This window comes from Mycetocola reblochoni REB411 (assembly GCF_900163835.1).
Lineage (GTDB): Bacteria > Actinomycetota > Actinomycetes > Actinomycetales > Microbacteriaceae > Mycetocola_B > Mycetocola_B reblochoni.
In genome coordinates, this window is the sequence record NZ_FUKR01000064.1 from 1 (window position 1) to 43,618 (window position 43,618).

Sequence of the window (43,618 nt, forward strand, 5' to 3'; positions counted from 1 at the left end):
GGGGAGCGCCCGGGGCGGTGAGCCGATCGGGTGGGCTCAGCCCCGCCCCGCCCCGGACGGCGACAAGCGCGGGCGTTCGGGCGAACGACGAACGGGCCCCACCCGAGGGTGGAGCCCGTTCCCGTCTGCTGTGCGCGGCGTCCCGCTGAGGTCAACGGTTCAGGCACGCATTCCGGTGTCGGATGCCCGAATCGATGTCGTCCGGGCGGGCGTCACGCGCCGACGCGGGTCGGATCAGAGCGAAGCGACCTTCTTGGCCAGCGCCGACTTGCGGTTGGCGGCCTGGTTCTGGTGGATGACGCCCTTGCTGACGGCCTTGTCGAGCTTCTTCGACGCGTGCTGCAGCTTGGCGGCCGCCTCGGCCTTGTCACCGGAGGCGATGGCCGCACGGGCCTGACGGACGACGGTCCGCAGCTCGCTCTTCACGGCCTTGTTGCGCTCGGTGGCCTTGCGGTTGGTGCCGATGCGCTTGATCTGCGACTTGATGTTTGCCACGTGTACTTGCTTCCCTTGGATGAGTGATGGAGTGCCGTCCGGTGGTAGAGGGGCACCGGCCCGGCGAGTTCGTGTGGGGTGACCCGCACGCAAGCCAAGAAATCACACTACCAGGACTGCCGCCGACGAGACAATCGCGACACGGTGACGGATTGTCGGGGCGTCGACGTCCTCTGGCACGCGCCGGCGCCGTTCTCCGCCGCGCGGTCAGTCCCCCGTCCCTCGCTCCGTGGCCGGTCCCGTCGCGCGTCCTTCCACCTCCGCTGTCGTCCGTGATCCGCCCACTCGGTGGTCCGCGGCGGGGCGGGCGGCCCGAGCCCCCGGCGCCGGTGCCCGCTCAGCCGTCGGGGCACGGCATGAGAGGATGGACTGCATCATCGACCGCCCATCCCGACGACCCGAGGACCGCGTGAGCCCACGAGCTACCCAGGCGCTACAGCCCGCCGCCACCGATCCGGCGCAGATCCGTAACTTCTGCATCATCGCCCACATCGACCACGGCAAGTCGACGCTCGCGGACCGCATGCTCCAGATCACGGGCGTCGTCAGCGACAGGGACATGCGTGCCCAATACCTCGACCGCATGGACATCGAGCGGGAGCGCGGCATCACCATCAAGTCCCAGGCCGTGCGGATGCCGTGGGAGGTCGACGGAACGGGCTACGCGCTGAACATGATCGACACCCCGGGGCACGTCGACTTCAGCTACGAGGTCTCGCGCTCGCTCGCCGCGTGTGAGGGCGCGATCCTGCTCGTCGACGCTGCGCAAGGCATCGAGGCGCAGACGCTGGCGAACCTCTACCTGGCGATGGAGAACGACCTCGAGATCATTCCCGTTCTCAACAAGATCGACCTCCCGGCGGCCGACCCGGACAAGTACGCGCGTGAGCTTGCCGATCTGATCGGTGGTTCCCCCGACGACGTGCTCAAGGTGTCGGGGAAGACCGGCGTCGGGGTCGAGGAGCTTCTCGACCGCGTCGTCGGCCGGGTGCCCGCGCCCGTCGGCCGGGCGGACGCACCGGCCAGGGCCATGATCTTCGACTCCGTGTACGACAGCTATCGCGGCGTCGTCACCTACGTCCGCATGGTCGACGGGAAGCTGAACCCCAGGGAACGCATCCAGATGATGTCGACCGGGAGCACCCACGAGCTGCTCGAGATCGGCGTGAGCTCGCCGGAGCCGAAGCCGTCGAAGGGCCTCGCGGTCGGTGAGGTCGGCTACCTGATCACCGGCGTCAAGGACGTCCGGTTGTCGAAGGTGGGCGACACGGTCACGACGCACCGGCAGGCGGCGACCGAGCCGCTGCCCGGCTACACCGATCCGAAGCCGATGGTGTTCTCCGGGCTGTACCCGATCGACGGCAGCGACTACCCGATCCTGCGTGAGGCGCTCGACAAGCTGAAGCTCTCGGACGCCGCGCTGAACTACGAGCCGGAGACCTCCGTGGCGCTCGGCTTCGGCTTCCGCTGCGGCTTCCTCGGCCTGCTCCACCTCGAGATCATCACCGAGCGCCTGTCCCGCGAATTCGGCCTCGACCTCATCGCGACCGCGCCGAGCGTGACCTACGAGGTCGCCACCGACGACGGGCGCAGCGTCACCGTGACCAACCCGAGCGAGTTCCCCTCCGGCAAGATCCGCGCGGTGAGCGAGCCCGTCGTGCGGGTGGGCATCCTCACGCCCAAGGACTACGTCGGGACGGTCATGGAGCTGTGCCAGTCGCGCCGCGGCAACCTGATGGGGATGGAGTACCTCGGCGAGGACCGCGTCGAGCTGCGCTACTCGATGCCGCTCGGCGAGATCGTGTTCGACTTCTTCGACCACCTGAAGAGCCGCACGCAGGGCTACGCCTCCCTCGACTACGAGCCGATGGGGGAGCAGGAGGCCGATCTGGTCAAGGTCGACATCCTGTTGCAGGGCGAGCAGGTCGACGCGTTCAGCGCGATCGTGCACAGGGACAAGGCCTACTCCTACGGGGTGCTGATGACCGAGCGCCTGAAGAACCTCATCCCCCGGCAACAGTTCGAGGTGCCGATCCAGGCGGCGATCGGATCGCGCATCATCGCGCGCGAGTCGATCAGGGCCATCCGGAAGGACGTGCTGGCCAAGTGCTACGGCGGAGACATCAGCCGCAAGCGCAAACTGCTGGAGAAGCAGAAGGAGGGCAAGAAGCGCATGAAGATGGTCGGGCGCGTCGAGGTCCCGCAGGAGGCGTTCATCGCCGCCCTCAGCGGCGAGACCGAGAAGAAGGAAAAGAAGTGAGCCACGAGCGCGGTGCGACGCCCGAGCAGCAGCCCGTCGACTACGCCGCCGTCGGGGCGACCCAGGCGGGAGACCTGCTGCAGTACCCGCCGGAGGGGTTCGTGCCCGTCGCCGACCAGATCCGTCTCGGCTCGGGAGTGGAGCGGTTCCGGGCGTCGAGCTCCCAGCTGTTCAACTGGATCGCCCAGCGGCACGCGGGCGTGACCGTGTCGGACGTGCACGTGCCCGCCGGCGACAGCTACATCGGCATCCGCTACGACGACGACGGGACCCCGCTCGAGCAGGTCCGCTCGACGGGGGAGCGCCGCTTCGGCGAGGACGGCGTCCCCGAGGTCAGCGCGGGGGCCACCCTCACCCTCAGCGGACACGCCGGCGGCGTCGCCATCTCCGGACGCTTCAGGGTGGTGTTCGTCATCGAGGAGTCGCACCGCTCCGGCTTCGCACTCGGCAGCGTGGAGTCGTCCTCCTTCTCCGGTGAGCAGTCCTTCGTCATCGAGCACCGCGATGACGACTCGGTGTGGTTCGTGTTCCGCGCGTTCTCCCGGCCGCTCGGCCTGTCGACGCGTCTGGTTCCCGCGCTGCACCGTCGGGCTCTGACCGGCCTGGCGACCGCCTACCTCCGCGCCATGTCGCCCGCCTGGTCGACGCCGGGAGCCTGATGGCGGGGCCGCTCCCCGTCGGGGATCCCGCCCCGGCCGATGGCCGTCTCCCCGCCTCTGCGGCCGAGGCAGCTGCCGGCGTCCCGTTCGGCGCGTACGTCCACGTGCCGTTCTGCCGGGTGCGCTGCGGCTACTGCGACTTCAACACGTACACGGCGACGGAGCTGCGCGGCGCGAAGCAGTCCGAGTACCACGAGGAGGTCGCCCGCGAGATCGACCTCGCGGTCGCGGCGCTCGACCTCTCCGGCGTGGGGCCCCGACCGTTGAGCACGGTGTTCTTCGGCGGGGGCACGCCCACGCTGCTGCCCGCCGCCGACCTCGTCGGAGTGCTCCGTAGGCTCCGCGAGCGGTTCGGCATCGTCGAGGGCGCGGAGATCACCACGGAGGCGAACCCCGACTCCGTCGACGCCGCCTACCTGCGTGCGCTGAAGGACGGCGGCTTCACCCGGGTGTCCTTCGGTGTGCAGTCGGCCGTCCCTGAGACGCTGGCGACGCTGGAGCGCAGCCACGATCCCGCGAAGGTGCCCGATGTCGTCGCCGCGGCGAGAGAGGCGGGGCTCGCCGTGAGCGTCGACCTGATCTACGGCGCGCCGGGGGAGACCCTGGAGCAGTGGGAGCGATCGGTGGACATGGCGATCGCGCTCGGGCCCGAGCACATCTCCGCCTACGCGCTGATCGTCGAGGACGGCACGAAGCTGGCCAGGCAGATCCGCAGCGGCGTGCTCTCCGCGCCGGACGACGACCTGCAGGCCGAGATGTACGAGCTCGCCGACGAGCGCTTCTGCTCCGCTGGCTTCGGCTGGTACGAGATCAGCAACTGGTCGCGCGGGGTCGAGAGCAGGTCGAGGCACAACCTCTCGTACTGGTCCGGCGCCGACTGGTGGGGCTTCGGTCCCGGCGCGCACTCCCACGTCGGCGGCGTGCGCTGGTGGAACGTCAAGCACCCGGCGGCGTACGCGCAGCGCCTGGCGATCGGTGTCTCGCCCGCCCAGGCGCGCGAGGTCCTCGACGAGCCGACGAGGCAGACCGAACGCCTGCTGCTGCAGAGCCGGATCAGTGACGGCCTGCCGCTGGCCGTCCTCGGCGAGCGTGGCCGGCGCAGCGTGGCCGGTCTGATCGCCGACGGCCTGGTCGAGCCCCGTGCCGCCGTGAGGGAGCGGCGCCTCGTGCTGACCCGCCGGGGTCGACTGCTCGCGGACGCCGTGGTCCACCGGCTGCTCGAGGACTGACCGGGGCGCACCCGGCCGGATCTGCCGCGCCCGCCGGGGTGCTAGCGGATGAGGCGCAGCGCGAAGGGGTAGCGGACGGCGCCCGTGCGCGCACAGGTGACGGCGCCGACGATCGCGATGACGACCCCGGCCAGCTGCACGAGCCCCATGAGCGAACGCGCGATCCAGCCGATCAGGAGGACGTCGAGGATCACCCCGGCGGCGGCCAGACCGGCGCACACGATGAGCACCGTGAGCTGAACGTTCAGCGCCTCCTTCGCCTCGCGGACGCTCGCGGTTCCGCGGTCGCGCTGCAGCAGCCAGACGACGAGCGGGCCGATCACGCTGAGGACGCCGGAGGCGTGCGCGGCGATCGCCCAGCGGCGGTCGGACTCGGCGCTGAGCGGGGGCGGCGGGACGGAGGTCATGGGGTCCTTCGGGTCGGGGGATTGCCGGGCGCGGGACAACGGCTGCGCGGCCAGGTAAAGTTAGCACTCGACGGATTCGAGTGCCAGGGATCGGAGGTGCGCAGGTGGTATCGGAACGCGGCATGGAGGTCCTGCGGGCCATCGTCGAGGACTTCGTCGCGCACAGGGAGCCGGTCGGCTCCAAGCGCATCGTCGAACGGCACGCCTTCGGGGTGTCCGCGGCGACCATCCGCAACGACATGGCGCAGCTCGAGGACGAGGAGCTCATCGTCGCCCCGCACACCTCCTCCGGCCGAATCCCGACGGACAAGGGCTACCGGCTCTTCGTCGACCAGCTTGCCGAACGTCGCGTCATGTCCCAGGTGCAGCGTCGAGCCATCGAGGAGTTCCTCGGCGAGGCCGTCGACCTCGACGACGTGCTCGCCCGGACCGTGCGGCTGCTTGCTCAGCTGACGAACCAGGTCGCGCTCGTGCAGTACCCCACCTTCAGCTCGGCGCGTCTCAGGCACATCGAGCTGGTCTCCCTTACCGACACCCGGGCGCTCGTCGTCGTGATCACCGACAACGGCCGTGTCCAGCAGCAGACGATCGACAGCGGCCGGCCGCTCCCTGCGGACCGCCTGGAGCGGCTCAAGACGCTGGTCAACCGCACGCTGGCCGGTGTGGGAGTGGCCGACGCCGTGCCGTTGCTCGACGGGCTCGGCGGCGAGGCGGCCCCCGACGATGCGGCCGACGCGGAGGCGCTCGCCCTCGCGGTCGGCGAGCTGCTCGGGCACTATCGCCAGGATCGCCTCGTTCTCGCCGGCTCGGCGAACCTGGCCAGGACAGAGGACGATTTCCGCGGCAGCATCTTCCCCGTGCTCGAGGCGCTCGAGCAGCAGGCCGTTCTGCTGCGCCTGTTCGGCGAGATGCAGGCGGACCCGTTCGGCATGTCGGTGAGCATCGGCAGGGAGAACGACCCCTTCGGCCTCGGCGAGACGAGCGTGCTTGCCGGCGCGTATCGTTCCTCTTCTGGCGAACTGGCGCGGGTCGGCGTGCTCGGCCCGACCAGAATGGACTACCAGAGCAACCTGGCCGCGGTTCGCGCCGTGGCCCGCTACCTGACCCGCTCGTTCGGCGACGACCCGTCCGAGCGCTGACAACACCCGCGGGATCCCCGCACACATCACTGGAGGTTGACGCCGCTCGTGGCTGACCATTACGACGTTCTCGGTGTCGCACGCGACGCCTCGCAGGAGCAGATCAAGAAGGCCTACCGCAAGCTCGCCCGCGAGCTGCACCCGGACGTGAATCCGAGCGCCGACGCGGAGGAGCGCTTCAAGGCGGTCACGCACGCCTACGACGTGCTCAGCGACCCGCAGCAGCGGCAGAGCTACGACACCGGCGGCTCGTCCGCCGGCATGGGTGGGGGCTTCGGCGGCTTCGGCGACATCTTCGAGACCTTCTTCGGCGGGGGCGCCTCGCAGCGCGGGCCGCGGTCGCGCGCCGAGCGCGGGCAGGACGCGCTCATCCGGGTCCAGGTCACGCTGGACGAGGTCGTCTTCGGCACCCATAGAGACCTCGAGATCGACACGGCTGTGCTCTGCGAGGTCTGCGAGGGCAGCGCGTGTCAGCCCGGCACGCACCCCGTCACCTGCGACATCTGCCACGGCGCCGGGCAGATCCAGCGCACGGTGCGGTCGCTGCTCGGCAACGTCGTCACCGCCGTCCCCTGCGGCTCGTGCCAGGGCTACGGCACCGTGATCGCCACCCCGTGCGCGCACTGCAACGGGCAGGGCCGCGTGCGCGCCACCCGGACCGTCCCCGTGGACGTGCCCTCCGGCGTCGAGACGGGCCTGCGCCTGCAGATGCCCGGCAGCGGCGAGGTCGGCCCGTTCGGCGGCCCGAGCGGCGACCTGTACCTGGAGATGCGCGTGGCCGAGCACGAGGTGTTCAGCCGAAACGACGACGACCTGCTCTGCACGCTCGAGGTGCCGATGGTCGATGCGATCCTCGGGACCTCGACCACGATCACCGCGCTCGACGGTGAGGTGGAGCTCGAGATCCGGCCGGGGGTCCAGAGCGGCGAGGTGCTCACGATCAAGAACAGGGGGATCACCCACCTGCGCGGCTCGGGGCGCGGCGACCTCAGGGTCGGGGTGCAGGTCGTGACGCCGGCGAAGCTCGACGGCAAGGCCCGCGAGCTCATCGAGAGCTTCGGCGCGCGCCACACGAGCTCCGGCCCGCAGCTGGCCCGGTTCCAGCAGGGACTGTTCCAGCGCATGCGCGACCGCTTCGCCAACCGCTGATGGCCCACCAGTTCCTCGTCCCCGAGCTCGGCGACACCGCGCCGGGTGCACTGGTCGAGCTGACCGGCGCGGAGGCCAGGCATGCGGCGGGCGCGACGAGGGTGCGCGTCGGCGAGACCATCCGGGTGGGCAACGGCTCCGGCCTGATCGCCTCGGGCGAGGTCGTCTCCGTCGCCTCGTCCGTCGTGGCGATCTCCGTCACCGAGGTCGAGCGCAGCGCGGAGCCGTCGGATCTGCCACTGCTCGTGCAGGCGCTGGCGAAGGGCGACAGGGATGAGCTCGCCGTCCAGGCCGCGACGGAGCTCGGGGTGTCCGGCATCGTGCCCTGGCAGGCCGCTCGAAGCGTCTCGCGCTGGTCGGGGCCCAAGATCGAGAAGGGGCGTCAGCGCTGGGCGACGATCGCGCGCGAGGCGACGAAGCAGTCGCTGCGCGCCTGGGTGCCCCCGGTCGCCGAGCCGCACGGAACGGCCGATCTCGCCGCCCTGTGCGCGACGCGGACCGTCCTCGTGCTCGAGCCCCGTGCCGCGCTGAGCCTCGGCGAGGCCCACCGCAGGACGGCGGGGGAGGGCGGTGCGCCGTTCGCGCTCGTCGTCGGCCCCGAGGGGGGCATCTCCCCAGACGAGCGGGAGCTCCTCGCCGCGGCCGGAGCGGTCGAGGTGAGCCTCGGCACGGGGGTGCTGCGCACCTCGACGGCCGGGCCCGCCGCCCTCGCCGCGATCGCCGCGCTCGAGGGCCGGTGGTGAGGGTCCGCGCGCGACGCGACGCCCGTAGGATGGAGGCATGACTACCCCGGAGCCCTCGGTGTTCACCCGCATCATCGACCGCGAGATCCCCGCCACGATCGTCGCGGAGACGGATCGGCTGATCGCGATCGAGGACATCAACCCGCAGGCCCCCCTGCACGTCCTCGTGATCCCCAAGACACAGCAGTACCGCGACGTCGTCGAGCTGGCGGCGGGCGACCCGGCGCTTCTGGCCGAGCTCGTCGCACTGGCGGGCGAGATCGCCGGCCGTGCCGGTGACTCGTTCCGGCTGGTGTTCAACACCGGCGCCGACGCGGGCCAGACCGTGTTCCACGTGCACGCCCACGTGCTCGCCGGCCGACTCGAGGAGGGCACGCTTGCCGGACAGTGATCCTCGCGCGGCGGACGACGCCGCGACGACAGGGACCGATGCGTCCGTGCCGCTGTCGGACACCGGCCAGGGAGGGAACGACGGCGGGAAGACGAACGCGGCGGACGATGCCGGGCGCTCCGGCGCGGACTCCGAGCGGCGCGGCGGTGCCGAGGTGCTCGCCGAGGGCGAGCGCAGGGAACGGCTGACCGTCGACGGCGTCGCCATGGTCCGGCTGCTCGGCCCGCAGGACAAGCTGCTTCGCGCCATCGAGCGGGAGCAGCCGGAGGTACGCGTCACGGTCAGGGGCAACGAGATCACGCTCGCCGGCCCCGGGGCCGCCGTTGCCAGGGCGAGGACCCTCGTCGACGAGCTGACCGCACTGGTGCGCGGCGGCCGCAGCCTCGGCGCGGAGGACGTCGCCGGCTCGGCGAAGGCCATCGGCGATGGCAAGCCGATCACCGACGTCATCGGGGAGCCGATCCTCACGGTCAGGGGCAAGACCATCAAGCCGAAGACGCCGGGGCAGCGCAGCTACGTCGACGCGATCGACGAGAACACCATCGTGTTCGGCATCGGACCGGCCGGAACGGGCAAGACCTACCTGGCGATGGCGAAGGCCGTCCAGGCGCTCCAGCGCCGCGAGGTCAGCCGTATCATCCTGACCCGTCCCGCGGTCGAGGCGGGCGAGCGGCTGGGCTTCCTCCCCGGGACGCTGACCGACAAGATCGACCCCTACCTGCGGCCGCTCTACGACGCGCTCAACGAGATGATGGACCCCGACCTCGTGCCCAAGCTGCTCGACTCGGGCACCATCGAGGTCGCGCCGCTGGCGTACATGCGCGGCCGCACGCTGAACGACTCCTTCGTCGTGCTCGACGAGGCACAGAACACCAGCCCCGAGCAGATGAAGATGTTCCTGACCCGGCTCGGCTTCGGCTCGCGCATGGTCGTCACCGGCGACATCACCCAGGTGGACCTGCCGGCCGGAGGGTCGGGGCTGCGGATCGTCAGCCGGGTCGTCGACGGCATCGACGACATCCACTTCGCGCGGCTGGGCAGTGAGGACGTGGTCAGGCACACGCTCGTCGGCCGCATCATCGACGCGTACAGCGCCTGGGATGAGCAGAGTCAGGCGGCCCGCCACGAGCGCGAGCAGGCGCGGCAGTTCGCCAACAGGGCGGAGCGGCGCGGTGCCGCCCCGCAGGATCGCAGAGGGAAGCGCGGGACGAGCTCATGAGCATCGAGATCAACAACGAGTCCGGCGTCGAGGTCGATGAGGCGGCGCTGCTCCGTCTCGGCGACTTCGCGCTCGCGTACCTGCGGGTGAGTCCGGAGGCGGAGCTGAACATCCTCCTCGTCGACGAGGCGGCGATGGAACAGCTGCACGTGCAGTGGATGGACGAGCCGGGGCCGACGGACGTGCTCTCCTTCCCCATGGACGAGCTGCGCCCCGGCACCGAGGACTCGCCCACGCCTGCCGGCATCCTCGGCGACATCGTGCTCTGCCCTCAGGTCGCCGAGGTGCAGGCCCGCGGTGCGGGGCACTCGACGCAGGCCGAGCTGGAGCTCCTCGCCGCGCACGGCACCCTGCACCTGCTCGGCTTCGACCACGCGGAGCCGGACGAGGAGCGCGAGATGTTCGGACTGCAGCGCGAGGTCCTGCTCGGGTTCCACCTCGACGAGCGCAAGCGGAGACGCTGATGCCGGTCGTGCCGTTCCTGGTGCTCGCGATCGTCCTCATCGCTTTCGCCGCGATGATGGCCGCGGCCGACGCAGCCATCGGCGTGTATTCGCGCGCGGGCATCCTCGAGGTGGCCGACTCGCGCTCACGCGGCGGCGGGGCGCTGAAGGCGATCGCGGCCGACCCGGTTGCGCACGTGAACGCCATCAACTTCATCAGGATCGCCTCGGAGACGACGGCGGCCGTGCTCGTCACGCTCGTCTTCGCCGCCGCGTGGGAGTCGCCCTGGCTCGTCCTCGTCGTCTCCGCGCTGGTGATGTCCGCGGCGTCCTTCGTCCTCGTCGGTGCGAGCCCCCGCGGCTTCGGCCGCAACAACGCGACCGTCATGCTCGTGGTCACCGCTCCGGTGGTCAGGGCCGTCCGCGTGCTGCTCGGCCCGATCGCGAACGCCCTCGTCGCGGCGAGCAACAGGGTGACCCCGGGGGTGCCGCGCTCCGCGTCGTTCTCGAGCGAGGAGCAGCTGCTGAGCATGGTCGACGAGGCGACGGAGCTCTCCGTGCTCGAGGAGGACGACCGCGAGCTGATCCACTCGATCTTCGAGTTCAACGAGACGGTCGCCCGCGAGGTCATGGTCCCCCGGACGGACATGGTCACGCTCCAGTCCGACGACACCGTGCGCACGGCGATGGCGCTGTTCCTCTCCAGCGGCGTGTCCCGTCTGCCCGTCGTCGGCGAGGACGTCGACGACGTGGTCGGCGTGCTTTACCTGCGCGACCTGGCCAAGCACATCTTCGAGCGCGAGCACGGCGCGGAGGACCAGGGTGTCGTCCCGCTGCTGCGCGAGCCGTTCTTCGTCCCGGAGTCGCAGCAGGTCGACACCCTGATGGCCCAGATGCAGCAGGAGTCCGTGCACCTCGCCCTCGTCGTCGACGAGTACGGCGGGATCGCCGGGCTCGTCACCCTCGAGGACATCATCGAGGAGCTCGTCGGCGAGATCTCGGACGAGTACGACGGCGAGCAGAGCGACGCGGTCGACCTCGGCGACGGCCGCTGGCGCGTCAGCGCGCGGCTGGCCGTCGACGAGCTCGGCGAGCTGTTCGGCCGGTCCATCGAGGACGAGGACGTGGACAGCGTCGGCGGACTGCTGGCGAAGACTCTCGGGCGCTTGCCCGAACGCGGCTCGCGCGTCGTCGTGTCGGGGATCGCCCTGACCGCCGAACGGACCGAGGGCCGATCGAAGAACCTGGTCACGGTGATCGCCGAGGCGGCCGCTGACCCCACACCCCCCGCGGGGGAGAACACCGAGGAACCCACGTCATGACCCCCGACAGCACCAGCACGCCGTTCCGCGCCGGATTCGTCTCTTTCGTCGGCCGGCCCAACGTCGGCAAGTCGACGCTCACCAACGCACTCGTCGGCGAGAAGGTCGCCATCACCAGCGCCAAGCCCCAGACGACCAGACGAGCCATCAGGGGGATCGTGCACCGCGACTCCGGCCAGCTCATCATCGTCGACACCCCCGGCATCCACCGCCCGCGGACGCTGCTCGGGGAGCGGCTGAACGACCTCGTCCAGGCCACGCTCGGCGACGTCGACGTGATCGGTTTCTGCGTCCCCGCGACGGAGAAGATCGGCCCGGGCGACCGGTTCATCAACACCCAGCTCGACGACTACCCCCGGGCGAAGAAGGTCGCGATCATCACGAAGGTCGACGACGCCTCCTCGGCGCACGTCGCCGAGCACCTCGTCGAGGTGCAGCAGCTGCGCGAGTGGGACCTCATCATCCCGGTGTCCGCCGTCGACGGCTTCCAGCTCACGCAGCTCGTGGACGAGCTGGTCGCGCTGATGCCGGAGTCGGAGCCGCTGTACCCGGAGGACTCCGTCACCGACGAGAGCATCGACGACCGCATCGCCGAGTACGTCAGGGAGGCGGCACTCGAGGGCGTGCACGAGGAGTTGCCCCACTCGATCGCCGTGACGGTCGAGGACCGCATCCCGCGCGGGGACAGCGACATCGTCGACGTGTACGTCAACATCTTCGTCGAGCGGGACAGCCAGAAGGCGATCATCATCGGGAAGGGCGGCAGCCGCATCCGCGACGTCGGCAAGGCCGCGCGCGTGCAGATCGAGGCGCTGCTGGGCACGCGGGTGTTCCTGTCTGTCCGCGTGAAGGTCGCCAAGGACTGGCAGAGGGACCCCAAGCTGCTCGGCCGTCTGGGGTTCTGAGCGGGCATGTTCTCCTTCCGCTCGATCGCCAGACGCGAGCTGCTCGCCGACATCGGCATCGCGGCGGGCTTCTGGCTGCTGTGCGCGCTGCTGGATGTGGTGCTCGGCGGGTGGCAGGGGATCGTCGTCGGTCTGGCGATGATGCTCGCGCTGACGCTGCGCCGCCTCTCGCCGTCCCTCGCGCTGGTGACGGCGTGGGCGGGGGTGGCCGTCCAGCTGCTCGCCGGGCTTCCCGTGCTGGCGTCGAACCTGGCGATCTTCGGCGTGCTCTTCGCGACCGCGGCGTACGGCACGCGCCGGGTGCGGACCTTCGGCCTGGTCAGCGCGATCGGCGGGGGGCTGCTGGCGGCGGGCTACCTAGTCGGCCTGGTCGGCCTCGACGTCGGCTTCTCCAACGACGGCCGCGAGGTCGCCGGTCGTTGGCTGTTCACCCTCATCCTCGGTGCGCTGATCGCCTTCGTCCTCGTCCTGGCATGGCTGGTCGGGCTGCTGGTGCGCTCCAGCCGGATCGCCGCGGGGGAGCGGCGGGCCGGGATCGAGGCGGAGGAGAGCAGGCGACGCGCCGAGCAGCAGAGCATCGCGCTGGAGGAGCGCAACCGCATCGCGCGTGACATGCACGACGTCGTCGCGCACTCCCTCGCGGTCGTCATCGCCCAGGCGGACGGGGCCCGCTACGTGCTGCACCGGGACCCCGAGCTCGCCGCGAGCACGCTCGACACGATCGCCGACACCGCACGGGGAGCCCTCGGCGAGGTGCGCGTGCTCCTGGCCGAGCTCAGGCACGACAGCGCGGAGCGTCCCCAGCCGGGGGCCCGCGACGTCGACGCGCTCATCGCCCAGATGCGAGCGGCCGGGCTGCGGATCCGCGCGACCGTGACCGGTGCCCCGCCCGCGGACATGGTGATGACCCATCAGATGGCGCTCTACCGGATCCTCCAGGAGTCGTTGACGAACGCGCTGCGCCACGGCGACACGGCCCAGGAGGTGCTGCTCGGACTCGACTGGCAACCGGACGGCGTCAGCGTCCGCGTCGAGAACGCCGGTTCCACCCCGTTCGACCCGGTCTCCAGCGGCGGACACGGCCTGCCGGGTATGAAGGAGAGGGCCAGCATCGTCGGCGGCCGGCTCTCCGCCGCCCCGATCTCCCCGACGCGCTTCCTCGTGTCGGCCCACATCCCCTCCGGCGGACGGCCGGAACCGAGAGGACAGTCGCAATGACAGACAACACCGATGCCGGCACGCCGATCCGCGTGGCGCTCGTCGACGACCAGGCGCTCTTCCGTGCGGGCATCCGGATGGTCATCCAGTCGCAGCCGGACATGGAGTTCGTGGGTGAGGCGGGGGACGGGCGTGAGGCGCTCCGCCTCGTCGTCGAGACCGCGCCCGACATCATCCTGATGGACGTGCGCATGCCCGTGATGGACGGGATCACCGCGACGAAGGAGATCCTCGCGCGCGTCGACGCCTCTGGCGCCCATCCGACGCGGATCATCGTGCTCACAACCTTCGACCTCGACGCCGACGCCGCGGAGGCGCTCCGGATGGGGGCGAGCGGGTTCCTGCTGAAGGACACCCGGCCCGACCTGCTGCTCGCGGCCATCCGGACGGCGCACTCGGGCAGCGCGGTCATCGCCCCCGGCCAGACCCAGGCGCTCTTCGCCGGTCTCGCCGCGCCGGAGCCGGAACGGAGCGTTCCCGCCAGCTACGAGACGCTCACGCAGCGCGAGCGCGACGTGTTCCAGCTCGCCGCGAAGGGGATGAGCAACCAGGAGATCGCCAGGACCGAGTACGTGAGCGAGACGACGGTGAAGACGCACATCTCCCGGATCCTCGCGAAGCTGGCGCTGCGGGACCGCGTGCAGCTCGTCGTGTTCGCCTACGAGACCGGTCTGCTCTCGCCCGGGGGTGAGGACGGCGCCTGAGCGGTGCTACGCTGACACCGTGTCACCGTTCCGCTCGACCAGCCTCCTCCTTAGCTGCCGCGACGAGTCCTAGTTCTCAGGCCTCCCTCGTCGCGGAGTTCGTCGTCGGCCGAACACTTCTACGCTGAGGGAATCATGCAGAACAACCAGAACGCATCGGGCATGCCGATCCACAAGTACCGCCCGTTCCACGAGCAGATCGCCGTCGACCTGCCCGACCGGAGCTGGCCCGACCGACGGATCACGCAGGCACCGCGCTGGTGCGCCGTCGACCTGCGCGACGGCAACCAGGCGCTCATCGAGCCGATGAGCCCGGAGAAGAAGCGCACCATGTTCGAGCTGCTCGTGCGCATGGGCTACAAGGAGATCGAGGTCGGCTTCCCGAGTGCCAGCCAGACCGACTTCGACTTCGTCCGCAGCCTGATCGAGGACGGGGCGATCCCCGACGACGTCACCATCCAGGTGCTCACCCAGGCCAGGGCGCACCTGATCACCCGCACCTACGAGGCGATCGCCGGGGCGAAGCGCGCGATCGTGCACCTGTACAACTCCACGAGCGTGCTGCAGCGCGAGGTCGTGTTCCGCACGGACGTCGCGGGCGTGATCGAGCTCGCACTGGAGGGCGCGAGGCTGTGCCGGGCGGCGGAGGCGAGCATCCCCGAGACCGAGGTGCTCTACGAGTACTCGCCCGAGAGCTACACCGGGACCGAGCTGGAGGTGGCCAGGGACATCTGCAACGCCGTCGTCGCCGAGCTCGGTGCCACGCCCGAGCGTCCGGTGATCGTGAACCTGCCGGCCACCGTCGAGATGGCGACGCCGAACGTCTACGCCGACTCCATCGAGTGGATGAGCCGCAACCTGGACAACCGCGAGAGCATCGTCCTCTCGCTGCACCCGCACAACGACCGCGGCACGGCGGTCGCCGCCGCGGAGCTCGGCTACCTGGCTGGAGCCGACCGCATCGAGGGGTGCCTGTTCGGCAACGGGGAGCGCACCGGCAACGTCGACCTCGTCGCCCTCGGCATCAACCTGTTCACGCAGGGCATCGACCCGCAGATCGACTTCTCCGATATCGACGAGGTCAAGCGGACCGCCGAGTACTGCACGCAGCTGGCCGTGCCGGAGCGGAGCCCCTGGGCGGGCGACCTCGTGTTCACGGCGTTCAGCGGCTCGCACCAGGACGCCATCAAGAAGGGCTTCGAGGCGATGCAGGCCAGGGCTGATGCCGAGGGCGTCGCCGTCGACGAGCAGGTGTGGGCGGTGCCGTACCTGCCGGTCGACCCGAAGGACCTCGGCCGCAGCTACGAGGCGGTCATCAGGGTGAACTCGCAGTCGGGCAAGGGCGGCGTCGCCTACCTGCTCAAGGCCGACCACGCCATCGACCTGCCGCGCCGTCTGCAGATCGAGTTCTCCGGTGTCGTCCAGTCGCTGACCGACACGGCCGGGGGCGAGTTCTCGAGCGAGGCCATCTGGTCGGCGTTCACGGACGAGTACCTGCCGAGCGGCGATGACACGACACGGTGGGGGCGGTTCGAGCTCGCCGGCACCCAGACCCGCAGCGACAACGACGGAACCGTGCACCTCACGGCCCAGCTGCGCGACGGGGACGAGACGGTCGAAGCGGAGGCCAGCGGCACGGGCCCGATCGACGCGTTCCTGCAGATCCTCAACGCCCACGGCGTCGAGGCGACGCTGTTCGACTACGTGGAGCACGCGCTCAGCGCGGGCGGTGACGCGCAGGCGGCGTCCTACGTCGAGCTGCAGCTCGACGGGCAGCGGCTCTGGGGCGTCGGCATCGACGGCGACACGGGGCGTGCGGCGCTGAAGGCGATCATCTCCTCGGTGAACCGCTGGGTCCGTACGCGGTCGACCGTGGACGAGCTGAGCGTCACCGTCTGAGCCGACCGACCGGACGACCCCGCCGGGCGATCGTGGGCGGCCCCGTGCCCGTGCCGACGCCCGGCCGGGGGCCCGGTCCCGGTTAGGCTGGGAACATGAGCGTTGACACCAGCGAGCGTATCTGGAACCGAGCGGCCGACTTCTCCTCGCCCGACGAGGCGGAGTTCCGGGGCGACGCCGCGCTGCACCGCGTCCTGGTCTTCCACGGCTCGGTGATGAACGGCGGCCTCTTCGAGGCGGTTCGATCCTACGCGCACGACGAGGAGTACCCGCTCGAGGCCGTGACCGAGGCTTTCGGTCTCCTCGGGGCGGAGAACGTCGTCGGGGTCGTCGAGGCGGCCGAGCGGGAGATCGAGGAGTTGCGCGAGGAGCACGACGACGAGGACGAGGACGACGAATCCCAGGCTGTGTGGGAGGAGGCGGAGGAACGGGTCAACGGGCGCTATCCGCTCGACGACACGGACCTCGAACGGCTCCTCGAGGCCGCCCTGATCGCCGACCCCGAGCTGTTCGCGCCCGTCGCCGACTGAGCGGCCGGCTCCCCGGCACCGGCGTGCGCGGCGAGGTGCGGGCGGCCGCCCTGCCGGTGCGTTCCGGCGCCGCTGCGTCGTTGGTCAGCTGCCGTCCGTGCCGCTCGTGCCGTCCGTGCCGCTTGTGCCGCCGTCCCCCTCGCCCCGCGTCCGGACGCCGGGACGCCGCAGCCGCCACCGCTGCCGGCTGTCCCTGCGGCGACGCCAGCTTCCCCATCCGGCGATCGCCCGCTGCCGGGGCAGGCTCCAGCCGTACCTGACCGAGAGGAGGCGGGTGAGCGCGACGAGGACGACGCAGGCGAGCCCGGCGACGGCGATGTCGGCCCCCACGGCGTTGAGGCCGACGAGCACGAGAGCCCCCACGCCGGAGGAGACGCCGACGAGCGACCCCACGTGCATGATCGCGACGGGCAGGTCCAGCATGACGTCCCTGATCGCACCCCCGCCGGCGGCCGCGACGATCCCGATGAACACCGCGGGCGCCTCCGGCAGCCCCGCCGCGATCGCCTTCGACGCCCCGATCGCGCAGAACAGGCCCATCGCGAGAGCATCAAGCCCGATGATGAGCCACTCCACGCGACTGAACACCCGCAGCAACAGCATCCCCAGCAGCGCGCTGCCCGCGGCGACGAGGATGTACCCGTTGTCCTGCATGGTCGCCGGCGGCACGCCGATGAGGATGTCGCGGGCGAAGCCGCCGCCGAGGCCGACGGCGATGCCGATGATCACGATCCCGAGCAGGTCGAGCCCCCGCTCGACGAGCCGTCCGGCGAACATCGCGCCCTGGACGGCGCCGATGCCGACCGCGAGCAGGTCGAGCCACATCGGGATCACGAAGGAGGTCACCGGATCATTCAATCCTGTCGGGGCGGCTGCGCGCCAACGGACGGGGGATAATCGGGGTATGCCGTTGTACCGAGATGAGGCCGTCGTGCTGCGTACCCACAAGCTGGGCGAGGCCGACCGCATCATCACGATGCTCTCCCGCCGCCACGGCAAGATCAGGGCGGTCGCGAAGGGGGTCAGGCGCACGAGCAGCCGTTTCGGGTCCCGGCTGGAGCCGTTCATGGTCGTGGACGTCCAGCTGTACGAGGGGCGCTCGCTCGACACGATCACGCAGGCGGAGTCCCTCGCCGGGTACGGTGCGGCGATCGTCGCCGACTACTCCGCCTACACGGCGGCCAGCGTCATGGTCGAGACCGCCGACCGGCTGAGCGAGGCGGAGTCGAGCGTGCAGCAGTACCTTCTGCTCGTCGGCGCGCTGCGCTCGCTCGCCAGAGCCGAGCACCCCTCGGACCTGGCGAGGGACTCGTACCTGCTGCGTGCGCTGTCCCTCGCCGGCTGGGCCCCGAGCTTCGACGACTGTGCCCGCTGCGGGGCGCCCGGCCCCCACGATCACGTCGTCGTGCAGCTGGGCGGCGCGGTCTGCCCCGACTGCGCCCCTCCCGGCAGCCCCGTGCTTGATGCCGGGACGAGGGAGCTCCTGGTGGCGCTGCTCCGCGGCGACTGGGATCGCGCCGAGGCGAGCGACGACAGGGTGCGCTCACGCGCCGGCGGTATCGTCTCCGCATACACCAACTGGCATCTGGACCGCGGCCTGCGGTCGATGTCGCACGTCGAAAGCGAGCGCACCACCCCGTGAAACCGTTCCGTCTCACCCACAAGGACGCCGCGCCGATCCGCCCCCTCGACTGGACGGGCGAGCGGCCTCCCGCCTTCCCCTCCGGCTCCGTCCCCGAGCACGTCGCCATCGTCATGGACGGCAACGGCCGCTGGGCGAACCGGCAGGGGCTTCCCCGCGTCGAGGGGCACAGAGCGGGGGAGGAGACGATGCTCGACGTCGTCGCCGGCGCCGTCCAGGCCGGGGTGAAGGAGCTGAGCCTGTACGCGTTCTCGACCGAGAACTGGGCGCGTTCCGCCGACGAGGTTCGCTTCCTGATGGGCTTCAACCGTGACGTCCTGCACCGTCGCCGCGACCAGCTCAACGCCTGGAATGTGCGGGTCCGCTGGACGGGCCGCGAGCCGCGGCTGTGGCGCTCCGTGCTCTCGGAGCTGCGCTACGCCGAGAAGCTGACCAGGGACAACACCGGCATGGTGCTCAACATGTGCGTCAACTACGGCGGCCGGAACGAGATCGTCGACGCGGTCAGGCAGATCGCCGCCGAGGTCGCGGCGGGGCGGCACTCCGTGCGCTCCATCTCCGAGAAGACGATCGCGGCGCACCTCTACCAGCCGTCGATGCGCCCGGTGGACCTGTTCGTCCGCTCCAGCGGCGAGCAGCGCACGAGCAACTTCCTGCTCTGGCAGAGCGCGTACGCCGAGCTGGTGTTCCTCGACACGCTCTGGCCGGACTTCCGTCGTTCCCACCTCTGGGGGGCGATCGGGGAGTACGTCTCCCGGGACCGCCGTTTCGGCGGCGCGATCGACACGCCGGAGCCGGACGCCGGGACACCGGCCGGGGCTGCGGGGGAATAGCGTCCGCTCGGCGGCGGTTGGCGCTGGTGTGACTGACACCCTCACCGTCGACATCTGGTCGGACATCGCCTGCCCCTGGTGCTACATCGGCAAGACGCGTTTCGAGCGCGCCGTCTCCGCGGTCAGCGCGGACGGGACCGTGCGCATCGAGACGCGGATGCACTCGTACGAGCTCGCCCCCGACACCCCCGAGCGGTTCCACGGCAGCGAGACGGACTTCCTCGTCGAGCACAAGGGCGTACCGGCGGACCAGGTGGCGCAGATGCTCGAGCAGGTGACCCGCGTCGCCGCGGAGACGGGCCTCGACTACGACTTCGACCGCCTCCAGCACGCCAACACGCGGCGGGCCCACGAACTGCTGCACATCGCCGCGGAGGCCGGGCGAGAGCGCGAGACGCTGGACGTGCTGTTCCGCGCCTACTTCACCGAGGGGCGCTCGATCCGCACAGTCGACGACCTCGTCGTCCTGGCCGTGGAGGCCGGTCTGGACGCGGACGCCGCCCGTGCGGCGCTCGACGACGGCCGGTTCGCCGACGCGGTCAGCGCGGACATCGCTCAGGCGCAGACCATCGGCGTTCCCGGCGTCCCGTTCTTCGTCTTCGACGGCCGCTACGCCGTGTCCGGGGCTCAGGAGACCACGGTCTTCGAACAGGTCATCCGTCAGGTCCTCGCCGCGCGAGCGGACGGTTCGGAGGCCGACGATGAGTGAGCGCGACGCACGCGCAGCGCTGGCGCCGACGGCCGGGCTGACGATGCTCGGCGGGGACGCGGCCGTCTGCAGCGGGGGCGTGTGCTCGGTGCCGCCGGCCGCGACAACGGCGGATCAGGGCGACGCGGAGATGTCGGCCACGACGGCGTCGTAGGCCCGTACGAGGGCGTCGGCGTAGACGAGAGCGCTGCGCCCCGCGACGCCGGAGCCGAGTCCAATGCGTCGTCCGACGACGGAGGCGTCCAGCAGCACACGGCGGGTGGGGGAGCAGCCGAGGGGCGTGATCGTGCCGCGGCGGTAGCCGGTGGCCCGGAACGCCTCCTCCGCGTCGGGCAGTGTGACCCGATTCACCCCGAGAGCCCGGCGCACCTTCGGCCAGTCCAGGCTTCGGTCGCCGGGCACGAGCGCGAGCAGGTAGTCGTCCGGCCCCGTCCGCAGGAGCAGCGACTTCACCAGCGACGACGCGCTCAGGCCGATCGCCGCCGCGGCCTCGGGGAGCGAGGCCGCGCCGGCGTTGTCACGGAACTCGACCTCCAGGCCGCGCGAGCGCGCGTCATCCGCGGCCCGGTCGACATCGCCGGTGGGGGACTCCGTCGTCGTCATCGATTCACGCGCCTTTCTGGGACAATGGGAGCAGACATGCCTACCTCCACCATAAATCCGTCGCCCGCACTGTCGATCGGCCCGCTCGCCCTCGACGTGCCGGTCATCCTCGCGCCGATGGCGGGGATCACCAACACCGCGTTCCGCCGCCTCTGCCGTGAGTACGGTGCCGGGCTGTACGTGAGCGAGATGATCACCGCCAGGGCCCTGGTCGAGCGGACTCCCGAGACCATGCGGCTGATCACGCACCACCCCTCGGAGACGGTGAGGAGCATCCAGCTGTACGGCGTCGACCCGTACACGATCGCGGAGAGCGTGCGCATCCTCGTCGGCGAGGACAGGGCCGACCACATCGACCTGAACTTCGGCTGCCCCGTGCCCAAGGTCACGCGGAAGGGCGGTGGGGCGGCCCTGCCGTGGAAGGCCACGCTGTTCGAGCGCATCGTCTCCGCCGCCGTCACGGCCGCGGGCGACGTCCCGCTGACGGTCAAGATGCGCAAGGGCATCGACGAGGACCATCTGACCTACCTCGACGCGGGGGCTGCGGCGGAGCAGGCGGGGGTCGCCAGCATTGCCCTGCACGGCAGGACCGCGTCCCAGCACTACTCCGGTCAGGCCGACTGGGACGCGATCGCCCGGCTCAAGCAGCACGTCACGAGCGTGCCCGTCCTCGGCAACGGGGACATCTGGAGCGCCGAGGACGCACTGCGTATGATGGCGGAGACCGGCTGCGACGGCGTCGTGGTGGGGCGCGGCTGTCTCGGACGGCCCTGGCTCTTCGGCGACCTGGCCGCGGCGTTCTCCGGGTCGGACACGCGCTTCCGGCCCGGCCTGAGCGAGGTCGCGGCGGCCTTCCGCCGCCATGCGGAGCTGCTCAGCGAGTTCTTCGAGTCGGAGGAGCGCGGCTGCAGGGACGTGCGCAAGCACGTCGCGTGGTACTTCAAGGGCTACCCCGTCGGTGGGGGGCTCAGGACGCAGCTGGCCACGGTCGAGAGCCTCGACCAGCTCGACGAGCTCCTCGCCGGGCTCGACCACTCCCAGCCCTACCCCGGCGACGGGGCGGAGGGTCCGCGCGGACGGGCAGGACACCCGAAGCGCACGGCGCTGCCGGAGGGCTGGCTGGACTCGCGCGAGCTCGCCGAGGATGAGCGCTGCGGCCTCACGGAGGGCGAGGGGGACACCAGTGGAGGGTAGCCAGCGCTGGTCCGGCTACCGCGACCGCGACGAGGAGCGCTGGCTCCCGGAGGAGCACTCGTCCCGACGGAGCGACTTCGCGCGCGACAGGGCCAGGCTGCTGCACTCCAGCGCCCTGCGCAGGCTCGCCGCGAAGACGCAGGTGCTCTCCCCGACGGCCGGGGTGGACTTCGCCCGCAACCGGCTCACCCACTCCCTCGAGGTCGCGCAGATCGGCCGCGAGCTCGCGGAGCGGCTCGCCCTCGACCCCGACGTGGTCGACACCGCCTGCCTGGCGCACGACCTCGGCCACCCTCCCTTCGGCCACAACGGCGAGCGCGCCCTCAACGAATGGTCGCTGGCGATCGGCGGCTTCGAGGGCAACGCGCAGACGTTGCGGATCCTCAGCCGCACCGAGCCGAAGGTCCTCGGACCCGATGGACGCAGCTACGGGCTCAACCTGACCAGGGCGAGCCTCGACGCGAGCTGCAAGTACCCGTGGCCGCAGTCGGAGGGGGTGCCCGACCCCGGCGGGCGCCAGAAGTTCGGCTTCTTCGACGACGACCGTGAGGCGTTCCTCTGGCTCAGGGACGGCGCGCCGGAGCGGCGCCCGTGCATCGAGGCGCAGGTGATGGACCTCTCGGACGACATCGCGTACTCGGTGCACGACTTCGAGGACGCCATCGTCAACGAGTACATCGACCCCGCGTTTCTCAGCGCCAGGGCGGGGCACCACTCCCTCATCGACGCCATCGTGCGCTGGGCCGGCGACGAGTTCGGCTCCGACGAGATCGCGGAGGCCTTCGAGCGCCTCGCCGGCGAGGAGCTGTGGCTGCGGCGCTGGTCGGGCTCCTTCGCCGAGCTCGCCCAGCTCAAGAACTTCACCTCCCAGATGATCGGCCGCTTCTCCAGCGGCGCGATGCGCGCCACGAGGGCGGCCTACCCGGAGGAGAGCCTGGCCCGTTTCGGCGCCGACCTGATCGTGCCCTCCTCCATCAGGGCCGAGATCGCGGTGCTCAAGGGCGTGGTGGCGAACTTCGTGATGGCCAGCGACCAGCGTCAGCCGATCTACCGCCGCCAGCGCGAGCTGCTGCTCGGGCTGGCGGAGGCGATCTGGGCCGGGGGCGACGCGGCGCTTGACGCGGTGCACAGGGCGCGCTGGCTCGGCGCCGCCGACGACGCCGCGCGGCGGAGGATCGTCGTCGACCAGGTCGCGTCACTCACCGATCAGTCGGCGCTCGCCTGGCACGCCCGGCTCGTCGAGGGCGACGTTCTCGCGACCGGCGCCTATTAGCGTCCCGGCGGTGCCTGGCGTCGCCGACGGGGTGCCCGCGTCCGCTGCCGGCGGACGCGGTCCGGGTGCCGGCCGCCCATCCGGACAGTAGGATGGTGCCCATGGCCGGACGCATCCCTCCCAGCGACATCGAGGAGATCAAGTCCCGCACGAACATCGCCGACATCGTCTCCGAGCACGTGACTCTGAAGTCGGCGGGGATCGGCTCGATGAAGGGCCTGTGCCCCTTCCACGACGAGCGGACGCCGAGCTTCCACGTGCGGCCGCAGCTCGGCTACTTCCACTGCTTCGGCTGCGGTGAGAGCGGGGACGCGATCTCGTTCCTGCAGAAGATCGACCACGTCACCTTCTCCGACGCGGTGGAGCGTCTCGCGGAGCGGATCGGCTACACGATCCACTACGAGGAGGGGCAGCGCTCCGACGAGCAGGACGGCCCGCGCAGGGCCAGGCTGCTCGCCGCGAACCAGGCGGCCGAGAGCTACTTCCGCGACCAGTTGCAGACGCCGGATGCGGACGCGGCCAGGCGCTTCCTCGGCGGGAGGGGCTTCGACCCCTCGGCGGCCGAGCGCTTCGGCGTCGGCTACGCGCCCCAGGGCTGGGACGGGGTGACCTCGGCCCTGCGCTCCGCGGGGTTCAGCGATGCGGAGCTGCTCGCCGCCGGCCTGGTCTCGCAGAGCGACAGGGGCGGCGTCTACGACCGCTTCCGCGGCAGGGTCATCTGGCCGATCCGCGATGTCACGGGTCAGACGGTCGGATTCGGAGCGCGTCGCCTGTTCGACGACGATAAAGGGCCGAAGTACCTCAACACCCCGGAGACCGCGGTGTTCCACAAGGCCCAGGTGCTCTACGGCCTCGACCTGGCCAAGCGCGACGTGGCCAGGCAGAAGCAGGTCGTCGTCGTGGAGGGCTACACCGACGTCATGGCGGCGCACCTCGCTGGGGTGACGACGGCCGTGGCCACCAGCGGCACCGCCTTCGGTACCGACCACATCAAGCTGATCCGCCGGATCATGGGCGACGACGGTGCCGGCGGCGGCGTGGTGTTCACCTTCGACCCCGACCAGGCCGGTCAGAAGGCCGCGATGCGCGCGTTCGCCGAGGAGAGGCGCTTCTCCGCGCAGACCTACGTGGCCGTTCCCCCCGAGGGCCTCGACCCCTGCGACCTGCGTCTGGCCAAGGGGGACCAGGCGGTCAGGGATCTCGTCGACAACCGGGTGCCCCTCTTCGAGTTCGCTATCAGGCAGGTGCTCTCACGCTTCGATCTGGAGAGCGTGGAGGGCCAGGTGCACGCGTTGCGGGAGGCCGCACCGATCGTCGCGGAGCTCCGTGACCCCGCGGTCAGGCCGCGCTACGTCCATGTCCTCGCCCGCTCGCTCGGGATGGACCTCGACGAGGTCCAGTCGGCCGTGACGGCGGCGGGACGCGTCGGCGGGCAGGAACTCGCGCCGCCTGACCCCGACGACGGCTACAACACGCGGCCTGCGGGGCTGAGGGACCTGCCTCAGGACCCGGCGACGAGGCTCGAGCGTGACGCCCTCATGGCCGTGCTGCAGTACCCCGACCTGGTCGGTGCGCAGCGGGCGGCGGGTGTGGCCCTCGCCACGGTCGAGGAGGCCACGCTCGCCACGGTGAGGGACGCCGTGGCCGCCAACCTCGGCGGCTACGGAACGCAGGGCTGGGTCGATCGGCTCATCGAGACCGCACCGCAGCCCTACCAGGCGCTCATCAGGGAGATGGCGATCGCGCCGCTGCCGGAGCGAAGCGAGGACCAGCTGGCGCCGTACGTGCGCGGCATCACGGCCTCGCTCATCGATCGGGACTCCCTGCGTCAGACGCACGAGCTCCTGCGTCGGCTGCAACGGACGAGCCCGACCGACCGCGAGGCGTACCGAGAGATCCAGACCCGGCTCGTCGAGCTCGAATCAGAGAGGCGTGCGCTTCGTGAAAGCTGATTACACCAGGGACGCCCCGGTGTCCCTCGTCGTCGACGACCTGACCGTCCGTTACCAGGGCGCGTCGGGTCCCGCCGCGAGCGGGGTGAGCTTCAGCCTCGCCGCGGGCGAGCTCGTCGCCATCATGGGGCCGAGCGGCGCGGGCAAGTCGGCGCTGCTGCGCGCCCTCGCGCTCGGCCAGGACTACTCCGGCTCGGAGGCGGCCGAGATCGTCGGGGGTGCGGCGTTCATCAGCGGAGCGCCGGTGCGGTCCGCGGGAAAACGCGAGCACCTCTTCGCCCAGCACGAGATCGCCTATCTCCCGCAGAATGCCGGTGCGGCGCTGCCGGGGGGATCCTCGATCGGGGACTTCCTCAGCGCGCCCCTGATCGCCAGGGACAAGCGGGCGGACCGCGGCGCGGTGGGGGAGCGCGCAGCGCGCAGCATCGACGCCGTCGGGCTGACGCTGTCGACCCTCAGCCTCTTCCCGAGCGAGCTCAGCGGCGGCCAGCGCCAACGGGCGGCGATCGCCAGGGCGTTGATGATCGGGCCGCGCCTGCTGCTCGCGGACGAGCCCGCCTCCGGGGTGGACCCCAGCGTGAGGGGCGTCATCGGCACGCTGCTGCGGACCGGACTCGAGGCGGGGATGGCGGCTGTCGTCGTGTCCCACGACCTCGAGCTCCTCGTCGCGCTCGACGCGAGGGTGATCGTCCTCGACGCCGGGGCCGTGGTCGCGGATGGTCCCCTGTCGGAGTTGCTGGCCGAGGGGCGGACGCCGTTCCTCGCCTCCCTCGCGGGCCTGTCCGCAGCGGCGGGTGAGCAGCCCGACACCGAAGGACGGGACGGCGCGGGCAGAGCCGCGGGCCGGTGACACACCGGTGCGGCGCGTTTTTGCGCGACCCGTCGACTTTGCTAAGGTGGTAACCGCTGATCGCAGTGATCCTCGATAGCTCAATTGGCAGAGCAATCGGCTGTTAACCGATAGGTTGTTGGTTCGAGTCCAACTCGAGGAGCTTCTGGCCCTCTCCCTCCGGGGAGAGGGCCTTTTTCATGCGATCCGCGGGTGTCGCTGCTTGTGGTGTGCCGTTGCCCGCGAGTGAGGTTGCCCGCGAGTGCCGCGACGTTCTTCCGCGCGGCCGCCGCGCGAAGCCATCGGTAATCACGTCAGTGCCCGCTGTATAGTCAGTACATGCTGACTCTTGCTTCCCGGCTCGACGTGCTGACCCGGCTCGGTCGTGCCATGGCCGATCCGACGCGCTCCCGGATCCTCCTCGCGCTCCTGGAGGGGCCCGGCTATCCGGCCCTGCTCGCGCGCGACCTCGAACTGACCCGCACCAACGTGTCCAACCATCTCGCCTGTCTGCGCGGCTGCGGCATCGTCACGGCCGAGCCCGAGGGCCGCCGCACCCGCTACGAGATCGCCGACCGGCATCTCGCCGCCGCGCTGGACAGCCTGATGCGCGCAACGATCGCGGTCGACCGTTCCGCACCATGCCTTGACCCCGCCTGCACCGTCGCGGGCTGCTGCGACGACGAGGCCCGTCCATGAGCACCGCCGCCGCGACCGCGGCACCGGCGACCGCCGAGCGGACGACCCAGCTGCGGCGACGGGTCAGGCTGATCGTCGGCATCACGATCACGTGGAACGTCCTCGAGGCGGTGATCGCGATCAGCGCCGGGAACGCGGCGTCCTCCGCCGCGCTCATCGGGTTCGGGCTCGACTCCGTCGTCGAGGTGCTGTCGGCCGCCGCCGTCGCCTGGCAGTTCGCCTCTCCGGACCCGCAGCGTCGGGAGCGTGTCGCCCTCCGCGTCATCGCGGTGTCGTTCTTCGGACTCGCCGCTTACGTCGGCGTCGATGCGACCCTGTCGCTGACCGGTCTGCGCGAGGCGGAGCACTCGCCCGTCGGCATCGCGCTCGCGGCGCTCAGCCTCCTCGTGATGCCGTTCCTCAGCTGGTGGGAGCGTCGCACCGGAAGGGAACTCGGGTCCGCATCGGCGGTCGCTGACGCGAAGCAGACCCTGCTCTGCACGTACCTGTCGGCCGCGCTGCTCGGAGGCCTGCTGCTCAATGCGCTGCTCGGCTGGGCCTGGGCCGATGCCGTCGCGGCGTTGGTGATCGCCGGCCTGGCGGTCAGGGAGGGAGTCAACGCCTGGCGAGGGGAACTGTGCTGCCCTGCACCGGTTGGCGCTGCCGCCGAGGCGGTCGAGGACAGCCGCACCGCGCTCGAGGTCCGTGCCGCTCGCGACGTCTGCGGGGGCGGCTGCTGTGCGCCGTCGCAACGCGAGCCGCAGAGCGATGGCGATGGCGATGGCACGGGCCTCCTCGTCGCCGAGATCCGCGACAGCGAGGGCGACCGGATCGCGCGCAGGAATCGCTGAAAGGAATCGAGGAACGCGTCCGCGCGGCGCACCGACGACGACCCTCCGGAGCCACGTCCTCCGGTGACGGCGCGGCCCGTCCGCGGTGGGCTGCCGTCTCCGCTCAGCCCTCCAGCTGGTCGAACCCCGGAGTCCAGGCCTGCTCGGGGCGACCCCAGCCGCGCTTGCGCATCGTGCGCAGCACCGAGCGGTCGAACTGCGAGTCCAGCCGGTCCAGGTAGAGCGAGCCGTCGAGGTGGTCGAACTCGTGCTGCAGGATGCGCGCCCTCCACCCCGACACGGCGATGTCGATCGGCGAGTTGTCGCCGTCCACCGCACGGAGCCGGGCGTGCTCGGAGCGCACCAGCGGGTACCGCTCGCCGGGGAACGACAGGCAGCCCTCCTCGTCGTCCTCGCCGCCGGCGACGGCGGGGGCGGGTGTGATCCACAGCTCGGGATTGATCGCGACCCCGCGCCACGGGATGCCGTCGTCGTCGGGGTACGAGTACACGAACAGTCGCAAGCCGACACCCACCTGGGGCGCGGCCAGCCCGACGCCCGGTGCTGCGTCCATCGTCTCGAACATGTCGGAGATCAGCTCATGGAGCGACTCGTCGAAGGAGGTGACGGGGGCGGCGGGGGAGTGCAGCACGGGGTCGCCCGCGATCCTGATCGGGAGAATAGCCATGGCGTCGAGCTTATCCGTCGCGACGCCGGGTACTGTCGTAGGGTGCTCCTCGCTGACAACGACCTGACCGACCTGACCGAGCAGTTCACCCGCGACCCCAGTCAGCTCATCGGCATCCCCCTCGCCCTCGCCGGCGCCGTCCTGCTGTCGTTCGGGGCGCAGTACCAGCACAGGGGCGTCGCCAAGGTCGAGGCGCGCTCCCAGAACGCGGTCACGGGGCTGAACGGCTCACAGCTGCTCTCGCTGCTGAAGCGGCCATCGTGGGTGGCCGGCACGCTGATGCTCGGGCTGGCGATCGTGCTGCAGCTGAGCGCGCTGTCGTTCTCCCCGCTGATCCTCGTGCAGCCCCTCGGCGCGGTCGCCCTCGTCGTCACCGCCGTGCTGAACTCCCGGGTCGCCCGGGTGACATTGAACCGCGCGTCGAAGATCGCCATCGGTGCGTGCGCGGGCGGTGTCGCGCTGTTCGTCGTCATCGCGTGGCTCGCCGGCGGCGAGAAGCAGATCTCGGATCGCCAGCTCATCACCGTGCTCGTGATCCTCGCGGTCGTGCTCGTGCTCGCCATCACCGGCTTCGTCATGATGAGGGACCGCTCGAAGGCGGTGTTCTACATCATCGCCGCCGGCTCCATCTACGGTTTCGTCGCCACGCTCGCGAAGGTCATCATCAACCGGTTCCAGCACGGCAACGTCGACGGCCTGACCGTGCTCTGCCTGGTCGGGCTCCTCGCCGCCACGGGCATCGGCGCCTACTTCGTGCAGAACGCCTACTCGTCCGGCCCGCCCGACCTGGTGATCGCCGGGCTCACGGTCATCGACCCGATGGTCGCGGTCGCGATCGGCATCATCGTGCTCGGTGAGGCACAGGGGGCGTCCGGCTGGGCGTACCTCGGCTTCGTCGTCGCGGGAGCGATCGCCGTGTGGGGCGTCTTCCAGCTCGCGCGGCATCATCCGCAGGTACGAAATTAGCCGGAGCGGCTGAGGGCCGTGCTCCCTCGGCGGTCGGAACTCGCGGTGTCGCTCCGGTCCGGTCGCTCCCCGCTGGCTAGACTTGGGGTCGTTTGCCGACGCCGAACCCACGACGCCGACGGGACACGACCGCCACACCCCTCGGCGGGCCCGCGATCAGAACAGGAACGAACCGCACCTTGTCGAAGCGAGACCAGAGCAGCCCCGAGTCCACCCCCGACGCCGTGACCGCGGCTCAGGGGACGGCCCCCTCGGCCGGAGCCGAGTCGTCCCGGCCGCCGCTGCGGGTACTGATCGGCGCGGACACCTTCGCGCCAGACGTCAACGGCGCGGCCCGCTTCGCCGAGCGACTCGCGGCCGGACTCGTCGAGCGCGGTCACGACGTCCACGTCGTGGCACCCGCCGCCTCGCGGCGTCACGGCACGTGGCCCGAGCGGCACGAGGGGCAGACGATGACACTGCACCGGCTGAAGAGCTGGCGCTGGTACCCGCACGACTGGCTGCGCTTCGCCCTGCCCTGGCGGATCAGGCGCAACTCCGCCCGGATCCTCGACGAGGTCAAGCCGGACGTGGTGCACTCGCAGTCCTTCATCGTGATCGGGCGGGGGCTGAGCCGTGAGGCGCAGAAGCGCGGCATCCGGGTGGTCGCGACGAACCACGTCATGCCGGAGAACATGCTCGAGTTCACGCTGCTTCCCAAGGCGGTGCGGCGCAAGGCCGTCGAGATCTTCTGGAAGGGCGCGCGCCCGATCCTCGACATCGCCTCCGCGGTGACCACCCCGACCCAGAAGGCCGCGGACTTCCTCGAGGCGTCGGCGGGCATCACCGGCGTGCACGCGATCTCCTGCGGCATCGACGCGCACATGTACACGCCCGACTTCGACAGCCCGCGGAGCAACCGCATCCTCTTCGTGGGGCGGATCACCGGTGAGAAGCAGATCGACGTGCTGATCAAGGCGTTCGCGCGGCTGCCCTCCTCGCTCGGCGCGACGCTGGAGATCGTCGGCGGAGGCGACCAGAAGAAGAACCTGGAGAACCTGGCGGCGCACCTCGGCCTCGGTGACAGGGTCGTGTTCACCGGCTACGTCACCGACGAGGAGCTGCGCCAGGCGTACACGCGGTCGACCGTCCTCGCCATGCCCTCGGTCGCGGAGCTGCAGTCGATCGTGACGATGGAGGCCATGGCCTCCGCGCTGCCCGTCGTGGCCGCCAACGCGATGGCGCTGCCCCACCTCGTCCACGACGGCGTCAACGGCTACCTGTTCGAGCCGGGCGACGTCGCCGAGCTGGCTGAGCGACTGAGCACGGTGCTCACCTCGGATGACGAGGAGCTGCGACGGATGAAGAATGGCTCCCTCGAGATCGTCGCCGCCCACGACATCCAGCGCACCCTGAGTACCTTCGAGGCCCTGTACCGCGGCGAGGACGTGCCCGAGTAGCTCGGTTCGCCGCCCGCGGGCGGGTATCGTAGGCGTGGGCGCCGCCGACGGCGACCCATCGGGGGCGTTAGCTCAGCCGGTTAGAGCAGCGGACTCATAATCCGTCGGTCGCGGGTTCAAGCCCCGCACGCCCCACCATCCCCGTCGCCTCGGCACGGTCGCGGATCGGCGTGCCCGCCACCGCGGCCGTCGGCCGTGCCCCCGTGTTCCGGCGCGCAGCGGGGTGCCCGTGCAGGCGGGTGGACGCACGGGCATCGCACCCGCGCTTGTCGCGGGGGCCCGTGCGACGATACGCTCGGCGCAGCAGTCGACCTCCCTCCTCATCCCACCGCAGCGGCGCGGTGCGCCGCACGTAGAGAGGATTCACCCATGTCATCACCCGTCACCCGCCCGTCAGGACTCCCCAAGCAGATGAGGGCGAGCGTGCTCAGTGCCCCCGGATCGGTGTCCGTCGAGTCCCGTCCGACACCCTCGCCCGCCGCGGACGAGGTGCTCGTCCGGGTCGGCTCCGTCGGGGTCTGCGGCTCCGACGTGCACTACTACCAGCACGGCCGGATCGGCGACTTCGTCGTCGAGAGCCCGCTCGTGCTCGGCCACGAGGCGGGAGGGGCCATCGTGCAGGTGGGTTCGGCCGTCGAGGCCTCCCGGGTGGGCGAGCGCGTGTCGATCGAGCCGCAGCGGCCGCGGGGCGACTCCGCCGAGACCCTGGCCGGCCACTACAACCTGGATCCGGCGATGGAGTTCTACGCGACGCCTCCGATCGATGGGGCGTTCGCCGAGTACGTGCTCATCCAGTCGCACTTCGCGCACCGGGTGCCCGACAGCGTCAGCAATGACGCCGCCGCGCTCATGGAGCCGCTCTCGGTCGGTATCCACGCGGCACGGAAAGCGGGGATCACCGCGGGGTCCCGAGTCTTGATCACCGGCGCCGGGCCGATCGGCGTCATCTGCGCGCAGGTCGCACGGGCCTTCGGCGCGCTCGAGGTGGTCGTCAGCGACCTGAGCGAGGTCCGCAGGGCGCAGGCGCTCCGCCTCGGTGCGACGCAGGCACTCGACCCGCGGGTCGACCCCATCGAGAGCCTCGGCGTCGACGCCTTCATTGAGGCCTCCGGGGCGGCACCGGCGATCCGTCAGGGGCTCGCGGCCCTGCGTCCGGCGGGGACCGCCGTGCTCGTCGGAATGGGTGCGGACGACCCCGCCCTTCCGGTCCACCTGATTCAGAACAAGGAGCTCCTCGTCACCGGGGTGTTCCGTTACACGAACACCTGGCCGCTCGCGATCGCGCTCGTCGAGTCGGGGGCCGTCGACCTGGACAGCCTGGTCACGGGGCGTTTCGCCCTCGACGAGGTTGAGGCGGCGCTGTCGGAGAGCACGCGGGAGAGCTCGCTGAAGACGATCGTGGAGCCGGGCAGGCTGAGCGACAGCTGATCCACGAGGCCCGGCACGGCTCCCGCGTCTGGCACTCGTCTCCGGCCGTCCGATGTCTCCGGCCAACCGATGTCTGCGGCTTCGGGCGGATCGGTGTCTCGCTCGGTTCGCCCTGCCCCGGCGATGGGCTCGCGGTTCACGGCTGCGTGAAATCCGCGCGTGGCGGTGCTTGTGCCGTCGCTGTTCCCGGGTGACAATGATCGCGAGGGCCGTGAGCCCGTCAATCGAACAGCACCGCACGCCGCAGTCGGCACCGGATCAGGACGTTGGGGAAGACGCACCTGATGATCGGAGGACACGATGGTGGCAGTCGGACGCGGGTGGATCCTGATCCACTCAGCACCGAGGGCGCTCGCGCCCCACGTCGAGTGGGCCGCGGGGCGCGGTCTGGGGAGCGCGCTCAGCTTCAGCTGGGAGGCGCAGAAGATCATGCCCAACACGGTTCGCGGCGAGGCCGCGTGGCAGGGCAGGGCTGGTGACGGCGCCGCCATCGCCTCGGCGCTCCGCGGCTGGGAGCACCTCAGGTACGAGGTCGTCGAGGAGCCGAGCGAGGGCGTCGACGGCGCGCGCTGGATGCACACCCCCGACCTCGGGATCTTCCACGCCCAGACCGACACCGCGGGCAACATCGTCGTCCCCGAGGACCGGATCCGCAGCGCCATGGCCGCCGGACGCCACAGCGGGGCGTTCGAGCTGACCAGGGAGCTGTCGCTGGCTCTCGGGCAGGCCTGGGACGACGAACTGGAGCCGTTCCGTCAGGCCAGCGGCCCCAACCCCGTCGTCTGGCTGCACCAGGTCGGCTGAAGCCACGGTCGTCCGTGGCGGCCTGCGGTGTCGGTGTCCTCCCCGGTGCTGCGTCGGACGAAACGGACGATCGCGAGGAACAGCAGGGCCCGGGTCGATCGACCCGGGCCCTGCTTCGTGCGGAGGGGAGGTGGTTCAGTCCTCGAAGGTGCGGAATGCGGCGACGGCGTTGTGGCCGCCGAAACCGAACGAGTTGCTGATCGCCAGCAGCGGACCGTCGCCGAGCGGCCGCGGCTCCGTCACCACATCGAGCGGGATCTCGGGGTCCTGCTCGACGAGGTTGATCGTCGGGGGGGCGACGCGCTCGTGCAGCGCCTTGACCGTGAAAAGCGCCTCGATCGCTCCCGCACCGCCGAGCAGGTGCCCGGTAGACGCCTTCGTCGCCGACACGGGGATGCTGCCGAGTCGCTCGCCGAACACACGTCGGAGCGCGTTGTACTCGGCGATGTCGCCGACCGGCGTGGACGTTGCGTGGGCGTTGATGTGTGCCACGTCGTCGAGCGAGGCGCCCGAGTTCTCGACGGCGGTGATCATCGCTCGCGCCGCGGCAGAGCCCTCCGGGTCCGGAGCGGTGATGTGGTACGCGTCGCTGGTGACGGCGCCGCCGACGACCTCGGCGTAGATCCGGGCACCGCGCGCCTGCGCGTGCTCCAGTGTTTCGAGGACGAGGGCGGCCGCGCCCTCGCCGAGGACGAAGCCGTCCCTCGACACGTCATAGGGGCGGGACGCGGTCGCGGGCTCGTCGTTGCGCTTCGACAGCGCCTGCATGGCGGCGAACGCGGAGACGGGGAGCGCGTGGATCGCGGCCTCGGAACCGCCCGCGACGACGACGTCGGCCAGGCCGGCCTGCAGGTGGTCGTAGGCGTTCGCGATCGACTCCGTGCTCGAGGCACACGCCGAGACGACGGTCCGCTCGCCGCCCCTGGCGCCAAGGTCCATGCCGATCGCGGCCGCCGGGCCGTTCGGCATGAGCATGGGGACCGTCATCGGCAGCACGCGCCGGGGGCCGCGCTCCCTGAGGGTGTCCCAGGCGTCGAGCAGGGTCCAGACGCCTCCGATGCCCGTCGCCCAGTCGACGAGCAGACGCTCGGGCTCGACGCCCGGAGCTCCCGCATCGGCCCAGGCCTCACGGGCGGCGATGAGCGCGAACTGGCTGGACGGGTCGAGGCGCTTGACCTCGCGACGCTCGAGGACGTCGGCCGCGGGAACGGCGGCGGAGGCGGCGAAGGTGACGGGGACCTCGTACTGGGCGACCCAGTCGTGCTCGAGGGTGCGGGCGCCCGAGGCGCCGGCAAGAAGATTGGTCCAGCTCTCCGCGGCGGTGCCGCCGAGCGGGGTGGTCGCACCGATACCGGTGACGACGATGCGTGTGGTGGTCATTCGACGGTCTTTCGATTAGCGGCCGGAGGTCACCGGCCCGGCAGGGCTTCGCTCCGGAGGAGCGAGCCCTGCCAGCGGATACAGGCTGTGACTAGGCCTGCGCCTTCACGATGAAGGTGACGGCGTCGTTCACGGTCTTGAGGTTCTTGACCTCGTCGTCGGGGATCTTCACGTCGAACTTCTCCTCGGCGTTGACCACGATGGTCATCATCGAGATCGAGTCGATGTCGAGGTCGTCGGTGAACGACTTGTCGAGCTCGACGGTGTCCGCGGCGATGCCGGTCTCGTCGGTGATCAGTTCAGCCAGGCCCGCGAGGACCTCTTCGTTGGACAGTGCCATTTTTTTCTCCTTGGGTGTCGAGTGACCGCCACCCAGTTTAGGTGAGCGCGGCCGCGGGACGGTGCATTTACGGGAGGACGACGACCTGCGCGCCGTAGACCAGGCCGGCGCCGAAGCCGATCTGGAGCGCGAGGCCGCCGGAGAGCTCCGGGTGTTCGGCGAGCAGACGATGCGCGGCGAGCGGGATCGACGCCGCGGAGGTGTTGCCGGTGTCGGCGATGTCGCGAGCGATCGCCACGGTGTCGGGCAGCTTGAGCTGCTTGGCGAACTCGTCGACGATGCGCATGTTCGCCTGGTGGGGGATGAACGCGGCCAGGTCCTCCGGCTGCACCCCCGCGGCCTCGAGCGTGGCCTTCGCCACCTTGGCCATCTCCCACACCGCCCAGCGGAAGACCGTCTGGCCCTCCTGGCGGATCGTCGGCGCGTCGACGTCGCCCGCGCGCCACTGGTCGAAGGTGGCCGTCATTCCGATCGTGTCCCACTTGGAGCCGTCGGAGCCGAGGGAGGAGACCGAGATGCCGGGGGTCTGGCTCGGGCCGACGACAGCGGCGCCCGCACCGTCGCCGAGCAGGAACGAGATGGTGCGGTCGGTGGGGTCGATGATGTCGGAGAGCTTCTCGGCGCCGACGACGAGGACGTACTCGGCGACGCCCGCCCTGACGAGTGCGTCGGCCTGGGCGATCCCGTAGGTGTACCCGGCGCAGGCGGCGGAGATGTCATAGGCCGCGGCCGGGTTGGCCCCCACCCGATCGGCGAGGAGCGCGGCCATTGAGGGGGTCTGCACCGTGTTGCTGATGGTGGCCACGATCACGGCGCCGATCCGCTCGGCCGGGATGCCGGAGCGTTCGATCGCCTCGAGCGAGGCGGTGGTCGCCAGGTCGACGGCGTGCACCTCCGCACCGGCACGGGCGCGGGTGATGACACCGGTGCGCTGCCGGATCCACTCGTCGGAGGAGTTGATCGGCTCGATGATGTCGGCGTTCGGCACTGCGTGCTCGCCGCGCGCGGCGCCGAGGCCGAGGATGCGCGTGAACTGGGGGCCGGTGGACTGGGTCAGTCGTGGTGTGGTCAACGTGGGTCCGTTCAGCGTGTGGTGCTCAGCAGCTCGACGGCTGCATCGAGGTCGTCGGGGGTGCGCACGGCGACGGTGGGGACGCCCCGCATCGCGCGCTTGGCCAGTCCGGTGAGCGCACCGGCGGGGGCGAGCTCGACGAGCCCGGTGACGCCGAGCTCGACGAAGGAGTCCATCGTCCGGTCCCAGCGCACCGGCGAGGCGACCTGGGTGACGAGGAGGTCGGCGAACTCCGTGCCCGAGGTGACGGGGGCCCCGTGGTTGTTGCTCCACAGGCGGGTCTCGGGGTCGTGCGGGGTGAGCGAGGTGCGCACGGTGGCGAGCGCGTCGCGGGCGGGGGCCATGTAGCGGGTGTGGAACGCCCCGGCCACCTGGAGCGGGACGACGCGGGTGCCGCGCGGGGCGCGCTCGGCGAGCTGTGCGAGCGCGCCGAGGTCGCCGGCGACCACGATCTGTCCTCCGCCGTTGAAGTTCGCCGGCTCGAGGCCCAGCTCGGACACGAGCGCGAGCACCGTCGCCTCATCGCCGCCGAGCACCGCGCTCATCCCTGTCGGGACGGCCGCGGCCGCGGCGGCCATGGCCCTCGCCCTGGTGGACACGAAGCCGAGGGCGTCGTCCTCGCTGAGCACGCCGGCCGCCGCTGCCGCGGTGATCTCGCCGACCGAGTGGCCGGCGAAGCCGTCGACCGGTCCGGAGATGCGCTCGCGCAGGGCGTTCAGGGTGACCAGGCCGGCCGCGACGATGAGCGGCTGGGCGACGGCGGTGTCACGGATGGTGTCCTCGTCGGACACGGTGCCGTGGGCCGTGAGGTCGAGCCCCGAGGCCTCGGAATAGCGCTCCAGCGCGGCCCCGACGCCGTCGAGATCGAGCCAGGGGGTGAGGAAGCCGGGTTTCTGAGAGCCCTGTCCCGGGCAGACGATCACAATCACCTGACTAGTCTGCCCGGGATGGGCCGGGATGCCGTGCACATTTTCTCCAACACGGGGAAGGAGCTTTGTTCTCGGGGCTACAAGAGGGAGCGTGCGGACGGCGGCTACCGCTTGGCCTGCCGCGATGCCGGACGGGCGCGCTCGTGGTCGGCGATCGAGCCGAGGATGAGCGCGGACTGCAGGATGAGCGCCTCGCGCGCCCCCGTCGCATCCCAGCCGATCACGTCGGACACCCGCTTGAGCCGGTACCTGACCGTGTTCGGGTGCACGAAGAGCTCGCGTGCCGTCGCCTCCAGTGAGCGCCCGTTGTCCAGATACGCCCACAGGGTGAGGACCAGGTCGGACGAGTGCGCCTGAAGGGGGCGGTAGATGCGGTCGACCAGGGTGGTCCGCGCCTGGGCGTCCCCGACGAGCGCGCGCTCGGGAAGCAGATCGTTCGCGTGCACCGGGCGCGGCGCGTTGCGCCAGGCGTGCGCCACGGCGAAGCCGGCCAGCGCGGAGCGCGCGCTGCTCGACGCGTCGACGAGGCTGGGAACGGTGTGCCCGAGCACGAGGAAGCCGTCGCCGAAGCCCCGCTCCAGTGCAGCGGCGATCTCCATGAACCCCGGGCCAGGGGCGGCGCCGTCGGACTCCTCGTCGTCGTCGCCGTCGGGGGCGTCCGCCTCCGCGCGGCCGATGACGAGCACGAGCCGCTTGCCCTGGACACCGATCAGCACGTCAGCCTTCATGTGCCTCGACGTGCGGCGGAGCTGGTCGACGTCGAGCTGGGGAGGGGTCGTGCCCACGAGCACAGCGACCTCGCCGTGGCCGTGCCAGCCGAGCGCGGCGATCCGGCTCGGCAGCTCGTCGTCCGTCTCTCCCGAGAGGATCGAGTCCACGACGAGGGCCTCGAGCCGAGCATCCCACAGCCCCCTCGCCTCCGCCGCTCTGGCGTAGACGTCGGCGGCGGAGAAGGCGATCTCCCTGGAGTACAGCAGCACCGCCTCGCGCAGCTCCTCGCTGACGCCGGAGACTCGCTCCTCGAAGACCTCGACCGTCACGCGGATCAGCTGGAGCGTCTGCTGCAGGCTGACGCTGCGCAGCAGCTCCCGCGGCGCCGCGGCGAAGACGTCAGCCGCGATCCAGGGTGTCGCCTTCGGGTCGTCGTACCACGCGATGAACGAGGTGATCCCCGCCTGGGCCACCAGGCCGACGGCACTGCGCCGGCCCGGTGGCATGTCGGAGTACCAGGGGAGCTCCGTCTCCAGTCGCTTCACCGTGAGCGTCGAGAGCTCACCGGAGATGCGCCGGAGCCAGTCGAGCGTCTCCGCTTTGCTTCGCGGCACGACGGACTAGCTCTCGCCCCCGGCGTTGCCGGTGCTCCCCGCGGTGACGTCGTGCAGCTGGTAGTGCTCGATCGCCTCCTGGGGGATCCCGGCGTCCAGCTCGCCCCGCGCGACGAGCTGCTCCAGGATGCGCACAACGATCGACGGCCCGTCGATCTTGAAGAACCTCCTGGCCGCCGCGCGCGTGTCGGAGAATCCGAAGTCGTCGGCGCCGAGCGTCGCATAGTCGCCGGGCACGAAGGCACGGATCTGGTCGGGAACGGCGTGCATGAAGTCCGACACGCCCAGCACGGGACCCGTCGCCTCAGCGAGCTTGTCGCTGAGGTAGGCGGTCTTCGGCTCGGCCTCGGGGTGCAGGAAGTTGTGCTCCTCGGCGGCGAGACCGTCGCGGCGCAGCTCCGTCCAGCTGGTGACGCTCCAGACGTCGGCGTTCACGCCCCAGTCGTCGCGGAGCAGCTGCTGGGCCTCGAGGGCCCACGGCACGGCCACGCCGGACGCCAGGATCTGAGCCGACGGCCCCTCGGAGCCGGTGGCGGGCGCGATGCGGTGGATGCCGCGCACGATGCCGTCCACGTCGACGTCCTCCGGCTCGGCCGGCTGGATGATCGGCTCGTTGTACACCGTGAGGTAGTACATGACGTTCGGGTCCTCGTGCTGGCCGCCGTACATCCGCTCGATTCCGGCACGGACGATCCGGCCGATCTCGTAGCCGTAGGCCGGGTCGTAGGACACGACCGCCGGGTTCGTCGAGGACAGCAGCAGCGAGTGGCCGTCGGCGTGCTGCAGGCCCTCGCCCGTCAGCGTGGTCCGGCCCGCGGTGGCACCGAGGAGGAATCCGCGCGCCATCTGGTCGCCCGCGGCCCACAGCGCGTCCGCCGTGCGCTGGAACCCGAACATCGAGTAGAAGACGTACACGGGGATGAGCGGCTCGCCGTGTGTGGCGTAGCTCGTGCCGAGGTTGGTGAAGGCCGCGGCCGCGCCCGCCTCGTTGATGCCGACGTGCACGATGTGGCCCTGGGGGCTCTCCTTGTACGCCAGCAGCAGCTCGCGGTCGACGGAGAGGTAGTTCTGCCCCGAGGGGTTGTAGATCTTCGCGCTCGGGAAGAACGCGTCGATGCCGAACGTCCTCGCCTCGTCGGGGATGACGGGCACGAGCCGCTCGCCGAAGTCCTTCGAGCGCATCAGGTCCTTGAGCAGCCGGACGAACGCCATCGTCGTGGCGATCTCCTGCGTGCCCGAGCCCTTCTTCGCGATCGCGTAGGCCTTGTCGTCGGGAAGCGAGATCGCCGTGTGCTTGCTGCGCCGCTCCGGCAGATAGCCGCCGAGCGAGCGCCGCCGCTCGTGCAGGTACTGGATCGCCTCGTCATCGTCGGACGGCTTGAAGTACGGCGGCTGGTAGGGGTTCTCCTCGAGCTGCGCGTCCGTGATCGGCACGTGCATCTGGTCGCGGAAGGCCTTGAGGTCCTCCAGCGTCATCTTCTTCATCTGGTGCGTCGCGTTGCGGCCCTCGAAGTGCGGACCCAGGCCGTAGCCCTTGATGGTGTGGGCGAGGATGACCGTCGGCTGACCCTTGTGCTCGCTCGCGGCCTTGAAGGCGGCGTAGACCTTGCGGTAGTCGTGGCCGCCGCGCTTGAGGTTCCAGATCTGCTCGTCGCTGTAGCCCTCGACCAGCTTCAGCGCACGCTCGTCGCGGCCGAAGAAGTTCTCGCGGACGAAGGCGCCGTTCTCAGCCTTGTAGGTCTGGAAGTCGCCATCGGGGGTCGTGTTCATCAGGTTGAGCAGCGCGCCCTCGTCGTCGCGGGCGAGCAGGTCGTCCCACTCGCGGCCCCAGACGACCTTGATGACGTTCCAGCCGGCGCCGCGGAAGAAGCTCTCCAGCTCCTGGATGATCTTGCCGTTGCCGCGCACCGGGCCATCGAGGCGCTGCAGGTTGCAGTTGATCACGAAGTTGAGGTTGTCCAGGCCCTCGTTGGCGGCCACCTGGAGCTGACCGCGGGACTCGACCTCGTCCATCTCGCCGTCGCCGAGGAACGCCCAGACCTGCTGCTCGCTGGTGTCCTTGATGCCGCGGTTCTGCAGGTAGCGGTTCGTCTGCGCCTGGTAGATCGCGTTGATCGGGCCGAGGCCCATGGACACGGTCGGGAACTGCCAGAACTCGGGCATGAGCCGCGGGTGCGGGTACGAGCTGAGACCGCCGTCGTTGCGGGACTTCTCCTGGCGGAAGCCGTCCAGCTGGTGCTCGCTGAGCCGGCCCTCGAGGTAGGCGCGGGCGTAGGTGCCGGGGGAGGCGTGGCCCTGGATGAAGACCTGATCGCCGCCGGAGGGGTGGTCCTGGCCGCGGAAGAAGTGGTTGAAGCCGACCTCGTACAGCGCGGCGGAGGAGGCATAGGTGGAGATGTGTCCGCCGACGCCGATGCCGGGCCGCTGCGCGCGGTGGACGGTGATGGCCGCGTTCCAGCGGATCCACGCCCGGTAGCGGCGCTCCAGCTCCTCGTCGCCGGGGAACGCCGGTTCGTTCTCGGGCGCGATGGTGTTGACGTAGTCGGTCGTCGGGACCATCGGGATGCCCAGGTGCAGTTCGCGGGAGCGCTTCAGCAGGCTGAGCACGATCTCGCGTGCGCGCTGGCGACCGTGCTGCTGCACCAGGCCGTCGAGGGACTCACGCCACTCGGCGGTCTCCTGGGGGTCGGAGTCATTGTTGCTGACCGAGTACGGGTCCTGGTCGTTTACAGTCACCGTCGACCTTTCTCTCTGGGGCAGATCGTGCCCGTGTGCGGTGCCGACGCCGGTGCGTGGGCACGAGACGGTGCCTGTCGAGCACCACCGTTCAGCCTATCTTCTCCGTCGGCCAGTATTCGACCTTGGCGGCGCGTTGCACCGGGTTTAGGATGGCGGCTGGCCCGCAACCCCTGGCCACCACACACGCCCCACACGGAGGACCCCCTTGGCTCTGGAAAACGCCACCCAGGCACCCGACTTCGAGCTGCGGAACCAGTTCGGTCAAAGCGTCACCCTCAGCGGATTCCGCGGGACCGGAGCGGTCGCACTGGTGTTCTTCCCTCTGGCGTTCTCCGGCATCTGCACGGGGGAGCTGTGCGCCCTCCAGGACAACCTGGCCGAGTTCGAGGAGGCAGGCGTCACGGTCGTCGGCATCAGCGTCGACTCCAAGCACACGCTGCGCGCGTGGGCGGAGGAGCAGGGGTACAGCTTCGACCTGCTCGCTGACTTCTGGCCGCACGGCGCCGTCGCGAAGGAGTACGGGGTGTTCCTCGAGGACAGGGGCGTGGCCAACCGCGCCACCTTCCTGATCGACACGGACGGTGTCATCAGGGCGAGCTTCATCACGGCCCCGGGCGAGGCGCGCCAGATGGACGCCTACCGCCAGGCCGTCGCCGAACTGCGCGAGGTCGCGGCGGTCTGAGTCCCGTCGCCGCTCCACCGCGGTGCCGCGGCTTCGGGGAGGGCCGGACGACGGCGAGCCCGGGCGGCCGGGGGCCGGTGCAGCCAGGGGTCAGTGCTGCCCGGGGTCAGTGCTGCCCGGGGTCAGTGTTGCCCGGGGTCGTCGACGATCCCGAGGCGCCGGATGAGGTCGCGCGCCTCCGCCCTGGTCGTGACGCCGAGCTTGCGGTAGACCGACTTCAGCTGCGTCTTCACGGTGTTCACCGACACGCTGAGACGCAGCGCCGACTCGGGCACCGTTCGGTCGGTCACGATCGAGTGGGCCACGGCCAGCTCGCGGGGGGACAGTCGCACGACCGCGGTGTCGGGCACGACGGAGACGACCCCGTCGCAGGCTGCGACGTAGGCGTCACGGAGCGGAACGCTCACCGAGGGGGCCAGCGCGCTCAGCACCCGTGACGGCACCAGCGTGAACATCCGGGGGCGGCGCCCGTGGACGAGCACCGCGGCGAGGGCGTCGGCCCGGTCGGGGACGTGCCCGAGCTCGACGGCGATCCAGGCCCGCAGCAGCGAGAGCTCTTCACGCGTCGTGAGCGGGAGGTCCGGGTCGTGCCGGATGTGCGCCACCTCCTGTTCGGCGCGCCGGGCGCCGCCACTGACGACGGCGAGGCGGAGGCGGGCGATCGCGGTGAGTCTGCCCTGGTGCGTGCTCTGCTCGGCGATCCGCCGCGCCGCGCCGTACTCTCCGGAGCACACGGCCGCGTCGATGCAGCCCGCGTCGAGGGCGTCGATCGCGAGCGGCGACATCGCCGTCGCTCGGGAGGTGCGCAGCAGTCGGGCCCACTCGGCGACCGTGCCGGGCGACAGTCGTGCGAGCGCGCGCCTGGTCTCGATGATGAAGCGGATCGGCCAGAGCTCGTTGAGGGTGTCCATCGCCATCGCGAAGCCGGTATCAGGCAGCCCGACGACGGGGTCGCGCTCGACGGCCATGAGGTCGCGGGCCATGTTCTCGGCGTCGTGCATGACGGCGCGCATGATCGGTGTCGGCTCCGGCATTGCCGCGCAGGCCGCGAGCGACGCCCTGGTCACGCCCTCGTTGCCGCGCAGCGCATGGACGAGCGCGAGCTTGGCCGTCGCCTCCCGCGTGAGGATGGTGTTCCCGATGGCGATGGCGATCTGCCTGGCCGCCTCGAAGTCGGCGACGGCGGTGGAGCTGTGCGACATGAGGATCGCCGTGACGCCGCAGTGCAGCAGGGCGAGGGACTGGAGCGAGGGGGAGACCTCGTCACCGGGACGCCGGCCCTGCGCGAGGATGCTGCGGATCAGATGGGCGGCCGCGTCCGCGTCGGCGAAGTCGCCGTGGAGACGGTGTCGGAGCATCTTGTCGAACACGTCGGCGACGCGATGAGCGCGTCCCGGCGGGGCGCTCCGCTCACCCGTGCCGACGCCGGAGGGCGCGATCGCCTCCTGCGGCGTCAGCAGCACGCAGAGCGCGGCGACCGCGGTCAGCTCCGGATCCGCGCTGATGAGCTCGGGTGGAAGGGCGTTGAGCGCGCGGACCGTCGTCTCTCCATCCGCGGCGAGCAGGGGCCAGAAGCCCGTGCGGAGGAGCGCGGCCACGGCGTGGTGATCGTCGTCGTGGAGCGCGCTGCGGAGGCTGGTCAGATCACCGCCGAGGTCGGGTGCGGTGCCTGTCGGGGGGATCGGGGGCATCTCGGGAGAATTCTATCCGGTGGAGGGGTGAGGGTGGTCGCCGGTCGTGGGTGGTGGATCGCGGGTGACCGGTGGGGTACGGCGCGTCGGGCCGGCGTCGGACGCGGGCCCGGATACGAGTCGGGCGGGCGGGGACCGAATCCCCGCCCGCCCGCGTCACGGCACACCGGTGGGGCGCCGCGACGGTGTCACTCCGTGCGCGAGGCGCGGCGGCGAACCAGGAGTCCGCCGAGCACAGCCGCGGCGGCGAACAGTGCGCCGAGGAGCACGCCCGTTCCGGCGCCGGTGGAGGCCAGGCCCGCGGCCGAGGACGTGTCGTCCGAGCCCTGGCCGGGCGTTGCCACCGTGGTCGGAACGCTCGACGTGGTCGACGGGCTGCTCGGGGCAGGCGTCGCCGGCTCGCTCGGGGTCGGCTCCGGGGTGTCCGTCGCCGGCGGCGTCGTCGGTACGACCGGGGTCGTGATGTCGACGTTGAGGGTGCTGGTGGCGGTGAGGCCGTTCTCGTCGGTGACGGTGTAGGACTGCTCGGTCACGGGGCCGGTGTAGTCCTTCTCCGGGGTGAACGTCGCGACGACCTCGCCGTCGACGAGCTCGATGCTCCACACGCCCTCGCCGGGGACGGTCGTGCTGGTCTCGCCGTTGTCGAAGGTGACCGAGGTCAGCGGGCTGTTGCCCGGTGTGGTCTCGGGCCGCAGGGTCGCGGTGGTGTTCGGGTTGATCGTCTCGCTGGCGGGCTCAGCGGCCGGGGGCGCGGTGATCGCGACCTCGAGGGTGCCGGACGCGGTCAGCTCGTTGGCGTCGGTGACCGTGTAGGACTGCGACGTGACGGGGCCGGTGTAGTCCTTCTCCGGGGTGAACGTCGCGACGGGCTGGCCGTCGA

General features: G+C 70.9%; 42 protein-coding genes and 2 tRNA genes. 31 read left to right on the forward strand and 13 right to left on the reverse strand.

What is annotated here, in order from left to right:
- Positions 1–234: 234 nt before the first annotated feature.
- On the reverse strand, positions 235–495 hold the full coding sequence (rpsT, locus tag FM119_RS11170) for a 30S ribosomal protein S20 (RefSeq protein WP_087138156.1): 261 nt from the start codon (positions 493–495) through the stop codon (positions 235–237).
- A 409-nt stretch (positions 496–904) separates the two neighbouring features.
- On the opposite strand from rpsT, the gene lepA reads away from it, so the two are divergent.
- The 3 genes from lepA to hemW are packed head-to-tail and all read left to right on the forward strand — an operon-like array spanning position 905 to position 4,643.
- Complete coding sequence (lepA, locus tag FM119_RS11175) at positions 905–2,755, forward strand: translation elongation factor 4 (RefSeq protein WP_087138232.1); 1,851 nt, start codon at positions 905–907, stop codon at positions 2,753–2,755.
- Positions 2,752–3,414, forward strand: coding sequence for a DUF1990 family protein (locus tag FM119_RS11180; RefSeq protein WP_087138158.1), 663 nt, complete (start codon positions 2,752–2,754; stop codon positions 3,412–3,414). The genes lepA and FM119_RS11180 overlap by 4 nt, the downstream gene beginning before the upstream one ends.
- The gene (hemW, locus tag FM119_RS11185; protein ID WP_087138160.1) at positions 3,414–4,643 is read left to right on the forward strand and encodes a radical SAM family heme chaperone HemW; all 1,230 of its coding nucleotides are present in this window, start codon (positions 3,414–3,416) and stop codon (positions 4,641–4,643) included. Before FM119_RS11180 ends, hemW begins: the two co-directional genes overlap by 1 nt.
- Positions 4,644–4,684: 41 nt before the next feature.
- Here the strand turns inward: hemW and FM119_RS11190 are convergent, their stop codons facing one another.
- Positions 4,685–5,050 (reverse strand): DUF4870 domain-containing protein, encoded by a 366-nt coding sequence (locus FM119_RS11190; RefSeq protein WP_087138162.1) that lies wholly within the window; start codon positions 5,048–5,050, stop codon positions 4,685–4,687.
- A gap of 104 nt (positions 5,051–5,154) precedes the next feature.
- Between FM119_RS11190 and hrcA the strand changes: the two genes are divergently transcribed.
- The 12 genes from hrcA (at position 5,155) to FM119_RS11250 (ending at position 16,712) form a co-directional block, all read left to right on the forward strand.
- The gene (gene hrcA, locus FM119_RS11195; RefSeq protein WP_087138164.1) at positions 5,155–6,189 is read left to right on the forward strand and encodes a heat-inducible transcriptional repressor HrcA; all 1,035 of its coding nucleotides are present in this window, start codon (positions 5,155–5,157) and stop codon (positions 6,187–6,189) included.
- Between the two features lie 48 nt (positions 6,190–6,237).
- A complete protein-coding gene (gene dnaJ, locus FM119_RS11200; protein WP_087138166.1) occupies positions 6,238–7,338 on the forward strand; it encodes a molecular chaperone DnaJ in 1,101 nt (366 codons plus the stop codon).
- Positions 7,338–8,081 (forward strand): 16S rRNA (uracil(1498)-N(3))-methyltransferase, encoded by a 744-nt coding sequence (locus FM119_RS11205; protein ID WP_087138168.1) that lies wholly within the window; start codon positions 7,338–7,340, stop codon positions 8,079–8,081. The genes dnaJ and FM119_RS11205 overlap by 1 nt, the downstream gene beginning before the upstream one ends.
- A gap of 37 nt (positions 8,082–8,118) precedes the next feature.
- The gene (locus tag FM119_RS11210; RefSeq protein ID WP_087138170.1) at positions 8,119–8,472 is read left to right on the forward strand and encodes an HIT domain-containing protein; all 354 of its coding nucleotides are present in this window, start codon (positions 8,119–8,121) and stop codon (positions 8,470–8,472) included.
- Between the two features lie 205 nt (positions 8,473–8,677).
- Positions 8,678–9,691, forward strand: coding sequence for a PhoH family protein (locus FM119_RS11215; protein WP_087138234.1), 1,014 nt, complete (start codon positions 8,678–8,680; stop codon positions 9,689–9,691).
- A complete protein-coding gene (gene ybeY / locus FM119_RS11220; protein ID WP_087138172.1) occupies positions 9,688–10,155 on the forward strand; it encodes an rRNA maturation RNase YbeY in 468 nt (155 codons plus the stop codon). The genes FM119_RS11215 and ybeY overlap by 4 nt, the downstream gene beginning before the upstream one ends.
- A complete protein-coding gene (locus FM119_RS11225) occupies positions 10,155–11,456 on the forward strand; it encodes a hemolysin family protein (RefSeq protein ID WP_087138174.1) in 1,302 nt (433 codons plus the stop codon). Before ybeY ends, FM119_RS11225 begins: the two co-directional genes overlap by 1 nt.
- Positions 11,453–12,361: a GTPase Era gene (gene era, locus FM119_RS11230; RefSeq protein WP_087138176.1), complete on the forward strand. Its 909-nt coding sequence runs from the start codon at positions 11,453–11,455 to the stop codon at positions 12,359–12,361. The genes FM119_RS11225 and era overlap by 4 nt, the downstream gene beginning before the upstream one ends.
- Positions 12,362–12,367: 6 nt before the next feature.
- Complete coding sequence (locus FM119_RS11235; RefSeq protein WP_087138178.1) at positions 12,368–13,579, forward strand: histidine kinase; 1,212 nt, start codon at positions 12,368–12,370, stop codon at positions 13,577–13,579.
- A complete protein-coding gene (locus FM119_RS11240) occupies positions 13,576–14,283 on the forward strand; it encodes a response regulator (protein WP_087138180.1) in 708 nt (235 codons plus the stop codon). The genes FM119_RS11235 and FM119_RS11240 overlap by 4 nt, the downstream gene beginning before the upstream one ends.
- Positions 14,284–14,418: 135 nt before the next feature.
- Positions 14,419–16,182: a 2-isopropylmalate synthase gene (gene leuA, locus FM119_RS11245; RefSeq protein WP_087138182.1), complete on the forward strand. Its 1,764-nt coding sequence runs from the start codon at positions 14,419–14,421 to the stop codon at positions 16,180–16,182.
- Between the two features lie 95 nt (positions 16,183–16,277).
- Entirely contained in the window at positions 16,278–16,712 is a 435-nt protein-coding gene (locus FM119_RS11250; RefSeq protein ID WP_087138184.1) for a DMP19 family protein, read from the forward strand.
- Positions 16,713–16,796: 84 nt separating this feature from the next.
- Here the strand turns inward: FM119_RS11250 and FM119_RS11255 are convergent, their stop codons facing one another.
- Positions 16,797–17,558 (reverse strand): trimeric intracellular cation channel family protein, encoded by a 762-nt coding sequence (locus tag FM119_RS11255; RefSeq protein WP_245827456.1) that lies wholly within the window; start codon positions 17,556–17,558, stop codon positions 16,797–16,799.
- Positions 17,559–17,616: 58 nt separating this feature from the next.
- Between FM119_RS11255 and recO the strand changes: the two genes are divergently transcribed.
- From recO to FM119_RS11270, 3 genes are read left to right on the forward strand one after another with little or no spacing between them, the layout of a single operon-like run.
- Positions 17,617–18,354, forward strand: a complete 738-nt coding sequence (gene recO, locus FM119_RS11260; protein ID WP_087138186.1) for a DNA repair protein RecO — start codon at positions 17,617–17,619, stop codon at positions 18,352–18,354.
- A complete protein-coding gene (locus FM119_RS11265; protein ID WP_087138188.1) occupies positions 18,351–19,187 on the forward strand; it encodes an isoprenyl transferase in 837 nt (278 codons plus the stop codon). The genes recO and FM119_RS11265 overlap by 4 nt, the downstream gene beginning before the upstream one ends.
- Positions 19,188–19,215: 28 nt before the next feature.
- A complete protein-coding gene (locus FM119_RS11270) occupies positions 19,216–19,896 on the forward strand; it encodes a DsbA family oxidoreductase (RefSeq protein WP_087138190.1) in 681 nt (226 codons plus the stop codon).
- Positions 19,897–20,010: 114 nt separating this feature from the next.
- On the opposite strand, the gene FM119_RS11275 is transcribed toward FM119_RS11270, so the two are convergent.
- A complete protein-coding gene (locus FM119_RS11275) occupies positions 20,011–20,499 on the reverse strand; it encodes an aminoacyl-tRNA deacylase (protein WP_087138193.1) in 489 nt (162 codons plus the stop codon).
- 36 nt (positions 20,500–20,535) lie between these two features.
- On the opposite strand from FM119_RS11275, the gene dusB reads away from it, so the two are divergent.
- The 7 genes from dusB to FM119_RS11310 all read left to right on the forward strand — a co-directional run bounded on the left by dusB (position 20,536) and on the right by FM119_RS11310 (position 27,276).
- The gene (gene dusB / locus FM119_RS11280) at positions 20,536–21,693 is read left to right on the forward strand and encodes a tRNA dihydrouridine synthase DusB (RefSeq protein ID WP_087138196.1); all 1,158 of its coding nucleotides are present in this window, start codon (positions 20,536–20,538) and stop codon (positions 21,691–21,693) included.
- Positions 21,644–22,966: a deoxyguanosinetriphosphate triphosphohydrolase gene (locus tag FM119_RS11285; RefSeq protein ID WP_087138198.1), complete on the forward strand. Its 1,323-nt coding sequence runs from the start codon at positions 21,644–21,646 to the stop codon at positions 22,964–22,966. Before dusB ends, FM119_RS11285 begins: the two co-directional genes overlap by 50 nt.
- 101 nt (positions 22,967–23,067) lie before the next feature.
- On the forward strand, positions 23,068–24,918 hold the full coding sequence (dnaG, locus tag FM119_RS11290; protein ID WP_087138200.1) for a DNA primase: 1,851 nt from the start codon (positions 23,068–23,070) through the stop codon (positions 24,916–24,918).
- Positions 24,908–25,768, forward strand: coding sequence for an ATP-binding cassette domain-containing protein (locus tag FM119_RS11295; RefSeq protein ID WP_143822698.1), 861 nt, complete (start codon positions 24,908–24,910; stop codon positions 25,766–25,768). The genes dnaG and FM119_RS11295 overlap by 11 nt, the downstream gene beginning before the upstream one ends.
- Before the next feature lie 69 nt (positions 25,769–25,837).
- A tRNA-Asn gene (locus tag FM119_RS11300) sits at positions 25,838–25,910 on the forward strand.
- A 176-nt stretch (positions 25,911–26,086) separates the two neighbouring features.
- Positions 26,087–26,446: a Cd(II)/Pb(II)-sensing metalloregulatory transcriptional regulator CmtR gene (gene cmtR, locus FM119_RS11305; RefSeq protein ID WP_087138204.1), complete on the forward strand. Its 360-nt coding sequence runs from the start codon at positions 26,087–26,089 to the stop codon at positions 26,444–26,446.
- Complete coding sequence (locus tag FM119_RS11310) at positions 26,443–27,276, forward strand: cation efflux transmembrane domain-containing protein (RefSeq protein ID WP_087138206.1); 834 nt, start codon at positions 26,443–26,445, stop codon at positions 27,274–27,276. The genes cmtR and FM119_RS11310 overlap by 4 nt, the downstream gene beginning before the upstream one ends.
- 103 nt (positions 27,277–27,379) lie before the next feature.
- On the opposite strand, the gene def is transcribed toward FM119_RS11310, so the two are convergent.
- Positions 27,380–27,943, reverse strand: a complete 564-nt coding sequence (def, locus tag FM119_RS11315) for a peptide deformylase (protein ID WP_087138208.1) — start codon at positions 27,941–27,943, stop codon at positions 27,380–27,382.
- Positions 27,944–27,985: 42 nt separating this feature from the next.
- On the opposite strand from def, the gene FM119_RS11320 reads away from it, so the two are divergent.
- The 5 genes from FM119_RS11320 (at position 27,986) to FM119_RS11340 (ending at position 32,580) form a co-directional block, all read left to right on the forward strand.
- A complete protein-coding gene (locus FM119_RS11320; RefSeq protein WP_245827460.1) occupies positions 27,986–28,909 on the forward strand; it encodes a DMT family transporter in 924 nt (307 codons plus the stop codon).
- Between the two features lie 224 nt (positions 28,910–29,133).
- Positions 29,134–30,348, forward strand: a complete 1,215-nt coding sequence (locus FM119_RS11325; RefSeq protein ID WP_420845590.1) for a glycosyltransferase — start codon at positions 29,134–29,136, stop codon at positions 30,346–30,348.
- A gap of 61 nt (positions 30,349–30,409) precedes the next feature.
- Positions 30,410–30,486 (forward strand) — tRNA-Ile (locus tag FM119_RS11330).
- 231 nt (positions 30,487–30,717) lie between these two features.
- Complete coding sequence (locus FM119_RS11335; protein WP_245827462.1) at positions 30,718–31,776, forward strand: NAD(P)-dependent alcohol dehydrogenase; 1,059 nt, start codon at positions 30,718–30,720, stop codon at positions 31,774–31,776.
- A gap of 300 nt (positions 31,777–32,076) precedes the next feature.
- Positions 32,077–32,580, forward strand: a complete 504-nt coding sequence (locus tag FM119_RS11340) for a DUF3145 domain-containing protein (RefSeq protein WP_087138214.1) — start codon at positions 32,077–32,079, stop codon at positions 32,578–32,580.
- Positions 32,581–32,715: 135 nt separating this feature from the next.
- Here FM119_RS11340 and FM119_RS11345 read toward each other — a convergent pair whose 3' ends face one another.
- The 6 genes from FM119_RS11345 to aceE all read right to left on the reverse strand — a co-directional run bounded on the left by FM119_RS11345 (position 32,716) and on the right by aceE (position 40,362).
- Positions 32,716–33,960, reverse strand: a complete 1,245-nt coding sequence (locus FM119_RS11345) for a beta-ketoacyl-[acyl-carrier-protein] synthase family protein (protein WP_087138216.1) — start codon at positions 33,958–33,960, stop codon at positions 32,716–32,718.
- A 91-nt stretch (positions 33,961–34,051) separates the two neighbouring features.
- Entirely contained in the window at positions 34,052–34,300 is a 249-nt protein-coding gene (locus tag FM119_RS11350; RefSeq protein WP_087138218.1) for an acyl carrier protein, read from the reverse strand.
- Positions 34,301–34,367: 67 nt separating this feature from the next.
- Positions 34,368–35,372 (reverse strand): beta-ketoacyl-ACP synthase III, encoded by a 1,005-nt coding sequence (locus FM119_RS11355; RefSeq protein WP_087138220.1) that lies wholly within the window; start codon positions 35,370–35,372, stop codon positions 34,368–34,370.
- A gap of 11 nt (positions 35,373–35,383) precedes the next feature.
- Positions 35,384–36,301 carry an ACP S-malonyltransferase gene (locus FM119_RS11360; RefSeq protein WP_087138222.1) on the reverse strand — a complete coding sequence of 306 codons (918 nt, stop codon included), beginning with the start codon at positions 36,299–36,301 and terminating at the stop codon, positions 35,384–35,386.
- 104 nt (positions 36,302–36,405) lie between these two features.
- Positions 36,406–37,626, reverse strand: coding sequence for a PucR family transcriptional regulator (locus tag FM119_RS11365; protein ID WP_087138224.1), 1,221 nt, complete (start codon positions 37,624–37,626; stop codon positions 36,406–36,408).
- A gap of 6 nt (positions 37,627–37,632) precedes the next feature.
- Positions 37,633–40,362 (reverse strand): pyruvate dehydrogenase (acetyl-transferring), homodimeric type, encoded by a 2,730-nt coding sequence (gene aceE, locus FM119_RS11370; RefSeq protein WP_087138226.1) that lies wholly within the window; start codon positions 40,360–40,362, stop codon positions 37,633–37,635.
- Between the two features lie 208 nt (positions 40,363–40,570).
- Here aceE and FM119_RS11375 point away from each other — a divergent pair, with 208 nt between their 5' ends.
- On the forward strand, positions 40,571–41,047 hold the full coding sequence (locus tag FM119_RS11375; protein ID WP_087138228.1) for a peroxiredoxin: 477 nt from the start codon (positions 40,571–40,573) through the stop codon (positions 41,045–41,047).
- 122 nt (positions 41,048–41,169) lie between these two features.
- Here FM119_RS11375 and FM119_RS14265 read toward each other — a convergent pair whose 3' ends face one another.
- Positions 41,170–42,738: a helix-turn-helix transcriptional regulator gene (locus FM119_RS14265; RefSeq protein WP_087138230.1), complete on the reverse strand. Its 1,569-nt coding sequence runs from the start codon at positions 42,736–42,738 to the stop codon at positions 41,170–41,172.
- Positions 42,739–42,926: 188 nt separating this feature from the next.
- Positions 42,927–43,618, reverse strand: a 692-nt coding sequence (locus FM119_RS13925) for an Ig-like domain-containing protein (RefSeq protein WP_420845589.1), incomplete at its 5' end; no start/stop codon positions are given.

What these genes read in the sequence shown, in the direction of transcription:
- FM119_RS11250 (WP_087138184.1), top strand. Translation starts at nt 16,278, where the DNA reads ATGAGCGTTGACACCAGCGAGCGTATCTGGAACCGAGCGGCCGACTTC.
- FM119_RS11345 (WP_087138216.1), bottom strand. Translation starts at nt 33,960, where the DNA reads ATGACCACCACACGCATCGTCGTCACCGGTATCGGTGCGACCACCCCG.
- FM119_RS11340 (WP_087138214.1), top strand. Translation starts at nt 32,077, where the DNA reads ATGGTGGCAGTCGGACGCGGGTGGATCCTGATCCACTCAGCACCGAGG.
- FM119_RS11225 (WP_087138174.1), top strand. Translation starts at nt 10,155, where the DNA reads ATGCCGGTCGTGCCGTTCCTGGTGCTCGCGATCGTCCTCATCGCTTTC.
- FM119_RS11210 (WP_087138170.1), top strand. Translation starts at nt 8,119, where the DNA reads ATGACTACCCCGGAGCCCTCGGTGTTCACCCGCATCATCGACCGCGAG.
- FM119_RS11310 (WP_087138206.1), top strand. Translation starts at nt 26,443, where the DNA reads ATGAGCACCGCCGCCGCGACCGCGGCACCGGCGACCGCCGAGCGGACG.
- FM119_RS11350 (WP_087138218.1), bottom strand. Translation starts at nt 34,300, where the DNA reads ATGGCACTGTCCAACGAAGAGGTCCTCGCGGGCCTGGCTGAACTGATC.
- FM119_RS11285 (WP_087138198.1), top strand. Translation starts at nt 21,644, where the DNA reads ATGAGCGCTGCGGCCTCACGGAGGGCGAGGGGGACACCAGTGGAGGGT.
- FM119_RS11335 (WP_245827462.1), top strand. Translation starts at nt 30,718, where the DNA reads ATGTCATCACCCGTCACCCGCCCGTCAGGACTCCCCAAGCAGATGAGG.
- FM119_RS11215 (WP_087138234.1), top strand. Translation starts at nt 8,678, where the DNA reads ATGGTCCGGCTGCTCGGCCCGCAGGACAAGCTGCTTCGCGCCATCGAG.
- cmtR (WP_087138204.1), top strand. Translation starts at nt 26,087, where the DNA reads ATGCTGACTCTTGCTTCCCGGCTCGACGTGCTGACCCGGCTCGGTCGT.
- FM119_RS11235 (WP_087138178.1), top strand. Translation starts at nt 12,368, where the DNA reads ATGTTCTCCTTCCGCTCGATCGCCAGACGCGAGCTGCTCGCCGACATC.
- FM119_RS11275 (WP_087138193.1), bottom strand. Translation starts at nt 20,499, where the DNA reads ATGACGACGACGGAGTCCCCCACCGGCGATGTCGACCGGGCCGCGGAT.
- dusB (WP_087138196.1), top strand. Translation starts at nt 20,536, where the DNA reads ATGCCTACCTCCACCATAAATCCGTCGCCCGCACTGTCGATCGGCCCG.
- FM119_RS14265 (WP_087138230.1), bottom strand. Translation starts at nt 42,738, where the DNA reads ATGCCCCCGATCCCCCCGACAGGCACCGCACCCGACCTCGGCGGTGAT.
- recO (WP_087138186.1), top strand. Translation starts at nt 17,617, where the DNA reads ATGCCGTTGTACCGAGATGAGGCCGTCGTGCTGCGTACCCACAAGCTG.
- hemW (WP_087138160.1), top strand. Translation starts at nt 3,414, where the DNA reads ATGGCGGGGCCGCTCCCCGTCGGGGATCCCGCCCCGGCCGATGGCCGT.
- dnaG (WP_087138200.1), top strand. Translation starts at nt 23,068, where the DNA reads ATGGCCGGACGCATCCCTCCCAGCGACATCGAGGAGATCAAGTCCCGC.
- leuA (WP_087138182.1), top strand. Translation starts at nt 14,419, where the DNA reads ATGCAGAACAACCAGAACGCATCGGGCATGCCGATCCACAAGTACCGC.
- ybeY (WP_087138172.1), top strand. Translation starts at nt 9,688, where the DNA reads ATGAGCATCGAGATCAACAACGAGTCCGGCGTCGAGGTCGATGAGGCG.
- FM119_RS11240 (WP_087138180.1), top strand. Translation starts at nt 13,576, where the DNA reads ATGACAGACAACACCGATGCCGGCACGCCGATCCGCGTGGCGCTCGTC.
- era (WP_087138176.1), top strand. Translation starts at nt 11,453, where the DNA reads ATGACCCCCGACAGCACCAGCACGCCGTTCCGCGCCGGATTCGTCTCT.
- FM119_RS11190 (WP_087138162.1), bottom strand. Translation starts at nt 5,050, where the DNA reads ATGACCTCCGTCCCGCCGCCCCCGCTCAGCGCCGAGTCCGACCGCCGC.
- def (WP_087138208.1), bottom strand. Translation starts at nt 27,943, where the DNA reads ATGGCTATTCTCCCGATCAGGATCGCGGGCGACCCCGTGCTGCACTCC.
- FM119_RS11205 (WP_087138168.1), top strand. Translation starts at nt 7,338, where the DNA reads ATGGCCCACCAGTTCCTCGTCCCCGAGCTCGGCGACACCGCGCCGGGT.